General features: G+C 31.0%; 41 protein-coding genes and 1 pseudogene (1 of these 42 running past the window's edge). 9 read left to right on the top strand and 33 right to left on the bottom strand.

All coding sequences use genetic code 11. The annotated features are described in order from the left end of the window. Positions 1 to 890, bottom strand: the 5' portion of a protein-coding gene (locus RSA29_RS06840) for a histidine kinase (protein WP_346942520.1). The gene continues 181 nt to the left of window position 1, outside the view; the window shows 890 of its 1,071 coding nt (coding positions 1-890); it begins with the start codon at positions 888 to 890; its stop codon lies off the left edge, out of view. A gap of 290 nt (positions 891 to 1,180) precedes the next feature. Here RSA29_RS06840 and RSA29_RS06845 point away from each other — a divergent pair, with 290 nt between their 5' ends. From RSA29_RS06845 to RSA29_RS06855, 3 genes are read left to right on the top strand one after another with little or no spacing between them, the layout of a single operon-like run. After that, complete coding sequence (locus tag RSA29_RS06845) at positions 1,181 to 2,113, top strand: ABC transporter ATP-binding protein (RefSeq protein ID WP_346942519.1); 933 nt, start codon at positions 1,181 to 1,183, stop codon at positions 2,111 to 2,113. A gap of 17 nt (positions 2,114 to 2,130) precedes the next feature. Next, the gene (locus RSA29_RS06850; RefSeq protein WP_346942518.1) at positions 2,131 to 3,246 is read left to right on the top strand and encodes an ABC transporter permease; all 1,116 of its coding nucleotides are present in this window, start codon (positions 2,131 to 2,133) and stop codon (positions 3,244 to 3,246) included. Beyond that, positions 3,233 to 4,393 carry an ABC transporter permease gene (locus RSA29_RS06855; protein WP_346942517.1) on the top strand — a complete coding sequence of 387 codons (1,161 nt, stop codon included), beginning with the start codon at positions 3,233 to 3,235 and terminating at the stop codon, positions 4,391 to 4,393. Before RSA29_RS06850 ends, RSA29_RS06855 begins: the two co-directional genes overlap by 14 nt. Positions 4,394 to 4,534: 141 nt before the next feature. On the opposite strand, the gene RSA29_RS06860 is transcribed toward RSA29_RS06855, so the two are convergent. Then, positions 4,535 to 5,713 (bottom strand): hypothetical protein, encoded by a 1,179-nt coding sequence (locus RSA29_RS06860; protein WP_346942516.1) that lies wholly within the window; start codon positions 5,711 to 5,713, stop codon positions 4,535 to 4,537. A 190-nt stretch (positions 5,714 to 5,903) separates the two neighbouring features. Here RSA29_RS06860 and RSA29_RS06865 point away from each other — a divergent pair, with 190 nt between their 5' ends. Next, complete coding sequence (locus RSA29_RS06865; protein ID WP_346942515.1) at positions 5,904 to 6,557, top strand: HD domain-containing protein; 654 nt, start codon at positions 5,904 to 5,906, stop codon at positions 6,555 to 6,557. 137 nt (positions 6,558 to 6,694) lie between these two features. On the opposite strand, the gene RSA29_RS06870 is transcribed toward RSA29_RS06865, so the two are convergent. Further along, positions 6,695 to 8,509 (bottom strand): ABC transporter ATP-binding protein, encoded by a 1,815-nt coding sequence (locus RSA29_RS06870; protein ID WP_346942514.1) that lies wholly within the window; start codon positions 8,507 to 8,509, stop codon positions 6,695 to 6,697. Beyond that, positions 8,499 to 10,307 carry an ABC transporter ATP-binding protein gene (locus RSA29_RS06875; protein WP_346942513.1) on the bottom strand — a complete coding sequence of 603 codons (1,809 nt, stop codon included), beginning with the start codon at positions 10,305 to 10,307 and terminating at the stop codon, positions 8,499 to 8,501. Before RSA29_RS06875 ends, RSA29_RS06870 begins: the two co-directional genes overlap by 11 nt. 332 nt (positions 10,308 to 10,639) lie before the next feature. Here RSA29_RS06875 and RSA29_RS06880 point away from each other — a divergent pair, with 332 nt between their 5' ends. Then, positions 10,640 to 11,074 carry a GNAT family N-acetyltransferase gene (locus tag RSA29_RS06880; protein ID WP_346942512.1) on the top strand — a complete coding sequence of 145 codons (435 nt, stop codon included), beginning with the start codon at positions 10,640 to 10,642 and terminating at the stop codon, positions 11,072 to 11,074. Between the two features lie 398 nt (positions 11,075 to 11,472). Here RSA29_RS06880 and hypE read toward each other — a convergent pair whose 3' ends face one another. From hypE to RSA29_RS06970, 18 genes are all read right to left on the bottom strand, one after another. Beyond that, on the bottom strand, positions 11,473 to 12,480 hold the full coding sequence (hypE, locus tag RSA29_RS06885; protein WP_346942511.1) for a hydrogenase expression/formation protein HypE: 1,008 nt from the start codon (positions 12,478 to 12,480) through the stop codon (positions 11,473 to 11,475). 318 nt (positions 12,481 to 12,798) lie between these two features. After that, positions 12,799 to 13,890 carry a hypothetical protein gene (locus RSA29_RS06890; protein WP_346942510.1) on the bottom strand — a complete coding sequence of 364 codons (1,092 nt, stop codon included), beginning with the start codon at positions 13,888 to 13,890 and terminating at the stop codon, positions 12,799 to 12,801. Positions 13,891 to 14,198: 308 nt separating this feature from the next. Further along, positions 14,199 to 15,497 (bottom strand): glycine/betaine/sarcosine/D-proline family reductase selenoprotein B, encoded by a 1,299-nt coding sequence (locus RSA29_RS06895; RefSeq protein WP_346942509.1) that lies wholly within the window; start codon positions 15,495 to 15,497, stop codon positions 14,199 to 14,201. Positions 15,498 to 15,519: 22 nt separating this feature from the next. Next, positions 15,520 to 16,806 carry a glycine/sarcosine/betaine reductase component B subunit gene (locus RSA29_RS06900; protein ID WP_346942508.1) on the bottom strand — a complete coding sequence of 429 codons (1,287 nt, stop codon included), beginning with the start codon at positions 16,804 to 16,806 and terminating at the stop codon, positions 15,520 to 15,522. 97 nt (positions 16,807 to 16,903) lie between these two features. Further along, positions 16,904 to 17,287: a GrdX family protein gene (locus RSA29_RS06905; protein ID WP_346942507.1), complete on the bottom strand. Its 384-nt coding sequence runs from the start codon at positions 17,285 to 17,287 to the stop codon at positions 16,904 to 16,906. Positions 17,288 to 17,561: 274 nt separating this feature from the next. Next, on the bottom strand, positions 17,562 to 18,203 hold the full coding sequence (locus RSA29_RS06910; RefSeq protein WP_346942506.1) for a GntR family transcriptional regulator: 642 nt from the start codon (positions 18,201 to 18,203) through the stop codon (positions 17,562 to 17,564). A gap of 139 nt (positions 18,204 to 18,342) precedes the next feature. Next, positions 18,343 to 19,431 (bottom strand): hydrogenase formation protein HypD, encoded by a 1,089-nt coding sequence (gene hypD, locus RSA29_RS06915; protein WP_346942505.1) that lies wholly within the window; start codon positions 19,429 to 19,431, stop codon positions 18,343 to 18,345. 2 nt (positions 19,432 to 19,433) lie between these two features. Continuing rightward, positions 19,434 to 19,652, bottom strand: a complete 219-nt coding sequence (locus tag RSA29_RS06920; protein ID WP_346942504.1) for a HypC/HybG/HupF family hydrogenase formation chaperone — start codon at positions 19,650 to 19,652, stop codon at positions 19,434 to 19,436. A gap of 119 nt (positions 19,653 to 19,771) precedes the next feature. Then, positions 19,772 to 22,117, bottom strand: coding sequence for a carbamoyltransferase HypF (hypF, locus tag RSA29_RS06925; RefSeq protein ID WP_346942503.1), 2,346 nt, complete (start codon positions 22,115 to 22,117; stop codon positions 19,772 to 19,774). 1 nt (position 22,118) lies between these two features. Then, a complete protein-coding gene (hypB, locus tag RSA29_RS06930) occupies positions 22,119 to 22,775 on the bottom strand; it encodes a hydrogenase nickel incorporation protein HypB (protein ID WP_346942502.1) in 657 nt (218 codons plus the stop codon). A gap of 81 nt (positions 22,776 to 22,856) precedes the next feature. Next, entirely contained in the window at positions 22,857 to 23,210 is a 354-nt protein-coding gene (gene hypA, locus RSA29_RS06935; protein ID WP_346944388.1) for a hydrogenase maturation nickel metallochaperone HypA, read from the bottom strand. A gap of 69 nt (positions 23,211 to 23,279) precedes the next feature. Next, positions 23,280 to 23,741 carry a hydrogenase maturation protease gene (locus RSA29_RS06940; RefSeq protein ID WP_346942500.1) on the bottom strand — a complete coding sequence of 154 codons (462 nt, stop codon included), beginning with the start codon at positions 23,739 to 23,741 and terminating at the stop codon, positions 23,280 to 23,282. Further along, on the bottom strand, positions 23,738 to 25,153 hold the full coding sequence (locus tag RSA29_RS06945; protein WP_346942499.1) for a nickel-dependent hydrogenase large subunit: 1,416 nt from the start codon (positions 25,151 to 25,153) through the stop codon (positions 23,738 to 23,740). The genes RSA29_RS06940 and RSA29_RS06945 overlap by 4 nt, the downstream gene beginning before the upstream one ends. Before the next feature lie 2 nt (positions 25,154 to 25,155). Continuing rightward, positions 25,156 to 26,085 carry a hydrogenase small subunit gene (locus RSA29_RS06950; RefSeq protein WP_346942498.1) on the bottom strand — a complete coding sequence of 310 codons (930 nt, stop codon included), beginning with the start codon at positions 26,083 to 26,085 and terminating at the stop codon, positions 25,156 to 25,158. A gap of 304 nt (positions 26,086 to 26,389) precedes the next feature. Beyond that, a complete protein-coding gene (locus tag RSA29_RS06955) occupies positions 26,390 to 27,223 on the bottom strand; it encodes a hypothetical protein (protein ID WP_346942497.1) in 834 nt (277 codons plus the stop codon). 163 nt (positions 27,224 to 27,386) lie between these two features. Next, positions 27,387 to 27,599, bottom strand: coding sequence for a hypothetical protein (locus tag RSA29_RS06960; RefSeq protein WP_346933537.1), 213 nt, complete (start codon positions 27,597 to 27,599; stop codon positions 27,387 to 27,389). 67 nt (positions 27,600 to 27,666) lie between these two features. Further along, positions 27,667 to 29,046: an MATE family efflux transporter gene (locus tag RSA29_RS06965; protein WP_346942496.1), complete on the bottom strand. Its 1,380-nt coding sequence runs from the start codon at positions 29,044 to 29,046 to the stop codon at positions 27,667 to 27,669. Between the two features lie 210 nt (positions 29,047 to 29,256). Further along, positions 29,257 to 30,147 (bottom strand): LysR family transcriptional regulator, encoded by an 891-nt coding sequence (locus RSA29_RS06970; RefSeq protein ID WP_346942495.1) that lies wholly within the window; start codon positions 30,145 to 30,147, stop codon positions 29,257 to 29,259. A gap of 119 nt (positions 30,148 to 30,266) precedes the next feature. Here RSA29_RS06970 and RSA29_RS06975 point away from each other — a divergent pair, with 119 nt between their 5' ends. Next, on the top strand, positions 30,267 to 31,457 hold the full coding sequence (locus tag RSA29_RS06975; protein ID WP_346942494.1) for a coenzyme F420-0:L-glutamate ligase: 1,191 nt from the start codon (positions 30,267 to 30,269) through the stop codon (positions 31,455 to 31,457). A gap of 152 nt (positions 31,458 to 31,609) precedes the next feature. Here the strand turns inward: RSA29_RS06975 and RSA29_RS06980 are convergent, their stop codons facing one another. From RSA29_RS06980 to RSA29_RS06995, 4 genes are all read right to left on the bottom strand, one after another. Then, positions 31,610 to 32,578: an aromatic ring-hydroxylating dioxygenase subunit alpha gene (locus tag RSA29_RS06980; RefSeq protein WP_346942493.1), complete on the bottom strand. Its 969-nt coding sequence runs from the start codon at positions 32,576 to 32,578 to the stop codon at positions 31,610 to 31,612. A 277-nt stretch (positions 32,579 to 32,855) separates the two neighbouring features. After that, on the bottom strand, positions 32,856 to 34,052 hold the full coding sequence (megL, locus tag RSA29_RS06985) for a methionine gamma-lyase (protein WP_346942492.1): 1,197 nt from the start codon (positions 34,050 to 34,052) through the stop codon (positions 32,856 to 32,858). 203 nt (positions 34,053 to 34,255) lie between these two features. Further along, the gene (locus RSA29_RS06990; protein WP_346942491.1) at positions 34,256 to 35,551 is read right to left on the bottom strand and encodes a sigma 54-interacting transcriptional regulator; all 1,296 of its coding nucleotides are present in this window, start codon (positions 35,549 to 35,551) and stop codon (positions 34,256 to 34,258) included. A gap of 601 nt (positions 35,552 to 36,152) precedes the next feature. Beyond that, the gene (locus tag RSA29_RS06995; protein ID WP_346942490.1) at positions 36,153 to 36,974 is read right to left on the bottom strand and encodes a nitroreductase family protein; all 822 of its coding nucleotides are present in this window, start codon (positions 36,972 to 36,974) and stop codon (positions 36,153 to 36,155) included. 312 nt (positions 36,975 to 37,286) lie between these two features. Between RSA29_RS06995 and RSA29_RS07000 the strand changes: the two genes are divergently transcribed. Further along, on the top strand, positions 37,287 to 38,165 hold the full coding sequence (locus tag RSA29_RS07000) for a LysR family transcriptional regulator (RefSeq protein WP_346942489.1): 879 nt from the start codon (positions 37,287 to 37,289) through the stop codon (positions 38,163 to 38,165). 173 nt (positions 38,166 to 38,338) lie between these two features. Here the strand turns inward: RSA29_RS07000 and RSA29_RS07005 are convergent. Next, positions 38,339 to 38,518, bottom strand: a pseudogene (locus RSA29_RS07005) (hypothetical protein); the annotation flags it as partial. 23 nt (positions 38,519 to 38,541) lie between these two features. Continuing rightward, a complete protein-coding gene (locus tag RSA29_RS07010; protein WP_346942488.1) occupies positions 38,542 to 39,225 on the bottom strand; it encodes a Crp/Fnr family transcriptional regulator in 684 nt (227 codons plus the stop codon). A 280-nt stretch (positions 39,226 to 39,505) separates the two neighbouring features. On the opposite strand from RSA29_RS07010, the gene RSA29_RS07015 reads away from it, so the two are divergent. Both RSA29_RS07015 and RSA29_RS07020 read left to right on the top strand, forming a co-directional pair. Continuing rightward, a complete protein-coding gene (locus RSA29_RS07015) occupies positions 39,506 to 39,706 on the top strand; it encodes a 4Fe-4S binding protein (protein ID WP_346942487.1) in 201 nt (66 codons plus the stop codon). Between the two features lie 68 nt (positions 39,707 to 39,774). Continuing rightward, positions 39,775 to 40,332, top strand: a complete 558-nt coding sequence (locus RSA29_RS07020; RefSeq protein WP_346942668.1) for a 4Fe-4S binding protein — start codon at positions 39,775 to 39,777, stop codon at positions 40,330 to 40,332. Between the two features lie 64 nt (positions 40,333 to 40,396). Here RSA29_RS07020 and RSA29_RS07025 read toward each other — a convergent pair whose 3' ends face one another. The 5 genes from RSA29_RS07025 to RSA29_RS07045 all read right to left on the bottom strand — a co-directional run. After that, the gene (locus RSA29_RS07025; RefSeq protein ID WP_346933303.1) at positions 40,397 to 40,546 is read right to left on the bottom strand and encodes a clostri-philic family protein; all 150 of its coding nucleotides are present in this window, start codon (positions 40,544 to 40,546) and stop codon (positions 40,397 to 40,399) included. Between the two features lie 104 nt (positions 40,547 to 40,650). Continuing rightward, positions 40,651 to 41,550, bottom strand: a complete 900-nt coding sequence (gene rocF, locus RSA29_RS07030; RefSeq protein WP_346933302.1) for an arginase — start codon at positions 41,548 to 41,550, stop codon at positions 40,651 to 40,653. A 410-nt stretch (positions 41,551 to 41,960) separates the two neighbouring features. Then, positions 41,961 to 42,491, bottom strand: a complete 531-nt coding sequence (locus RSA29_RS07035) for a VOC family protein (protein WP_346942486.1) — start codon at positions 42,489 to 42,491, stop codon at positions 41,961 to 41,963. Continuing rightward, complete coding sequence (locus RSA29_RS07040; RefSeq protein ID WP_346942485.1) at positions 42,457 to 43,179, bottom strand: EcsC family protein; 723 nt, start codon at positions 43,177 to 43,179, stop codon at positions 42,457 to 42,459. Before RSA29_RS07040 ends, RSA29_RS07035 begins: the two co-directional genes overlap by 35 nt. A gap of 461 nt (positions 43,180 to 43,640) precedes the next feature. Then, positions 43,641 to 44,882, bottom strand: a 1,242-nt coding sequence (locus RSA29_RS07045) for an FAD-dependent oxidoreductase (protein ID WP_346944389.1), incomplete at its 5' end; no start/stop codon positions are given.

Genomic DNA, 44,882 nt, shown 5'->3' on the forward strand with positions numbered 1-44,882 from the left:
TGCTCATATAAATTAATTGATAGTTTTGTGGCATTTGAATGTTTTATAACATTTGATAGTGCCTCTTTAACAATTGCAATAATAGAATATTTAACCTTTATATCAAGATTTGAAGAAAATTCATAGTTTAGATTTACTTCACAAAATGTAAAAGCTTTAGTTAAATTTAAAAGTTGCATATGTAAATCAATTGAATCTTCATGAAGATTGTGAACACTACTTCTAATAGAATTCATCCCCTCATTTAAAGTATTTTTAATATTTCCAAGTAAACTCTTCGTAGATTCCTCTTTTGTAAGTGCTATTGTTGCACCAATTTGCAAAATAGAACTTGTTAAAAGATGCCCTACATTATCGTGTATTTCACGAGCAATACGATTTCTTTCATTTAAGGTAGCTAAATTAATCTCTGCATCCTGTTTATCCCCTAGTTCTTTAAGCTTCTCTTCTAAAACTAATGAAAGTTCCGTTAAATCATCCCTCTTTTTTATAAAATCATTATGTAACTTCTCATATTTTAAGGATGTATATTTCAATATAATTCCTACAATAATCAAAGCAACAATGGTAATACTTATTTCAACTGAATAGGACTCTATATTTATAAGATAAGAGATTAAAACTATTGGAATCATATACCTATATTTTGAAAAAATCACATCATAAAAAACAACTGGTATCATAACTAAAAATTCAGGATACACCCCACAAATAATACAATACATTAAATATGAAGTTATATTTAGCTCATCTTTATTAAAATATTCTAGAAAACTAGCTACTGCTACTACTATTAGAATAGGAAGAATTGCCTTATTTATAGAGTTATTTGTTAAAATTATAGTTATTGACCCAAGGAGAAGAATAATTTTATTTAGAATATTATTCATTTGCATATCCTTTCATCTAACATTATAGCTATATACTATCACATGAAATATTCTAAATCTATAAATTATTCAACAAACTCAGTTAGTAAAATTTATATGAAGACTTTTTAAGTTCTATAAATTATAATTCTAAAATCAAACCTGACAAATGTCATATTAAAGTTATGACATCTTACACTTATATGTAAGAGACTTTCCATCTATACTTTAAATATAAATTAAATATTAGTTATGTTTCAAAAGAGTTTTTTATATAAAAACTTATTCTAAATAAGGAAAGAGGTAATATTATGGTTGTTAAAATAGAAAACTTGGTAAAAAGATATGGTGATTTAATCGCTGTAGATCATCTAAATTTAAATATTAAACAAGGAGAAATATTTGGACTCTTAGGTCCTAACGGTTCCGGAAAAACCACCACAATAAATTGTATATTATCATTGCTGAAGTACGATAAAGGTACCATAGAAATTTTCGGGCAAGAAATGACTCCTACTACCTACAATGTAAAAAAAGATATTGGTATAGTTATGCAAAATGTAGCTGTTTTTGATGATCTTACAGTCTATGAAAATGTTGATTATTTCTGTGGTCTATATATTGCAAATAAGCATAAAAGGAAATTGCTTGTAGAGGAAGCCATAGAATTCGTGGGACTTACCGATTTCAAAAAGTTTACTCCTAAGAAATTAAGTGGTGGACTTTTAAGAAGATTAAATATAGCCTGTGGAATTGCTCATAAACCCAAATTAATTATCCTTGATGAACCAACCGTTGCTGTGGATCCCCAAAGTAGAAACCATATTTTAGAAGGAATCCGAAAATTAAATCAAGAAGGATCTACAATTATTTATACCTCCCATTACATGGAAGAAATTGAGCAACTTTGCACTTCAATTGCTATAATGGACAATGGTAAAGTTATTGCCAGCGGCACTAAAGAAGAACTAAAATCTATGATTTCTATTGGCGAAAAAATAGTTGTTGAAGCCTACAATTTAAATAATACTCAACTTGAAAGTATTAAATCATTTCCTAATGTTACAGACCTAGAATACAATGAAAATATACTAACGGCGAGAACCCAAAGTGGACATAGTAATCTCGCCAAAGTTATTAGCTATATTGAAGATGAAAAAATAAGCTATGGGAAAATCTATTCAGAGCTACCTACTTTAAATGATGTATTTTTAGAGATTACCGGTAAGCAACTTAGAGATTAGTAAAGGAGGAACCAATTATGTATTGGCATGTTTTTAAATATCAACTAAAGTGTAAATTTAAGGATAAAGAAGGTTTGTTCTGGGGTTTGATGTTCCCAATAATTCTTGCCACATTTTTCAACTTAGCCTTCTCAAATATTATGTCTGGAGAATCTTTTGAGAAAATAAATATTGCCCTTGTAAACACTAGCAATATGACAGAAGAATTTAATACTGCTATTACCGAAAGTAACCTATTCACAATAAAAAATGCAGATGAATCTGAAGCAGCTAATTTACTTTCAAGAGGTGAAATTGCAGGGTACATCACCTTTGAAGATAAAATCCATATAAATGTTGCAAAGTCTGGTATGAATGAGTCAATGATTAAGACCTTTGTAGATACTTTTAGCCAAAAAATTTCTACTATAACAAATGTGGTGACTAAAAATTCGACCTATCTCACTGCTGATGTTATAGAGAATCTAAGTATCAACAAGGATTATACTGATAATGAAAATTCAATGGATTCAACTAATCCCCTTGTAATTTGCTTTTATTCCCTACTTGCAATGACTTCTCTCCTAGGTGCTAATCTAGGTTGCACTGATGTTATAAATATACAAGCAAATCAATCCCAAAGAGCCGCTAGAATCAACGTTGCACCCTCAAATAAAATCAAGTTATTCTTAGCTACAATAAGTGCCAGCCTATTACTCCACTTTACTAATGTATTATTAGTTATATTATATATATCTCAGGTACTAAACGTTGATTTTGGAAATTCACTTGGATTTGTAATTCTACTTTCATTTGTTAGTTGCTTTACAGGGATAACACTTGGTACTATGGTGAGCTCTCTTATAAATAAAAAGGCAAGCACTAAGGAAGCAATTTTGCTTCTGATTATAATGATTGGAAGCTTTTTTTCAGGAATGATGTCCATTGATATTAAATATATCATCCAAAACAAATTTCCTATCATGTCATATATAAATCCAGCAAATTTAATTACAGATGGATTCTACTCCCTATACTATTATGATACCTTTAATAGATTTTTTTTAAATTTAAGTATACTAACATCCTTCGGAATTATATTTGGAGTTATTACCTATCTTGTATTGAGGAGGCAAAAATATGCAAGTATTTAAGCAATATTTTAAGATTGTACGAAAGAGTGCTCTTTCCTCATTAGTAATTTATATAGTTATCTTTACAATTTTAACTTTAATGTTCTCAAATATGGGTGGTGCTGCAACAGAACCTTCCTTTGAAACTTCAAAATGTGCTGTAGCTGTAATAAATAATGATACTTCTTTCCTTTCAGAAACCCTTGAAAAATATATTGGGGAAAATTCAAAAATTGTAGAAATAAATACTGGTGAAGAAGGTATTAAAGATGCCTTATTCTTTAGAAAGGCTGAAGTTGTTATAACTATTCCTGAAGGTTTTGGTGACAGTTTTATAACATCTACTCCTTACAATTTAATTACTCAAAGTATTCCTAACTCCTCTAGTACTATTTTTGTGAAAAACATGGTTAATAACTACTTAACTACTACAAATTTATATGTAGATACTATGAGCGATACTAACTGGGAAGAAATTAGTAAACTTGTTCTTAATGATTTATCTATTAATACTAAGGTAACCTTAAGTGATGAAGGAATACCTATTTCTAAAAATAGTATTAATTATTATTTTAATTACCTTTCCTATGCTTTAATTAGTATATTAATCCTTGGAATTTCAATCACATCCAATATATTTAATTCTCCAGATATTAAAAGAAGAAATCTATGTTCTCCCATAAAACCAACTAGAGTTAGTTTAGAAATCTTCCTTGGAAATACAACTTTAGCTTTTGTAACTTGGCTCTTTTTCTTTATTTTTTCTATCGTCATGTACAAAGGGGCTATGTTTACTACAAGTGGATTACTTTATGGACTAAATTCTTTAGTATTTACTATGGTATGTCTATCCTTAAGCTTCCTCATTGGAAATATAGCATCAAAAACTGCAATAAACCCAATTTCAAACTGTGTTGCTCTTGGTGGTTGTTTCCTTGGCGGTGCCTTTGTTCCACAAAATCTACTAAGTGAAACTGTAAAAAATATTGCAGTGGTAAACCCAGTATATTGGTTTATAAAAATCAACGATAAAATTGGTGCTTTATCTGTTTTCGATAAGGAAACTTTAACTCCTCTACTATTTGAAACGGTTATACTTCTTGCCTTTGCCGCTGCTTTCTTAGGAATAGCCTTGGTAGTTATAAAGCAAAAGAGAACTAAATACTAGCATAAAACTCCCTAAGATTACTTATTTATCTTAGGGAGTTTTTATTTTTTAACTGTCTTAATTAATTTTCGCATCCATTGGACATAAGTTTACACATCTCTTAATTAATCCTACTGATGTTTTATATTATCTAAAAACATACTATTTTTCCTTAATCCAATTCATAATCATAAGTTCCATATCAGCTTCACCCTTAACTGGATACTTCTTCGCTAATTCCTCACCTTCCTTATAACACTTTAAAGCTTTCGTCATATCCTTTGTATAAAAAGCTTCATAAGCCATAATTACTCGCTTCTTTCCAATCATAAACTTTGCAGCTTTCATATACTTTTTTAAAGTCTTATCATATAGCTTATCTATAACATCTTTATCACAGTTCCCAATAAGTTCCAAAAACATTCTCTCACAGTTGACTTCAAGCCTATATAATGGCACTAACTTTTCTAAATTATGTTCAAAAGAACCTAATGATTTCCTTGCACCTTCAAAATCCATATTATCTAGATACCAATTATATTCCATTAGCCTTATAGACGTATTAAGTGGATTTGTAAGATTTGCTCCCGCTGAAAGCTTAAACATTTCAAGAGGCATGTCCTTAATTCTTTCTCCAAAACTTTGCAATCCATTAACTCTTAATTGAACATAAAAGGCATTTTTAGCTTCCTCATCTTTAGCCATTGATATTACATTATACCCATCATTTGCAACTCCGCTAACTTTTAATGGAATTCCATTAGTCACTGCTGCAAATATACCTGCTGCTCCAAATAGAACTAAGATTGCATTAATTGGAAATGGAACCCCTTCAACAAATATTACTATTAAAATACCTATAATGGATGTTATTAAATTAATTATAACTCCACCGAAATTATAAATTACAAAAGGATACTTTCCATCTATCATAGTTGGAGGCATCATAAGGCACTGTCCAGCTGTTCCAGGTATATTAAATTTCTTTTGCCTTAACTTTCCATCCTCTTTAATTAAGGTAAAAGATCCAATTCTAAAGGATACAAAAGAATAGCCTGTCATAAATCCAGCTATAAGGTGACCAGCTTCATGTATTATAATGTGAATAAAATATCCAACAACAAATATTAGTATCAAACCATATATGTTGATTAACTCTACAAATATATTGTCATTTTTAATATATGTATCCATAAATCCATTTAGATACTTATCCGATAAAAACCCTATGACTCCACCTATTACAAGGCAGCTAATGATAAATATAATTACAAATAAAACCTTTTTCCCATTCCCGGTATTTCTTGTTTTATTAGCCTTACTAGATTTGTTATTTTTCATTTACACTTCCCCTATCCAATTAGCATTTTTTACATCTATTGGTACTATTATATCATTAATTATAAAATTACAATATTGTTTATATATAATAAATCTGTAATATTAGCTAATATAATCATACGTTCTATAAGTTTAATTTACTTATTTAAATAGATATAATATGTTAAAATATTTTTATGGAGGTAATTAAATGAATAATAATGAAGTAATTAATAATACCATTGAATTTGTTAAATCAAAACTTTCTGGTGAAGGTAGTGGACATGACTATTTTCATATTGAGAGAGTTTATAAAACTTCACTATACATATCTAACAAAGAGGGCGGAGATAGATTTATAATCTCCCTCGTTGCACTTCTTCATGATATTGACGATTGGAAGTTTTCAAAGGATAACAACACCAATACTAGCAACATAGAGACCTTTTTGAATAGTATAAATGTGGACGATGAAGTTATAAAAAGTGTTTGTACCATAATTAAAACACTATCCTTTAAGGGTGGTGTGGTTAATTCAACACAAGAAACCATAGAAGGTAAAATTGTTCAGGATGCTGACAGATTGGATGCTATTGGAGCCATTGGAATAGCTAGAACCTTTGCCTATGGAGGAAATAAAAATAGAGTGATTTATGATCCATCTATATCCCCAAAAACTTTTAGCTCTCTATCTGAAGTTAAAGATGAATATAATCATACAATAAACCATTTCTATGAAAAACTGCTTAAATTAAAGGATTTGATGAATACAGCTACTGGAAAAACCCTAGCCTTAAAAAGGCATCAAATTATGGAGAGTTTCCTTAATGACTTCTATGATGAATGGAATTGTTCTTTTTTATAATTGGGTTATATAAAAAAATCTATGTTTATATACATCCTACCAGCTATCTGAATAAACCTTCAAACACATCTATAATTCATGTGGAGTGAGTTATTCTTCTTAATCAAACTCCATCTGAATATAAGAATCACTTGATACTATAGGATTAGTTCAGGTTCCGTATAATACTGAGACTGTGATTTCCACATATCTGCATATAATGGACAACTTAAAATCAATTCATCATGGCTACCTATCCCAACAATTCTACCTTCCTTCATAACCACAATACGGTGTGCAAATTTAACTGAACCTAACCTATGAGTTACTATTACGGCTGTTTTCTCCTTTGATATTTCTGCAAATCTTTCATATATTTTAGTTTCTTCTATCGGATCAATCGCTGCTGTAGGTTCATCTAATATGATTAATTCATGCTGTCTATAAAACCCCCTAGCAATTGCAATTTTCTGCCATTGACCACCTGATAAATCTATACCATCAAATTCTCTTGATAGCATAGTGTCATATCCATTTTTGAACGTATTGATATCCATGTCTATTCCCGCTTGTGTAACTGAATGTTTTAAATTTTCCTCGGTGTTATACTTATCTCCCATTTCACTTATTGTAACATTATCTTCGAAACTTAGTTGATACCTCTGAAATTTTTGAAATACAGCTGATACTCCTTGAAATAAATCCCTTGATGCAAATTCATTTGTAGCTTTCTTGTTATGAAAAACTGTACCTGTTTTTGGAAGATATATTCCTGTAATTAGCCTAATCAATGTGGATTTACCTGAACCATTTTCACCCACTACAGCGATAGTTTCACCTTTATGGATTTCTAAATTAATATTTTCTACTGCATTTTTATCTGCAAGAGGATAAGCAAAGCTAACATCTTTTAAACTGATATCTCCATGGACTGTTTTTTCATGTTTATAATCGCTATAATCCCTTTCTGGAAGATCTAAGAATCTTAAATAGTTTTGTATTTTTCCAAAACTTTCTGCAAAGTATCCAAGTCGATTACATATCATTTCTTCCATGGTTGCAAACATACTATCAATAGATGCAAATACAGCAGCAAAAGCACCTACAGTTATTTCCTTATTAATCAAGATACTAAACAACATCCAAAGAATTCCTAAATATCCAACAAGGGATATAAACTTCATAGCAAACTCTATAAGATTCATCTTCATATCGGCCTTCCACTTCAAACTATTCATCTGTGTCAGGGCATCTTTAAATAGTCCCATAAAATATGAACATCCACCTAGAATCCGCGTTTCCTTCACATACTCTCTTCCTACTATACAACTTTCATAGTAATCACTCTTCCTTCTAAATGATGCCGTCTTATCTTCTAAATCAGCAAATACCTTGGCTCTCACTAATTGACTTAGTAACACTGGTAAAAAAATCAATAGTAATGATACTACTAATATAGGTTTTAATGAAAATAAATAAGCCCCCATAAATATATAATATGGTATATATGCTGTAAGTACATCCATAATTGTATTTATAAATCCGTCTGCATTCCTTGTACCCAAATATGACTTATCAATATGATCCAAAATTTCTGGATTCTCAAATGAAATTGGATCTAACTTTGCCATTTTTAGATTGATATTATGAGAAAGCTTTCCTGTAGATTTCATATAATATGTCTCTCCAATGACACTATAAATACCAAACTCCACTTCTTTTAACACTTTTATTACAAAGAGTGTCAAAAGCGCCAAAATAGCCTGTTCCAATGTTCCCTTATTGGTTGCTAAATTTGCTACAGAATCAAATAATTTCTGCATATACACAACAGCTCCAACTAGAAGGATGCTATCTATAAATGAACATGTATAATTTAAAATAAATAGTCCAGGGGATACAGATGCTATCTGTGGAAAAAGTCTTGCTATCATAGTCCATAGAGACATTGGCTTTTCTTCTTTACTCCTCATTGTACCAGCTCCTTTGCGCCTCAAACATTTCTGCATATATACCTTTTTTACAAATTAGTTCCTCATGGCTACCTCGCTCTGCAATTTTCCCCTTATCTACTACTAACACCTCATCTGCCAACCTTGCAGCTCCTAGCCTGTGAGTAATAAGAATTGTTGATTTACCCTTGCTAACTTGTCCAAATAATTCATAAACCTTACTCTCATTTATTGGATCAAGAGCTGCCGTTGGCTCATCGAGAATATATATTGGTGCATCACTTACTATAGTTCTTGCAATTGCAACTCTCTGCCATTGACCACCTGATAAATCAATACCATCACCTTCTATTTTACCTAAAGATGTTCCAATCCCTTTAGGTAGCTTATTTATCTCATCTATCATTTTCATACTATCTAGTGCCTTTTCTACTAATTCCTTCTGCTTATCATCATTTAAAACTTCTCCACATTTACCTAAAAGTACATTATCCTTAAGTGTTACATAGTATTTTGCAAAGTCCTGATATACTACAGAAAAATACGCTTTTAACTGTGCTTGAGTAAACTCTCTAATATTTCTACCATTAATCAGTATGTCTCCTTTATAATTATCATATAATCCCGTTAATAACTTAGTAATAGTTGTCTTACCAGCTCCATTTTCTCCCACAAAAGCATACTGCCTATTATTTTTCAAATTCATAGAAATTCCATTTAAAATCTTTCTATCAGTACCTGGATAAGCAAAATACACATCTTTAAATTCTATACTTTCAAAAGGTATCTTTTGTGCTAATACATCTGGTAATCCATCAACACCAAATACTTCCTCAAGGTTTGAAAATTCCGTGAAATCCCTTAAGTATAATTTATTCTTCGTATACTCCATCATTACTACTGTCAATTGCCATGATATCTGTTGTACCAAATTAAATGACACAGTAACTAAACTCATATACATTCCCACAGTAATATCTCCACTGCTTACTGGGCGTATCAATATTAAAGCAATTATCATAGATAAAAATGCTACAATAATACTTGCTGTTTTCATCTTTAAAGAGTTCTTAACATCTGCCTTCATTTCTATTTTGCGTGCAATTTCAAACCAGTGAAACCATCTTTTATCAATTGCATTTGTATAACCAAATAAGTGACGTTCTTCTACATTTTCTCTTGAAGAAAGAACTTCCTTTAAGTAATTTGCTTTTCTTCTAACTTTATTTGCCTCTTCAAATGCCTCGTAGTCAGCTTTTCCACTTTTAAATGCCAATAATAACAGTGGCATACCGATGCATACAACTGCAATTGCAATCCACCACACTTGAGTCGCAATAAGAAAAATAAGTCCTGCAATTCTAACTCCATAATCTATAATGCTTAACAGGTTTTCAAACCCCTTAACTATACGTTCCGATGTATCTTGACCTACTCTTGAAATCAGATCCCAAGTCTCATTATTTTCAACATGTTTATAATCTAAACGACTACGCTTTTTTATCACTGCCGGACGAATAACTTCACTAATCTGCAAATCAAGCTTTAACTTCATGAAGGATAATAACATAGATGATAACCATGAAAATCCAATTAATACCATAATCCAAAGTAGTGGATAATAAATCCTATTCATACCGCCATTTTCAAAAACATCAATGGCTGTATCTATAAATGACGCTGTAACCAATACCTGAATGCTTGGAATTGCAGCAGTAAAAACTCTCAATATTACTATACATATTACCGTCATAGGCATAATATCAAAAGGTATTCTAATATAGTCAACTACCCAATATTTTCTTTTTTCTATTTCCATATTTTATACTCCTTCTTTTTTGCTTCATTATTGTCTCTCTCTTTTGGCCCATCAGTATATCTGTATATCTGTATATCTGTACATATCTCTTACATCAAATTTACCAGTTTTTAATATGCTTCTTACTTATTCGATAACCTCATTATAACATATTAATACATATAAACCATATATAACTATTAGTTCGATTAAAGGTTTTAACTCAATTTACTTTATTTCCAAACTCTAAATTTTTTATCTGTTTTCCCCCAATATTATCCTATTAATTTCTTGTTTATGATAAAATATATATGTTATTAGCTAAATTAAATTTCAAAAGTGAGGTTATTATAATGAAGGATGTGCTGATTAGAGAAATTGCTGTAGAGGACTTTAAACACATATATTTATTAAATAAGGAACTTGGCTATGAATACAAACTTGAAAAAGTAGCTACTAGAATTAAACATATACTTGAGAACACCAAGGATATCATTTTAGTTGCTGAATATAATAATGAGGTTATTGGATATATACATGGTACCCCCTACGAATCTCTTCGATTTGATTCCATTGTAAATCTTTTAGGCTTTGTAGTTGAAGAAAGGTATAGAAATAAAGGAATTGGGAATATACTTATAGAGAGCTTAGAATATAGGGTAAAGAAACTGGGATTTTCAGGAATAAGATTATTATCAGGTTGTAATCGCATTAATGCCCATAAATTCTATGAAAATCACGGATATTCTGTTAATAGAATTCAAAAAAAATTTATTAAGCTTTTCTAATAATATTAAAAGAGGTGTTTATTATAAGTCCAAAATTCCTGAAAAATTTATGGCTTATAGGTAGTTTGTGCTTTATTCTTTCCTTCGGTTATTATTATAAAAATGATTCGCCAATTTGTTGGTATCAACTATTTATTGCATTACTCTTCTATATTAATGCTTATATCTGTAATGGTAAATTAAAAAAGAACTAAACTATATCATAAAAACAATCCTTGTAGATACTATTAAGGCTGCCTCAAAAACATTGATTCAACCTAAAATCAATGTTTTTAAGACAGCCCTCTTTAATTTTAAATTCTAAATTGTGAATTTCCAACCTTGAATCCTAAATTCTAAATTCTAAATTTTTAATTTTAAATTCTTAATTCTAAATTTTTAATTCTAAATTTTTAATTCTAACATATCCTAGGTAACAACTCGCCTTGAAGCAACTTTAAAATTTTCCTTGAACCTAAATAGGTCCTAAGATATAGGTTTTTTTTATCTCCCTCAATTACTTCACCAATGACCATTGCATTTTTCCCAAACTCATTTAACTTCATAGTCTCTAGAACCTTATCCGCATCTTTTGCACTGACTATACAAATTAACTTACCTTCATTGGCTACATAGAGGGGATCAAAGCCGAGAATATCACAAAAGCTACGTACTTCTTCATTTATAGGTATCTGTTCTTCCCATATTTCCATGGTATTTCCACTTATATTCACCAATTCTTTTAATGTATTTGCTAGTCCACCCCTTGTAGGATCTCTCATTACTCTAATTTCACTACTACATTTCATTATATCCCTAGTTAATTTATTCAAAGATGCACAATCACTTTTAATATTTGATTCTACTGCTAAGCCTTCTCTTTCATTGATAATACACATACCGTGCTCCCCAATAGTGCCACTTAATATTATTTTATCACCTACTACCATATTTCTTCCATTTAGTATATAACTATCATCTCCTATTACTCCTATCCCTGTGGTATTAATATATACTTTATGTCCCCGACCTCGTTCTACAACCTTAGTATCACCCACTACAATCTTTATCCCAGCCTTCTTCGCCTCACTTCCCATAGATTTTGCTATTTTTTCTAGATTTTCTATCTCGAACCCTTCTTCAATAATAAATCCTACCGTAACATATAATGGAGTTGCACCACTAACAGCTAAATCATTTACTGTTCCACATATACTTAGCTTACCTATATCTCCACCACTGAAGAATATAGGGTCAACAACAAAACTGTCTGTAGTTACTGCAATGTTACCCTTTATCTCTTTTAATATAGTAGCATCATTTTGTTCTAGTAATTCATCATTCCAAAAATGATTAAAAAATACTTTTTCAATTAACTTATAACTTTCCTCCCCACCATTACCGTGGGCCAATGTTATAATATCCATAAATTTTCTTTAGTGAGAGAGTGTATTGTAAGTATCAAACCCTCACTAAATCCTCCTTTCTTACCAATCTTTCTTTACAAATCTGTGCATTATCAAAATATGCAAAATTTTATCACCTTAGAACAATTTACAATGCTGCTTAATGGTAATCTTACCATTATCAATATATTATTTTTGTCACAATAAGAATTTCTTGAAAACAAAATGACATACTTCTTCAAGCATGCCATTTCCCACAATAATTTTAGATATTATTAGCAAGTTGTTGCCCTTTACAATTCATACTTGCCTTATAAAGAATTATTTTATTTAAAACTTCTATTTGCAAAACCCCTTATTTCTTATAGTTTTCACAATCATAAATCCTAATAGAATAATACCTACATAGCCGTTTATTACATAAATTATATTTACTAGTTTATCAAATGGAACTAATAATCCAACAAAAACACCTATTGCAGCTAACGCTACTGTTAGCACTCTAAATTTACTGGTTTTCTCCTCTGAAAATCTAGCAACTACCTGCCATAAAAGTGGAACTGCTGTTGTGTATATACCAACTATTACTATGAATGAAAATATAAAAGCTAGTACTGGGCTTATATTTCCTGCTAATACCAGTGTTGGAACCATTGTTCCTGCTAATTGCTCAATATTTGCAAGGATGCCTAATGTTATAATTACTAATGCTACACTGAATCCTACCGCTCCAAAGGTTACTCCAAGTACTGATTCTTTTCTAGTTTTACTAGATGCTCCCATAGATGTCATGAATGCGGCAAGCCACAACATGCAAAATCCTACATAGGAAGCCGCCGCATAAAACCAGTTAGTGGATGCCTTCATTAAATTAAGTTTTGGTAATACCTCATTTACTGTTGTAAGTCCATGTGGATTTTTTATTATAGCAGATACACCTAAAATAATTGTTAATATAATTATAATAGGACCTATTTTCCCTATTACATCTACTATTTTTCCTAGACCAAATATTACTGTACATGTCGCAAGTATACCTATTGCTATTCCCCCAACATATGTTGGTAAACTATATTGCTGGTGAAGCGTTGCACCGGCTCCTCCTATCATAACGATGTATGACATATATATAAATGCAATAGAAAAGTAATCATAAAAACTTCCTACTATGTTTCCACAATAATATTTATATATCTCACTACCTTTTTTAAACTTATGCTTTTGTCCTACAGTTACAAAATCTACACCTACATAAAGAAATAGTAAAAATACTACTATAACTCCTAATACCCCTAAATAGCCGTATGAACTAAAGTATTGTAATACCTCTTGTCCTGTTGCAAAACCAGAACCTATTAAAAATGCTATAAATGCACCTGCATAAGTAATAATTCTTTTCCAGCTTATTTCTTCTTTTTCCCTAGCTAACATATTAACATCTCCCAACATTATTAATATAAACCTAATTCCATATTGCCTTATTTTCATGTAATCATATGTTTCTAAAGTATAATTTAATAGATCTCAACTTTATCCTCATATTTATCATATGTTAGGTTATTTAATTGTTTTAGGAAAAGGGCTTTCTTCATAATGATTATTTGAAATCATTTGTAGCTAGCCCTTCGTTACTCTATTAATGGGATTTTCAACGCTATATTTCAAGTTGTTGTTGAAGTTCATATTAATATTATCCAATATGATTTCATAATCAACACCATATTACCTATAGCTTTTTATTAAAACTGAGTTACTTCCATTATTTCTGTACTTAAGGCAGTTAACGCTCTACCAACCATTTTCTTTCTTAATACATATTCCTCATTTTTAGGAATATTCGGATTGCCAACTGGATAAGGTATTGCAATAGTTGGAACAATTCTATTTGCACCTACTGATTCAGAAATAGTTGTTATTGTAGACATATGAACTATTGCTATTCCATATCTTTCAATTTCTTTTACCATTGTTGCACCGCAACGTGTACAAGTTCCTCACGTTGACGTTAGTATAACGCCATCTACGCCAGCTTCTTTTAACTCTTTTCCTATCTCTTTACCAAATGTTATTGAATTACCAACTGAAGTACCCGTACCTGTTGTAGTATAGAAATTTTCAAATACTTTGCCTATAACTCCATCTTTTTCAAACTCTTTAAGTATATCAAGAGGTGCTATACGATCCGCAATTTCATTTGCATATACTGGGTCAAATCCACCATGGATAGTACAATAGCTACCTGTAAGTCCATCTTTTCCACTTACATCATACTTGCCCCATTTTTGAGCACTTGCTGATTGAATTCTATCTGGATTACCAAATGGAACCATACCACCACTAGTTACTAAAGCTATAGTTGCCTTACTTAAATCTTTTATAGCTGCTGCTGGATCAACTTTATCGAATACTGGCATAGGAAGCTCAGTTTCAAAGGGCTTATCATTTAATCTTGCAAGTAACATATCTACAGCTCTCTCTGATCCTCGTTTATCTGCAAATACAGTAAGTCTCTTCCCTTGAGCTATATATCCTTCTTCCTCTGGAGACCCGATTTCTTCATTTTTCATTAATTTAAGTGCAAGTTTAGCCATTACTGGTAAAGCTTTACGCATTCCAGCTGCTGAATCCGGCACACTAACAACTATTGATTTCCCTCTACATACATCTAAGCCTGGATTTTCTATATACATTCCTGTAACTACTGGTATTCCTAGTTTATCAACTACAGCGTTTGCAACTCCGGCACAAGCCATTCCATATCTACCTGCATTAAATGCTGGTCCTGCAATAACTATATCTGGTTTTTGCTCTGAAATAACTTTCATAATATATTCTAAAGCTTCTTCTTTATTTTCATTAAAATAGTTATCTCCACAAATTAATGTTCCAATAACTTCCCCCTGTCCTTGAAGTAGACCATTAAATCCTAATGCTGGTCCAACAGTTTCAGCCTTAAATAATGGCTCCATATCAGCCTTTTCTTCCCCGCCGATTTGACCAAAGAATTGATTTACATAATATAATACTTTAAATTTCATATTGATCCTCCTTTCAAAACTACTAATATAATTTAACTGTACAGTTATGATATCCGATTTCTGAGGTTGCTCCAATTACTGCATTTAACTCACATCTCAAAGTTCCATCATTTTCTAATGAACCTTCCCAACCGCCTGCAAGAGTTGCAATTGCTGAATCATTTCCTATTACTCTATCTGCTGGTGGAAGTATAACTACATGACTTACATTTCCTGTAGATATTACTGCTATTGCCTCTTTTGTTGTATCTGCTAAAGGTTGAGACATACCATCACGCCCTGAACATTCGTCAGTAATTAGCACAGTCTTTATCCCTGAAACTTCTAATCTCTTACATATCATTAGAAGATCTGAGTCAGGATTACCGTATCCTTCTTCTGATATGATTACTCCATCTGCTCCAAGAGTCTTACATAGCTTAGCTGTATAATCACAAGTTCTAAATTTACCTTCAAGTGTTGTTAATTCTGGAGTAAGTATTACACCTAAAAAGTTTATTGTTTTTCCATGTTGCTCATACAAATCAAGGATTGCCGTATTGTTCTGATGCTGATAAGTAGTTATCTTGTCACAAGCTGCAACACAGTTTCCACTAATTACTGCACCATCTAACTCTTCATTTGCATGTAGAAGTGTAGGTAATATAAGTTGACTATTAACGCCATATATATATCCATCATGAAGAAGTCCTTGAGAAATAAGCATTTCTACATAAGCTACTTTTGGAAGGTCTGGATATTTTTTATTTTCATCTGCATAACTTCCCATTTCATAAGTTAGTATTTCATCTGGTTCTATATTTCTGCCTGCTTCTCCAATAAATTCTGCTGCTCTAAGCCCTGCAAGTCTAACAACTTTCTCATGAGCATGTGGAGCTAGTCCATCTACTGGTTTAATATCTAAAACGATGTTAAATGTCTTTGAAAATGGTGTCCATTTTGCCCCTTCACCCCACATATCTACTACACCTTCTTGGAAACCAACTATATCCCCAACTGTTACTATAGCTGCACCATGAAGCACATTAACTTTTCCATATCCAAGTTGAGCCATCTTAGTTGTTACCCCTGGAAATCCATTGCCATCGCCTTCAATTTTTACCCTTGGCTCAATAACGTCTTTAACTGGAATTATTCTTACCCTCTCACCTGGTCTTGCCATGTCAACCTTTACACTTTTCACATTCTCATCTTTTTTAAGTTCGTCAATTAACTCCTTCTCATTCACAGTTAAAATACCACCATTTACAGCAGTTTTATCTCCTAACTTTATGTCCACAATATGAATTCTTCTTAATTCAAGTTTCAAAGAAAGCCACCCCCATTTTTTTATTAATTATTTTTACGGCTATATTTTAAATAACTATTAATACTTAAGTTCAATATTACCTGAGCTATTTTAAAATCTAGCCATTTTCTAACAACAAATTTCTTTCATGTTCATCTAATGATGATTTCAACAGTTCACTATCTATTAATTCATAATCTTCTGAATTTTTTATATCCGGTAATCTCACAGCCATATGCTTTCTATAGTTCTCTATACTATTTTCTATTATCTCTAGATGTATGTCTTCTGTATTTTCTCTCATATCCCCAATTATTATGGAACGATACGGTGAAAATAGCATTCGTAAACTTGCACCTAGTGGATGATTAATTAACTTATGCCCTAAGTGAACAAAATCACGGGACTTAACTAGTACATCTTCAAAACTACCTTCCACAAAAACCACATCGCTATAAGTGCCTTTAACCTTTGGATTGTTAGTCACAATTTGGTATCCCACAAGTTCCCCTCCTCTACCATGATATCTTTGTTAAATTTTGAATCGCTGTTATTTTTTCTATCTTCTACACTTATTATTCTATACGTATTTCATATGTATTTCAAGTGTATTTCAGTAAATTTTTGATATTTTTTCAGAAAATTAAAAAAACCTAAGTTTAAATGACTAATATCATCTAAACTTAGGTTCCTAAGTGACACTCTAAATTTTATATTTTGGTTTTTAACCCTACTTATTAGAATTAATGCCACAATGAATTTCTATAAAATACAATTTAAAGCAGTTCTTTTTTTATTTTCAATACAAATTCATCTATGTGTTCTTTAGCATACTTTTCTGCCTTTTTTGTATCCTTTTCTTTTATTGCTTCCAATACCTTTCCTAAAGTATTAGTGAAAAGATTCATATTATCAAAATATCGTTCGCAATAATGCCATAATCTCTCCGTATGACAATGCAATGATACTAATGCATCTTGTAACCATTGATTGTCACAGCTTGAAAATATAATATTGTGAAATCTTTCATCATCATTTATAGCATTTTGGTAATCTTTACTTATATCATAACTCTCTAATCTAGCTATTATCTCTTCAAGTTCTTTAAGGTTTTCTTCACTTATACGCTCTACTGCAAGCCTAGTTGCAAAAGGATCAAGCTCCCTTGTCAGTTCAAATATAGATTTCATCTGCCTAAAATCAATAGGTGCAACCTGTGCTCCAAATCTCGGCACTATATTTAAAAGCTTATCATTATCTAATTGCTGGAATACACGCCTAATCGGAGTTCTACTGGTTTTAAACTCCTCCGCTACATCTACCTCATTTAAAACTTGCCCTGGCTCATACTTAAGATGTATTATTCTATCTTTCAGTATCTCATATATATCATATGTATCTAATTTGCTATCTGCCATAATCATACCCCTTATCTATCATTGTTCCTAGGTAATATTATATTTGTTATGGTTAAAATATGCAAATATAAATATCTTATATATCTAATCCTTTCCAACTTTATTCTTCCAAATATTATTTGTAATTTGCACATACTTCTCAACTCTCAAAACTATATACAATTCCACAAGTACCTTCCTGCGATACCATACATGGACCCACTGGATTACTTGGCCTACAAGCTTTTCCAAAGAGGTTACATTCCTTTGGTGATTTAATTCCCTTTAATATATCCCCACATATACATTCTCCGTTTTCTCTTTCACTCCTAGATTGTATATTGAATTTTACCTTAGCATCGAAACTTCTATATTCATCCTTAAGTGTATATCCTGTATTCACCAGCCTCCCGAGACCTCTCCAAACACTATGGTCTGGTGTAAACACTTCCCCTAATATGTTTTTCGCCTTATCATTTCCCTGATTCTTCACAAAACCTTTATAAAGATTTTTGCACCCATACTCCTTTTTTTCTTTCATATCTACAATTGAAAGTATTCCCGCTAATATATCTACACCCTTAAATCCACATACCGCCATAGGAATTTTATATTGCTTTGATAATTCACCAAATACTTCATTGCCAATTATCGTTGCCACATGGCCTGGACATATAAACCCGTCTATATTAATAGATTCATCTAGTACTAATGCTGCCATTGTATTTGGCATGGTTTTTAATGAATGTAAAACTGAAAAATTATCTATACCATTTTCCTTTGCTTCTTTTATTGTAAGTGCCATTAATGGTGCTGTAGTTTCAAATCCTATAGCTAAAAATACAACTTCTTTGTCATAATTATCCTTAGCTATTTTCAATACATCTAAGGGCGAATATACTATTCTAATATCATTTCCTCTAGCCCTCTCCTCCGCTAATGAAGTTCTACTACCTGGTATTTTAATCATATCTCCAAATGTAGTAACTATTACATCTTTCATTCTACTTATACTTATTGCATCATCTATATAGCTCTGCGGAGTTACGCATACAGGACAACCAGGCCCCGATAATATTTTTATATTTGAAGGTAGTAGCTTGTCTATTCCACAATTATAAATACTTCTTGTGTGAGTTCCACAAACTTCCATTATGTTTATCTTACTTTTACATGATAGTTCTATACTATTTAATAACTTCTTGGATAGTTCTATATGTTGTGAATCTATAATTTCTTTATACATCATAACTATAGCTCCTCTATGAAACTTTTAAATATATTTAAAGTCTCCACAGCTTCTTCTTCATCAACCTTTTCTATGGCACAACCAGCATGAACTAAAACATAATCTCCTAGCCTTAAGTCTTCAATCAAGCCTGTATTTACAAGTTTTTTTATCCTACCAAACTCTATTAAAGAATCCTTACCACGTATTTCTATAACCCTTCCGGGGATTGCTACACACATATATTTACTCCTTATAAAAATTATTTTAATGAACAACAAATCAAAGATGTTAAGGATACTGGCTTATTTTTTTAAGATGACTTAAATCCCTATAAATAATCAGCTAACACACAACTTAATTAATGCTGATTTGCCTTTAATAATTCACTTGCAATAATTATTTGACCTATGGATAACCCTCCATCATTGCATGGTATAAGACTATGGGTTAACACCCTAAAGCCACCTGCCTCAAGCTTATTCTTTATCCCAATTAGTAGTATTTCATTTTGAAATACACCTCCACTTAAAGCCACTGTATTTATATTATAAATTTCTCTAAGTTTCATAGAAATCTCGCTAGAAAACTCAACTATTGTATTGTGAAATTTGGAGGCTATTTCACCAACACTAATGAATTTTTCTAAATCCTCTAAAACCCCTATAACTATTTTATTTGTATTTATAATGTAACTATTACCTTGAAGCTCTATATCATAGCAATAATGTTCTTCATATTTACAATCTGATAAATCTGTTATGGAATCCATATAATTTTCTGATATATTTTGTAGGTATATAGCCGCTTCGCCTTCATAGGATACATCCTCCAAAAATCCTAAAAGACTAGCAATTCCATCAAAGAATCTCCCCATACTAGATGAAAGTGGAGAATTAACTTTCTTTTCAACCATGTTAACTATTATATTTGTAGGTTTATCCTTAAAGTACTTTCCTACGTAATATTTTAATAAGGTCATTTTATTATTTATACTTGACTCTTCTTTTAATTCGAGATTTAAAGCTTTATATAAAAGTGATACTCCTATCTTCCATGGTGACTTCACTGCTCCATCTCCACTTGGTATTGGAAAATAATTAACGTGTGCACCTCTTATAAATTCTTTACTATCACATATCAAAAATTCTCCACCCCATAAATTCCCGTCTTCACCATAGCCTACTCCATCAAAAGCCATTCCAATGACTTTATCCCAAGCCTGATTTTCAGCCATACAACTTACTATATGACTATGATGATGGTATACTCCTATGGCTATTCCCCTGAATTCCTCCAAATATTTATCATACCAATAGTTGGGATGCATATCATAAGCAACTATACTTGGTTCTATCTTATATATTTTCTTCATATGTTCAAGATTCTGCAGAAACCTGTTATAGCATTCAAAACTTTCCATATCTCCAATATGAGGACTTGTAAAAATGTCTACTCCCGTACTTATGGAAAACCTATTTTTAAATTGGGAGCCTAAAGCTAGCACACTTTCTTCATAATATAGCTTATTTTTACTTAAAAATGGCGCATATCCTCTAGCCCCTCTTATAAGTCTCTCCTCATTTAACACTACACTTGTTACTGAATCATCTATAGGCATATTGATTTCTCTATCATGAATCAATAAATAATCTACAATACCACCAAGGTTACCTATAGCATCGGAATCCTTATATATTATAGGTATCTCACTTCCATTGCCACTTGTAAAAACTATAACTTGTAGTTCTTTATCAAAAAGTAAATAATGAAGAGGCGTATAGGGTAATAAAATTCCTAATCTGCTACTTTTAAAAGAAATGTTGTGAGGTAATCTAGTATTTTTTTTCCTTAAAAGTAATATAGGCTTTTTATTACCTGTTAAAATTGACCTTTCTTTCTCATTTACATAACAGTACTTATAGACTATGTCCTCATCCCTCATCATTAAGGCTAACGGCTTTTTGCTGCGATGTTTTCTTACCCTAAGCTCCTCTATAGCCCCAAAATTCTCCCCATCACATATAAGATTAAATCCCCCTAGACCCTTTACTCCAATTATTTTGCCTTCCTTTAATAGTTTTCTAACCTGTTCTATTTCATCAGCACAAACAAGAATTTTCCCCTTTTCATCCAAAAGAGTTACCTTAGGCCCGCATTTAAAACAACAAGTAGGTTCTGCATGAAATCTTCTATTTGAAGGATTTTCATACTCTGCTCTACAATCACTACACATTTCAAAGGTTTCCATTGTTGTATATTTTCTATCATAAGGAACAGCTTTTATTATAGAAAACCTAGGACCACAATTTGTGCAATTGGTAAATGGATAGCGATACCTTCTTCTATTATTTTTATCCAGCAATTCCTCTTCACACTCTTTACAAGTAGCTATATCTGATGAAATTAATGTAGTTCCACAGTTTTCATCACTACTTTCCATTATAATAAACTCACTAAATTTCTTTAGTAGTTTTAACTCTTTAATTTCAATTGCTTCAATACAACTTAACCTAGGAGATTTTTCTATAATATTCTTATGGAAATTTTCTATATCCTTCATATCCCCTTGCGCCTGTATAACAACACCACTAGCTGTATTTTTAACCCACCCTTTTAATTTGTTTTCCAAAGCTATTCTATAAATAAAGGGCCTAAATCCAACACCTTGAACTAGTCCCTTTACCACAATCTCTTTAATATCCATACTATTTAGCTCTTTTCCCTTCTATTTTAGAGGTAAAATACCCTGTTAATTCACCTAATCCCTTATTTTCTCTACAAGAAATCTCCACAACCTTAATATCCTTGTTTAAGGAATTTACATCTCTATAAAACTCTTCTTTATTAAAATCCGTTAAATGTATCATATCTATTTTATTCAGTATTACTACAGATGAACGTTGAAACATTGAAGGGTATTTAAGTGGTTTATCATTGCCTTCTGTAACACTCATAACTACCACTTTCATGTCCTCACCTAAATCATAGGATGCTGGACAAACTAAATTACCAACATTCTCTATAACTAAAAAATCTAATCCTTCCTTATCTATATCCTTTAATGCTCTCTCTACCATAGAAGCCTCTAAATGACATCCTCCCCCTGTATTAACTTGAACTACTTTAACATTATGTTTTTCTATTCGTTCCCCATCCTTGCTTGTATATAAATCACCTTCAATAACTGCCATATTATACTTATCTTTAATATTGTCAATTAACTCTTCAAGTACTGAAGTCTTACCTGCTCCAGGGGATCCAAGTAGGTTTATTGTAAATATATCCTTCATTTCATCTCTTATCTTTCCTGCTATCTCATCATTATTCTCTAATATGTTTTTACCTAGTATTAAATTTTTCATACCACCATTCTCCATACTTCGTAATTACTTTCATATCCTTAAATTTTATATTCCATGGCTTCTTCATTTCCAACTCACTTTTTATTCTCCCTCTATCCTATAAAGCAATATCTCATATCCAGAAGTTATCTCACTACTTGTCTCATTACAATCTGGGCATGTTTTCCTTGTAAAACCTACATTAAATTCCTTGCTACATTTACTACAGTATGCCCTACCTCTGATTCTATCTAGTTCTAAGTCAGCTTTCTCACAAATACTCCCTTGACTTAAAGCTTCAAATGCAAATTTCATAGAAGAATCTTCTATACAAGAAAATTCCCCAATTTGCAAAATTACCTTGGAAACCTTAGTTATATTATTTTTCAATGAATTCTCTTCAACCATCTGAATTACTGAGCTAATTATAGATATTTCATGCATAATTTTCACCATAAATCTTATTTTCAGTTCTTATAATTCCCAATATCTTCAATCCCTTATTAAACATAAATTTCTCCCTCATTAATACTTAGTTAGTTTAACTATAGTTTTAATTTCCTCAATCACATCCATAGTAATGTTTAAAAACTTATCATCTAAAGTCTTAGATAGTTCTAGGGAATAATCTACTTTTTCTACCTCTATTCCTATTAAATATCCCTGAATATGTCTATATTCTTTTCTCAGAATTTTAAGTAAACTATCACTGTGCATATCTCTACAATCACTTATGAAGTCATCACTTTGCTGAAATGTATAGCTAGAAACCTCTCCTGCCTTTCTTCCTAAAAATGTGCTATCAACGATTATAACTATATCCTCATCTTCAATCTGATCTAGACAATATAAATAGTCAGTTTCCCCTAATATAACCTTCACATTTTCGCCATAGTTTTCAACCTCTCGTCCTATAACTTCAATCACTTTTACCCCTATACCATCATCACATAGAAGAATATTACCTATACCAAAAATCTTTATCATACTATATTTATAGTCATAGGCTCATGCCTATCGCTAGTAATATGTGCAGCACAATTTAGGCAAGGATCAAAACTCCTTACTATTCTTCCTATCTCGACGGGATGGGCAATGTCAGCTATTTCAGTTCCTATTAACGCTTCCTCTACGGGCCCTCTAACGCTCTTATTATCTGTAGGCGATAAATTCCAAGATGATGGTGGTATTAATGTATAATTAGCTACTACTTTATTCTCTATAGAAAGCCAATGACCAAGGGCACCCCTTTCTGCTTCAATTAACCCAACCCCCTTTGCTACTTTTGGTATATCCCATTGTTGTTGATATGCTTTTCCTATTTTTAATAGATCGATTAACCCTTCTATTGATTCGCAAATCTTCATTGCTTCTAATGACTTAGATAGTATTCTGTCCATTGCAGATATTCCACCCTTATAATAGCCATTTAAAGTCATGCGAGCTAAAGCCCCCACTTCCATAGCATATCCCTTATATCTAGCAGCATTAACCCAACTATACGCTCCCTCTTTATATGGGTTAGGTTTAGTCTCAACATCAACTCCCGGGATAATTATCTGAGAATTTCCTTCTGTCCAAGTTCTTGAAATATTCTCTGTTATATTATTAACCTGAAAATCTTCCCTTACACCATTTATCATAATCCCTGGTGAGAAAGAATTAATTGGCGAATTATAATCATCGAATAAACCATAGCACATTAAATTTTTATTCCCACTCCCCATTTTAAAATAATCATCATATGCTTTTGCTATAATATGCACATCTGGTATTAACTTATCTTCAATAAACCTCTTTATTACATTTATACTGTATTTAATCGTTGATATCTGTGGCACATCAATATTCGTTGTAGTTCCTCCTACAAATATTCCATGGCAATGAGGTACCTTACCTGCAATTTCAGCTATAGCTCTATGAGCTTCTCTACTATATTTTATTGCTCCTAAATAATCCTCATTTATTTTCTTTGTATCTGCTATTGACAATCTATAATCAGCTGCATTATCACCTTCTATTTTGTATAGTGGATTTAAATGGATTATATTTACATAGTCAGGAAATACAAAAAAGTATATATGCCTTAGATAATTCTGTATGAACTCAAAACCATTAGCAATGTCCCTAACTATCTTACCATTATAATCAGATGTAACCGCCATTGCGTCTTCTAATGCAAGCGTTGCAGCCATGGTGTGATGTGTTGAGCAGATTCCACACACCCTGGGAGCAAGCCTTATTATATCTAGTGGTGACCTACCTTTAAACATACTCTCAAAACCTCTAAACTGACTTCCACTGCTCTTAGCTACTACAACCTTATTATTAGCAACTTCCACTTCTATACTCAAAAGTCCACTTACCCTAGTTATAGGATCGATTATTATTTTTCCCATAATTAAAAACCTCCATATTTTACAAAAGGTTCTGTTCCATCTGGAAATTTTGGTCCTGCACATCCTATACAAGTTGTGTTATCTCCAATAGGCCAGTTGTCACTACCATTCCATCTGCTTATAGGACAATAAGCATAAGTTATTGGTCCTCTACACCCTAATGCAAACATACACTCTTCTTCCCCAAACTTCTCTGCAAATATACCTGCATCAAAAAATCCTCTTCTTGCACAATTATCATGTATTAACTCCCCATAGTATGATTTTGGTCTTCCCTCAACATTTAATTCAGGAAATCCATAAGAAGTAATATATCCTAAAACACCCATAGTCCAAACTGGATTTGTTGGACATCCCGGTATCCTAATAACGTTATTCTTTTTTAAAAACTCTGGAATGCTAACCGCCTCTGACAAATTAGGTTTTGCTGCAGTAGGACCTCCATAACATGCACAGGTTCCAACAGAAATGATATACTTTGCATTTTTTGCTATAGTTTCAACAGCCTCCATTGCAGTTATTTTTCTACCTTTATAAGTTGCAACCGTTGTATAAAGTCCATTATCTTTGAGTGGTACCGCTCCACACACTAGAAAAACATATTCAGTATCTAAAGTTGCTAGTATCCTTTCATATCCTTCTTCCCCTTCATCTCCACTTATACTTCCTAAAAATCTCAAATTAACAAACTCACTAAGTAAGTGTATAACATCTGGTTCCTGTGCATTTAATAGTGAAATTATCTCTCCAAAACATCCCGATACCTCTAACCATATAGCATTTATTCTGCTCTTTTTTCCTAACTGAACATTGTCAATCGCCTCTTTAACAAGGTTAATTGCAAGTTTTTCTCTACTTTCCTCGGAATTATTATACTTACAACTATTGCAATTTCTGGAACTCTTCAATTCTTTATTATGTTTATTGCTCATAATACCTCCCATAGATTATTACTAACAATATATTCTTAATTTTAAATATTTATTACTATTGATCACTACCACTTAAGCTATCCTTACGAATTTTTTTAATTGAAGAATATCTTCTAATTATCACAGCTGTTACTTCTGTATTCTTAATAAATTTTAAACATAATCTCACAAAAATTGGATTTAAATATTACTCTTAATACACGAGTAATATTTAAATCCAATTACAATATTTTTGCTAAACTCTTTTGAATGGTTTTGATATCACTTTAACTCATAAATATAAACTCCTATCCAATTCAGAATTTCACTTATCGCAACTCAGAAGTTCCACATGATCATTAAATATATTTTCAATTTTAATCTTATGCATATTGATTAATTCTTGCATACTCATACCATTTATAGATTTGCTAGTAGCTCTTTTAAAACAAGCCACGTTTTCAATATGACATTCCATTATTGTAATTAACACAACTTCAACTACCTGAAACTTTTGATCTAACGATAAACCGTCTAACAACTTCGCAATGTTTTTAAATATAGCTTCTGTTTCCATAGCCATTTGTTTTATCTTCACCTCAAGGGATGCTTCACTTACTTTCCTTATTTTTACCCCATTCATTTCTTCACACTTAAATTCATTATAATGAAAATCATAGATTCTTTTGAATTTCCCAATATGAATCTCCAGTAATTCATCAAAAGTCATCCCATTAATAGACTTTTCTTTTATTGAAGTTAAACAAGGAATATTATCTATATAAGCCTTAAACATATCCTTGAATTGATTGATATGCATCTCTAAAATCTGTCCTGGAGTCATACACTTTGCAATATCTCTCACCTTCAAAAATTTATATTCAATTTGTTTCTTAATATTATGCTTTATCATAGAAAGGTGCTCTAGTGAAATAACCTTTGATTCATCTTTAACACCCTCATCTAATTTATCATTGGCGATCTTATCTTCTATACAATTTTCATAATAACGTCTTAAACTCATTCCCTGTGTTTTAATGCAAGTTTCTGTTGTTCTAGCATAAAAATCTTCATCCTTCAAGTCTACTATTCCTAATTCTTCTATACCTACAAACCTTATTGGCACAATATATTGATTTTTTTCTACAGATATATTCATGTTTGTCCCCTTTTTTAATCTCTCCCTACATTATATTCATCAAAACTAGCTTTGTGCAAAATACCTTTATTTACATTTAATTTATTCCCTTAACCACGCTAAAAAAGCCTAAGGTATATTTAATATATTCCTTAGGCTTTCAATATTACAAACTGATAAAGTCTTATTTAATTTTTTCTAAAAACTTATATGTACCCTCATTGTGTACCTGTTCAAGCAAGTTATTATAAAGTTCTCTTAGTTCTTCTGGTGTAGTCATTCCAATCACATCTATTTCATCTGTATGTTCCCTAAAATATAACTTTGTACTTATATATTTTCCGTGAACACTATCTAGCACATAAAGTATCTCTTTTTCATTCAAATCTATTTTCATACTTATCACCTCTAAATAAATATATTCTATAAAAGTACTATATTTCCTTCAATTTTCTAAAATATATCTACTCTATTTTCATTGGCTTCTTCTTAAAGAAATAAATTGTAATAAATAATGTAGCTATCTCTGCAAACACTATCGATGTCCATATTCCATTTTCACCTATAATCATTGGTAAGAATATAACTCCTCCAATTAAGAATACTAAACTTCTTGAGGCTGCAATAATTGCTGATATTAATGGCTCATTTATAGCTGTATAATACATTGATGATACAACATTAACTCCCATTATAAGCATAGCCACTGCATAGAATTTTATTATGTGCACTGCAATTCCTCGCACTTCAGGATTATCACCTACAAACATATAAACAATGCTGTCTCCAAATACTAAAAGTCCACCTGCAAGTATTACTCCACATACTAAACTTGCTATAATCCCAATTTTCCTAAATAATAAAACCCTTTTAAAGTCTCTACTACCTCTATTAAAACTTACTCCTGGATTAATAGCTGTAGCAATACCAAAGAAAATTGCAATTGCAATCATGGCTGCATAGTTTGCAACACTATAAGCTGCAACTCCCATAGTTCCTATTTCTCTCATAATTATAATATTAAAAATTAATCCACTTACACCTACTGATATATTACTTAGTAACTCTGATGACCCATTAAAAAGCATGTCTCTAATGATTGTAAACTTAAAATTAGGTTTTACAAACCTCCATGAGGATTTAATTAGAATGACTAACATCATTGCTATAACTGGTATAACCTGAGCAACTCCTGTTGCTAGCGCGGCTCCTGTAATTCCCATATCAAACTTTGCTATTAAAACATAATCTAAAACAATATTTATAATAGACCCTGATATTGTACAAACTATAGGCAATACTGGAAACCCATCATTTCTTAAAAACATATCTAATGTAAATGCACCTAAAAATGGAATTATAAATATAGAAATAATTCTAACATAGTTAGATACTAACTCATGAGTATCACTCTTAGCTCCAAGTAAATTTGCAATTCCATCAGAAAAGAAAACCGCTACTATTGTAGTAATAGCCCCTATAGCTACTATTAAAAACACAGTAATAGTAAAAAAGTTATTACTCTCCTTTAAATTTTCTTCACCTCTTTTAATGTTAGCCAAAGTTGCTCCTCCCATGGCAATCATTACTCCAATTCCAGAAATCACATTAAATAGCGGCATAGAAATGTTAATCGCCGCTAAAGCATTAGCTCCTACAACCTGGCCTACAAAAATACCATCTATAATTCCTGCTGAAGTCATGGCAATCATTCCTATTATTGCGGGAATGGCATAATGGAAAAATATTTTTACAACACTGTCTTTTCCCAAGTTTATTTTTTCTTTTTTCCTACTTCCACCCGTACATTCTTGATAATCTTCTTCTCTAATTTTTTCTTTCATAAAAATTTTCTCCTTCGTTTTGATGTTAGGCATCTGCAAATAAATAATAAGTCAAATATTCGTGGAGACTAACTTATTTATTTTTTGAAAATACTTTATATAATCATCAAATAATTTATCCTCTGTAAACAGTCTATTTCTGATTATAAACTATGGTGTTACTCTATGGTCAACCCTCTTTTAAAATGTCATAATTAACGAACTATTAAATCACTCATAATTCCCCTCTAATATCTCCACAAACTTTGTTGATGCCGGTGATAGGGGTACGCTTTTTAGAAAACATAATCCAATACTTCTTTTTGGTATTTCCTCTATAAGTTTTACCTCATGAAGTACACCCCGTTGTAAATACTCCTGAGAAAACTCTTTAATAACACAAGCTATTCCTAAATTTATTTTTGTAAATTCTAACAATAAATCATAGGATCCTAGCTCAATTTCTGGAGTTATCTTAACTCCTTTAGACAATATATATTTTTCTACATATTGTCTTGATATAGATATAGGTTCTAAGAGTATCAATGGTAATTTTGCTATTTCATTAAAAGAAAGTTTATTAGAGCATACGGACTTATACTTTTCTCCACAGACAAAAATATCGTGAATATCTATACATTCTCTTAGCTCTAAAGCTGAATCTTCAATGGGAAAATTACAGATTGCAATATCTACTTCTCCAGATTTTACAATTGAACAAAGTTCTAGTGTTGTACCGTTGATTATCTTAAATTTTATATTAGGATATTCATTATGGAATTTTTCTAAATAAGGTAATAAAAAATATCTCGATATGGTATCCCCTACCCCTATTTTTAAATTTCCCGTCATTAAATTTTTTGTTTCTAAAAGCTTTTCTTCCCCAACATTAATTAAATTTATAGCTGAACTTGCATATTCAAACAAAAGCTTCCCTTCATTTGTAAGGACAACTCCCTTAGATGTTCTTGTGAAAAGACGTATATCCAACTCTCGCTCTAATTGCATAATGGATTGGCTTACTGCTGGTTGTGTCATATACAACGCCTTTGCTGCCTTTGAAAAACTTTGATGTTTACCAACCTGACAAAATACTCTATATAAATCCAATCTACTTATCATATAACTCCTCCTTATACCTCTTATTCAATCTATTTATTTTACTTATACCACTAATATAGTGTATATTACAAGTATAAGTTTGAAATGAATAAAATTTTTAAATATAAGGAGAGATTGCAATGGAAAGAGTAGTTGGAACTGTCGTTAGAGGTCTTCGTGGGCCAATCATAAATAAAGGTGATAATATTGAAGAAATCGTTGTAGCTAGTGTATTAAAAGCTGCAGAAGTAGAAGGTTTTTCAATTAATGATAAAGATATAGTTACTGTAACTGAGTCTATAGTTGCCCGTGCACAAGGAAACTATGCATCTATTGATAATATTGCAAAAGATGTAAGTGAAAAATTTGGTGATGATACTGTAGGAGTAATATTTCCAATCTTAAGCCGTAACCGTTTTGCCATATGCCTTCGTGGTATTGCAAAAGGAGCTAAAAAGATTGTATTAATGCTTAGCTATCCATCTGATGAAGTTGGTAACCACCTAGTAGACCTAGATATGCTTGATGAAAAAGGTATTAACCCTTGGACAGACGTTTTAACTGAAAAACAATTCCGTGACAATTTCGGGTATGAGAAGCATACTTTCACTGGTGTTGATTATGTTGAATACTACAAATCTCTAGTTGAAAGCTATGGAGTTGAATGTGAAGTTATATTCTCAAACAATCCAAAAACTATTCTTGAGCATACAAAAAGCGTTCTTACTTGTGATATCCATACAAGATTCAGAACTAAGAAGATATTAAAAGCAAACGGTGGAGAAAAAATATATAGCCTTGATAACATTTTATCAGCTTCTATTGATGGTAGTGGATGTAACGAAGCTTATGGTCTTTTAGGATCAAATAAATCAACTGAGGAAACTGTTAAGCTTTTCCCTCGTAACTGTCAACCAGTAGTTGATAATATTCAAGCAATGATTAAAGAAAAAACTGGAAAAACTGTTGAAGTTATGATTTATGGAGATGGAGCATTCAAAGATCCAGTAGGAAAAATTTGGGAACTTGCTGATCCAGTTGTATCACCTGCTTACACTTCTGGTCTTGAAGGTACTCCAAGCGAAGTTAAATTAAAATATTTAGCTGACAATAACTTTGCTGACTTAAAAGGTGCAGAACTTAAAGAAGCTATCTCTAACTACATTAAGAACAAAGATGCTAATCTTGTAGGTGCTATGGAATCTCAAGGTACAACACCAAGAAGACTTACTGACCTTATAGGTTCTCTATCTGATTTAACTTCTGGTAGTGGAGATAAGGGTACACCTATGATCTACATCCAAGGTTACTTCGATAACTATACAAAATAATATATAAGTGAATTACTTATTCACATAACAAAGAGTAGTCCTCATTAATTTGAGAGCTACTCTTTTTTAATAGATTTTAAATTTAGTTCCTATTGAATAATATTGAAATATAGACTTGTACCATGATATTGTTCTACTATTAATTTTTATTGTTAACTTCTCTTGTTAAGTTCATCTCTTATCAATCTATACTTAATAATAGGACCATCTCCCACTAATAACTTTTCACTTGATATTAAAGATGAGGCTTTTGGCTTTTGTGTTATAACTAACCTTTTGTCTTGCCTCTCAATAACTCTATTTGCAAACTTACCGAAATAAGCAATTATTTTATTCGCAAATTTAAATTTGCTTACCTTACAATAAAATCTTACATAAAGTATTGTATTTTCATCATCTACTGGTGCAAAGTATATAAGCACTTTTATTTTTGGGTTAATTAAATTCATCCACATGTTAGGAAAAATAAAATTTAAATTTACATCTTTAATAATACTTTCTTCAGGTATCTTAGGAACTTGTCCTTCGTCTAACTCATTGTTTGCACTAGTTCTTAATATATTGTTTTGATACTCTACTTTAGGTCCATTAACAAGAGTTTTATTTCCTCTACCGATAGTATTATAGTGTACAAATGGAACGTGGACAACATCTAATTGATTTTCTATGCAACGTGAATAATGAGATGCCCACTGGTCTTCTATTTCGCTATATACATAAGACTCATCTAAATAATCATGAAAGAAAGGTAGGTCACTCGGTGCTTTTTCCTCATCCCCATACCACAAATAAATAATTCCATTCTCTTCCTTCACCAAATATGATTTAACATTATATCTACTTATATCCTCAGTAGATGATTTTCCATTCGCCGGAATAAATTTACACCTGCCAATTGGATCAAACTCTAATCCATGAAATGGACATTGGATACACTCACCCTTTACCTTTCCTAAGCTAAGAGCTACACCCCTATGTGAACATTGATCGACTACACAAGATAATTTATTTTTTTCATTCCTAAACAGAGCAAGATTTAAATTGAGTCTCTTTACTGCTAAAATTTTATTGCTTTTAACAGACGTTGACGGAAGAATAGCATACCATTGATTAAATATCATAAATTTCCCCCTTACACCTTTTAATATATAATTTATTTTTTGTAACAAATGCCTTTAACTCTTAATTCATATAATATATCTTCACTTTATCTTTATATATAATGTATTCATACCTATTTTATTATATATATATAATCATTACAATAAATACTATATATTTGTAGTGTTCCACTTTAACTCTCTACGGGTTATACATTACCATTTTCATATTGACTCAACAAAAACCATAAGATTATCTATTTAAATAATCTTATGGTTTTATTCTTAACTACCTAATTTAAGAAATAGAATTTAAAGCCTTTTCTAAATCACTTATTATATCCTCAACATTTTCAAGACCTACAGCTATTCTTATCAATCCATCGCTTATACCAGCCGCTTCTCTCTCCTCTTTAGTATATGGTGAATGGGTCATTGATGCCGGATGTTGAATTAAAGTTTCGGCATCACCAAGACTAACCGCTATCTTACAAAGTTCTGTACTATTTAGAACCTTCTTACCTTCTTCAACTCCACCAATTACCTCAAAAGCAATTACTGCCCCTGGTAAAGACATTTGCTTCTGCGCTAATTCATATTGTGGAAAACTTTCTAATCCTGGGTAGTAAACTTGTTTTACTGAACTATGTGCTTCTAAGAATTTTGCAACTTTCATAGCATTCGCACAGTGCTTTTCCATTCTTATCTCTAAAGTCTTCATACCTCTTATAATTAAAAATGCATCAAAGGGACTTAAACATGCCCCTGTCATATCTTTTACTCCAAATAATCTAACATTCTTTATATATTCAGCATTTCCAACTACAAATCCAGAAATTACATCTCCATGACCATTTAAAAACTTTGTTCCTGAGTGAATTACTACGTCTGCTCCAAACTCAAGTGGTCTTTGAATATATGGAGTACAGAAAGTATTATCTACCATTACTATACATTCCTTATTTTCGTGAGCTATTTTGCTTACAGCTTCTATATCTACAAGTTCAAGATTTGGATTTGCTGGTGTTTCTAAATAAACTATTTTTGTATTCTCTCTCATAGCCTGTTTTACTTCTTCAAGATTAGTAGCATCTACAAAGGTTACTTCTACTCCATATCTACTTATACCGTGATTTAAATAAGCATAGGTACATCCATAAAGAGTTTTAGCTGCTACTACATGGTCTCCAGCCTTTAATATTGTCCAAAATGCAGATGCAACGGCTCCAATACCTGATGAAGTAGATATTGCTGCTTCTGCGCCTTCTAGCATTGCTAATTTCTCTTCTAATTGAGTATTAGTTGGATTTCCAAGTCTGGAATATATATATCCACCCTCTTCAAGAGCAAATCTTCTTCCACCTTGCTCTGCAGAGTCAAATATAAAGGTTGCTGTTTGATGAATAGGTGTAGCTAGTGATCCATATTGATCTTTTGCATGTCCACCATGAATAGCTCTAGTTGCAAAACCCATTGTTTTTAAATTATTTCCCATTATTATATTCCCCCTAAAGTTTATTCCTCTACAGATTTATAGAGCAATATCTATGCCAACATTTAGACATTATACTTTAGTATTATACCTACAATTCAAATATGATTTTTCCAGTAATGTAAATAAATATTTACATATATTCTTTTAAGTGTATAGTTTTCTTTACATATGTAAAAATAATTTTACATATGTAAATGTAATCCTTATCCATTTATCTTATATTTCCTAATTTTATTCATTATTGTAGTATGAGAAACCCTAAGTATATTTGCAGCTTTTCTATAACTTTTATAGTTCATAATGACTTTTTCCAGAGTTTCTTTTTCATATTTTTCCATTATATCCTTTAATGGTAGCTGTAAATTTTCAATTGCATCATCTTTCAAAATATTTTTAACGGTATTACTATGATTGCTATTTCTAATATCTATAAAAAGGTCACTAATTGTTAATGTTTCCTCTTCACATAAATTCATTGCTCTTTCTATAACATTTTGCAATTCTCTAACATTTCCAGGCCAATTATACTTCATCAATTGGAAAATAAATTCAATATCAGCTTCCTTAATACTTTTATTCAACTTAACATTTAGTTTATTTATAAAATACTGTACTAATATTGGAATATCCTCTAATCTTTCATTTAATGTTGGAATACACATAGGAATTACATTTAATCTATAATATAAATCTTCTCTAAAAGTCTTTTCCCTAATCATATCCTCAAGACTTTTATTAGTTGCAGCTATAAATCTAACATCTATACTTTCTTCTTTATTACTACCAATCTTTCTAATTTTCCCTTCTTGCAGCACTCTTAAAAGTTTAGCTTGAATAAACATAGGAATTTCTCCTATTTCATCTAGAAATAATGTCCCCCCATTAGCCTCTTTAATAATACCTTCTCGTCCTCCTATCATTGCTCCTGTAAAGCTTCCTTTCTCATACCCAAATAATTCACTTTCTAATAGTGATTCTGGAAGTGCCGCACAATTAATTGCAATAAAACTATGCTTTCTCCTAGGACTTTCTTCATGTATAGCCTTCGCAAAAATCTCCTTACCAGTACCACTTTCGCCTCTTAAAAGCACTGTGGAATTACCTTTTGCAATAGTTAAAGTCATATCCTTAACTTTTTTTATAGCTTCACTTTTTCCAATAATATTTTCAAATGCTCCCCCTTCTATATTTGAAATTACATTTACACTCTCCTTTGGATTATTAATATTTTTTGTTAAATCTATAGTTGCATGCAATTTTCTCTCTTTCTGCTCATAATATAGTAATTCCATTTCTTTAACGGAAATTACATCTTTAATACTTGAAATTTCGTCCATCAAACTAATTTTCGTTTCTAATTCAATAGTTTCCAGTTTCACACATACTTTTTGGAAAAATACCTCCATAGAAATTAAATTTATTCCCCGCCTATAAATTCTCTCTAAAATTTCTACAGTTATCCCCAATCTATCCCTTGTAATTATTTCAAACCTAATCATATTAACTCTCCCTTTTAAACCCTAATCTACCCTTTTGATAATATCTGTAACTAACCATTTAACACCTTCAGTATCTACCCCAATTGCTACCCTTCTTCACTAGCTGTAAATGCTATTTGTTATAGCTGCAAATCAAAACAAATCTGTTAATCCACAATACTTCCATTAGTTATTTCTTCATAGCCTATGGTATTTCCTTCTACTGTATATTTAAGTGACACTGTAAATCTTTGATTTAGTCAGTGGAATTTACTCAAAACTACATCATGGTGAGTCCAATTATGCAACTTTGAATTTTTTACATCCATTTTAAAAAGAGTTGTATCAAAACCTACTTTTGATACAACTCTATATTTTTTACTTTTACTTGTAAATCAGATGCAATAGTGTCTATTTCTCTTATTTACATCAAGTTCTTGCCCATGTTAATTCACTATTCTTGCGGGTTCCTTATTCTTGAATGTTGCCTTGGGAATTTTCTATTCCATTATTTAATTCTTTCACCCTTGCTATATAACTTTATAGCCATAAATATTATTTTCACAAGCTAAATCCATTTTAGTTGTAATATCAGTAGCTTTCGCATACAGAGAATAATATCTTACTTCCAAGTTATTTCTGATTCTTTTCTTGGAGCTGTTCTTGAATATTTTATATCTGGATACCCTATTACCATACATGTAACAATCTTTTTATTTTCATCCAATCCTAAATACTCCATAATTTTTTTATTTCCTTCTGCTGCTTTTACAAAGAATCCACTAAAAAATGTTCCTAGACCTAATGCATTAGTCATAAGCTCCATATTTGAAGATGCTAATGATGCATTCACTTGTGAATCTGATACAACAACTATTATAGCTGGAGCATTAAAGAACATTCCATCTCTTGCTGTTTTATCTACATTATAGCTTTCATACATTCTAAGCCACATTTGCGCATACCTTTTATATATCATTGTTTCTGGAGTTAAGTTTGCAAGCATTATAGTTCCTAAATTATTTAAACTTGCTATTGCCATTTCCTTTAGTTCTTCTATACCATCTTTAACTACTACATAAGATACATTTTGACTATTTGTTGATGTTTGAGTAAATCTTCCTGCTTCTATGATTTTAGAGATCTTTTCTACTTCTACATCTTTCTTTTTAAAGTATCTTACACTTCTTCTAAATTTGATAAAGTTCATTAAATTATCAGCATCTACTGTAAACTCTTCTTTATTATAGTTTTTCACTTCATCCATATTATATTCATCTGTTGATACCGCACTTTTAGGGCAAATAGCCACACAATGTCCACATTTGAAACAAGCTAAATTTTTCATATTTGCTTTTCCATCTATAAGTTCTATATCTCTTGCAGGACAATCCTTAATACATAAGTTACACCCTATACATTTTTCTTTATTTACTATCATCATAATTTATTTCCTCCTTATACTTTGCCTCTGGAGTTACCCCCCATTTTACACATAACTATTTATTTATCCATACCTAATATCTCATTTACCAAACTTGTTACTTTGACATATCTATAAATAAATTTTATAATTATAAGATATAATAAATGTATTGATAACATTTATATTGTGATTATATCACTATATAAATAACTATGTCTAATCATTGTTATTCATATACTTATAACTTTTAGTTATATATAATTGATAGTAACAATGTATAGTACAACGTTAAATATACATTGTAAAAATAACTCTAATAGGAGAATATAAATGAATTTACAACAGTTAGAATATCTTAAAATAATAGCAGAAACAGAAAGCTTTACAATTGCTTCAAATTTATTATCCGTAACTCAGCCCGCTTTAAGTAAGGCAATTTCAAATTTGGAATCTGAACTTAATGTACCATTATTCGAAAAGAATGGTCGTAATATTAAACTTACTAATTTCGGAAAAATATTTCTATCTCATACTAATATAGCTTTAAATGAAATTGAAAAAGGCAAACAAGAATTAAATGATTTAATTAATCCTATTACATCTAGTATATGTATTTCATCTACATCTAGTATTGGGACCTATTTTATGCCTTTTATAATTAGTGATTTTTTAAACAAGTGTCCTAATAGTAAATTTCAATTTAGCCATCAATCTGTACCTGAAATATTAAGTAATCTAAAGAATAGGAAGATAGATTTAGGATTTTACGATTGTGTTGATAATATTGATTCACATTTAGAAATTGAATCAATACCTATAAAAAGAGAAGAATATGTTTTAATTGTTTCTAAAAATCATACTCTTTCAAATAGAGTTGAGATTTCTTTAAAGGACTTAAAAGATGAATCCTTCGTCGCATTTTGTGATTCATCTAAAGATAAGATGTTATCTTATGCTGAATTTTTAGGCTACATTCCTAAAATTTCTATACAGCCTAGTGAAGCTAGTATGCTTGAAGTGTTAGTTGCTGCTGGTGCTGGTATTTCTATAGTTCCAAACACCCCAATTATTAATACAAATACTCTTTCTGTTATTAAAATAAAAGAAAACATTAAAGATAGAATCATTCATATGGGTTGGCTTAAAGACGCTTATATGTCACCTGTATCGAAATTATTCAAAGATTATGTTATTTCATCAATTGTATAATAACTAATTATTATACATAAAAAGTACCTATATGTAATACACTTCTTTAAATGTATTACATATAGGGTGGGAAACTGCGAGATACGTGTAAAAACCGACCACCATGTGGAAAAATTTACATAGTGCCGGTTCTATTATTTTTTCAATATTAACATTTTCTAAATTCAATTTTTCTAATAAACTATCACTTGTTCCAAAGTTACAGTCATCAATCCTATTAAGCAACGTATTACTGTAGCTATTGAAAATATAGCAATTTTCTTACTTTCATGCCAACCACTAAGCTCAAAATGATTATGAAGTCGTGCCATTTCAAAAACTCTCTTTCCAAAAACTTTAAAAGAAAATACTTGCTTTTATTATCTCTTTACCCTTCTCAATTAAGCAATTCTTTCAAGTCACCTACAATCTGAATTTTACCTCTCATAACCTTTATATATCCACGTCTTTCAATATCCTTAAGCTTCCTGCTAACAACCTCTCTAGCTGAATCTATCTGGAAGGCTAGTTCACTTTGGGTTCCATAAATTATGTTTGATTTTTTACTTATTAATAGTTTAATTAATCTATGTTCTATTGATTCATGAGATCTTGCTTCTTTATTTTCGATAACCAATTTAAATTTCACATACAAATCTTTATATATTTCCTCAACAAAATTTTTATCCCTCAAAAAATATTCTTTAACTATTTCTGGTGGGATTATTGCCACTAATGAATCTTGAATTGCTTTACCTACAATATTCAAGGATTGACAATTAAGAAAACAGCTTAATGCTTCATGACATATATCTCCTCTTCCTATATTATAAAGATTAGTCTCATTCCCCTCTTGATTTATTCTATGAATATTTATATTCCCTTTTATTACAAGAATAAATCCACCACAGCTACCTTCAGCAGTTTTTAAATATTCGTTTGCAAAAATATTTTTGAATACAATATTTTTTCTTAGTATTTCCCCATTATTATTGTCTACCCTTTTTAACATGGGATAAGCCTCATATACCTCTTTAATTGCCTTATTGAATTGCTTTATATTTTTCTCCAAATTCTCCATTAACCTTCCTCCAATGAACTTATACTTCTATTTTTATAAACAATCTATTTCAAAAACTATTATCCCTCTTCTTGTATTGCCATAAAATTCAGTCATTATTTTAACCCAAAATATCTCCATACTGCCCCACCTTATGTGACTTAGTCACGTCCTTATTTTAATTATATGCATATAATTAGAATATATCAATAAGGCATCTTCAAAAATAAATTAATCAGTATCATCGGATATTTGACTTATTATTTATTTTCATGTGTCTAATACAATTTGGAGGAATGAAATGATAGACAAAAAAATTCTTAGAAAAAAAGCATTTGTTGATGGAAATTATTGTGTAGCCTGTGGCGCCTGCAATAAAATTTGTCCACTAGGGGCTATAACTATTGAAAAGGGTATTGTCGCTAAAATTGATTTAGATAAATGCATTGGGTGTGGTAAGTGTGTAAGTGCTTGTCCTGCCTCTGTCATTAATTTAGCTTAGTCTCAAATTATAAACTTAACTATTAGGAGGATTGAAAATTGAAGAAGAAAAAATCACCATGGGAGTATATGTGGATTATGACCATCTTATATCTTCTCTTAGGCCTTTTTAATATACTTTTTGCTTGGCTCGGCTTACTTTGCTTTATTATTCCACTAATAATTTCCTTGTCAAAAGGCAATAAAAGTTATTGTAATAAATATTGTGGTAGAGGTCAACTTTTAAATCTATTAGGTAATAACCTTAAACTCTCCAGAAAGAAACCTATGCCAAAATTTTTGAAGACTAAATACTTCAGATACGGATTTATGATTTTCTTTTTAACCATGTTTTTAAATATGTCCTTTAACACATACCTAGTATTTAAAGGAACTTCTAATTTAAAGCAAGTATTAACACTACTTTGGACCTTTAAACTTCCTTGGAATTTCCAAGAATTATCCTCAATCTCTCCATGGATTTCTCAATTTGCCTTTGGATTTTTTAGTTTGATGGTAACTTCAACTATACTTGGAATTATAACTATGGTATTGTACAAGCCACGTTCATGGTGTGTTTACTGCCCCATGGGTACTATGACACAAGGTATTTGCTTAATCAAAAATAAAAATGATATTTCTAAATAATTTAAAAGGAAGTAACCAATTTCCGCTAAATTGGTCCCTTCCTTTTTATATACGTATTTATTTTTTATAGTTGTTTATTATTCTTTATACTTGATTGTAAGCATTCATCATTTGATTTCTTTTGTGGATTGCCCTCATTGTTTTGATTTTTATGTAACCTTTGTCTTCTTTCACCTTTTTGTTCTGGATTACATGCACCTGGTTTATTTGTCATATTAAACACATCCTTTCATTAAGTAGTTTCTACTTTTTCAAGGATTTTATGTAAGCTTCTTATTAGATATCTAAAATAACTAACTTATTTTTTCAGAATATACCTTATACTAATTCACCTATTTTTTTAATTAATCTAAGGCAATTTTGTAGTGTATCTACACTTTCATCTAATCTTGGATTGAATTCTACAAAATCCATAGATTTTACTAACCTAGTTTCAAATATACTAGTAAGTAGCTTTTCCGCACCTTCAAGATTAATTCCATCTGGTACTGGTGTTCCGGTGCCCTTTATAAATGTAGGGTCTATAGAATCTATATCAAAACTTAAATGTATATTTTTTATTTGTCTTTCTGATAGGGTTCTATTAAGCTCTTCACACACCTTATCTATGCCTAATTCTTTTACCTTATCCATTGTCCACACTGTTAGATTCAAGTCTTCTATTAGCTCAAGTTCACCCTCATCTAAGTCCCTTGCTCCTATAATAAACACATTTTCTTTTTTAACCTTGATACCATTAAAGTATAAACTTGTTAAGGAATCATCTCCTACTCCCATAGATGCAGCTAATGGCATACCATGAACATTTCCTGAGGGGCTTGTTTCAAAAGTATTTATATCCCCATGTGCATCTATCCAAATAACCCCTAAATCTTCTGGGTAATATCTTGCTACACCGGCAATACTTCCTGTTGCTAAGGCATGATCTCCACCTATAACCATAGGAAAACCACCTGAACTTAGAGCACCATACACCTTATGAGCTAAATTTTCAGTTACATCTATAATTTCATTAATATATTTAGCATTAACACCAGCTTCAAATGGCTGTTTTTCTAGGGTATTATCTACATATAGATTACCTAAATCATATACCTTATTTCTTTCATTCTCCAGCAAAGTCTTCATACCATGCTCTCTCAAAACATTTGGACCATTTTCAACTCCAACTCTATCACATCCGTAATAAAGAGGTACCCCGATTAAGTTTATATCCATAATTTACCCTCCGTTAAACTGCTTAAATATTATTAAATCAGTTTTTCTTTAATTAATTTTTACTATACATATTTTATGTCCATTTTTTTCCGGAAAATCCCTCAATGAACATATAAATTTATCAGCAAGTAATACTTTATTCCAAAACCAATTAAATTTCAATACATAAGTAAAATTTATATGTTAAAATCTTTAAAGCTCAGTAATTTATAGTAAATTAAGTTTATTAAAGTAAATAATATACAATGATAAATTCATCACTTGTATTAATTTCCCAGGAAATCAAATCCATTTGTTTTAACTACTATCTATATCAGCATTTTTTCATCACCAATTAAGCTATATTTTAAATTAACATTTGTACATTTCAATTTTTCAGTTTTTATCAAATGAAAGTATTAAACTATATATTAAAATGCTTGTATTAGTTCTAAAATATTTCCATCAATATCCTTAAAGTATACCGCCTTACTTACCCCAAAACCTTGATTACGCAAATCAAAATATTGTGGTTCTGATATGAATTCTACATTTAGTTTTTTTAATTTTTCGTATGTGTCTTCAATATCACTTACCTTAAAACAAATCTCTGAAATTGATATCCTGTCCAAGCAACTATTATTTTCCTTGAAATTGTGATTTGCAAATTCTATTAGCTCAACAGGAGGACAATTTACTTTATCACTTCCATTTAGATATGCAACCTTTACTTTGCAGTTATCAATTCCAAATAACTTATCAGTACTTTCACCCTCCATGACCATTTGGCCACAAAATTTAAGTCCTAATACATTTTTATAAAACTCAATTGACCTTTCTATATTACTCACAGTTATTCCTACATGTATAATTTCTCTTATCATTTGTCCTTTATCTCCTATCATCGTATTGTTTCTTAACTTAACTCTACATTTTAATAAAATATCTAAGTCTATACCCATTCATGGCTGTATCCCCTAACTTTTCTACTAATTTATAATTTGCTACTGCACCTACTGCTGCTCCAATAACAGGTAAAATTTGCAACAGCTTAGCTAAATCTATATAATCCCTATACTCTTGTTGAAAAGTTCTCCAGTCAAAATCCTCATGGTTTTTAGGCAAGGTCCTTAAATATTCATCCCAGTTACTTATTATATTGAATATCTCTATCCTCCTTTTATCACTACAAAATGCAATTTGAAACATATATAATATATATAATCTTTCTGTATAATCCTTGGTATCATGCCCATATATACTAGACATTTCAAATAGCAGCTTTATTTTCACACTTATAAGTATTGGAAAATCTGCAAGACTAGAAACAAATCCACCTGCTCCAGTGGCTGCCCCACTTACTGTACCCGCTTTTCTATAAAAATGAACCTTTTCCTTTGCTAGCATTTCTCGTTCTAATAAAGTTCCATACATTAACGGTTCGATAGTGGTATACTCCGACCCTAATAGAACTACACTAACCATATTTTTTATAACTTCAGTCACCAAACCATGAAATTTCTCTGGTATAATCCCATTTATCTTATTCTGTGCTGCCTTAGAAATATTATTCCCAAGTCCAGGCTTCTTTATCATCCTCTTTTTCCACTGATTAAGTTCCTCATAAGCTATACTTTCATACATATCCATAATATCCCCTACCTTTTATATAGTATATTGTATCACAATATACTATTCATATTCGGCTATATATCTTTGCTAAATAAAAAATAACACCCCACTACAAAATATATCTAACACTTCATAGTAGGGTGCAATTGAATCATTTTTTCTTTTTTACTTCATTCTTGCTTGGTTTTTTCCCTGAATTATTTTTATCTTTTCCAGCTTTAGATTTATCACCTTTTGTATCCTTGCCTTTAGCCATATTAAAGCCTCCTAATTAATAATTATACTAAAATATATTAATTGAAAAGCTAAATTATACCCAATTGCAATCACAAATAGTGATAATATTATTTATGCATCTTAATACTTTCCACTTACAATAATAGTTTTTTCACGTGCAAAGTATTTATATTTTTCATAATATTTATCTATATCCACATTCATCAAGTAATTTATATTCCCTATATTTAACTTTAACTTTATTAAACTAATTTTTGTGCAAAAATGTTATCTAAATCTAATTTTTTCACCTTTTTATGAATTTCTTCTGAATCCAATAAGTATAACCCCGTATCTTCCATCCTTTTAAAGTATTCAGCCCCTGCAAAAGTATATCTATTCCTTCTACCTTCCGTAGTTTGAACTTTTTCATTAGCATAAGCTATTATATCTCCAATAGCCAAATTTCTTGGTAGTACTAAAAGTGGCATTCCCAATTGATTTCTCACAGCGTTGTGACCAGCAAGTGACCCAGTTACCATCGCTTCTGTATGACCTACAAATAGTCCACTTTTTTCACCTGCACAAAATAAATTATCAAGTCCTAGTACCTTCATTTGATTACTTCTTGGTGCAACTGATAGGTATCTAATAGAATTACCTTTTCCTCCTGCATACGGATCCACAAACTTTGCATCTTCTAACCCTTCTATTTTTCTAAGTTTATCCAAAGGATAATAGGACGTCATAAGCTTTGCATGTCCTGTATCTAACAAAATAATGTTTTCAGCAAACTCCTTAAGTGCATATTGTTGACAAACTTTTTGTTTTAATTTATCTGTATTTATATCTTCAATTGGAACCTTTAATACTGCAACTCCATTTTCATTTAATTCCTTTAATAACTTTTCAGATAAAGTATCCTTTTCAAGCTTACATGAACCACTAAATGCTCCAAAAACATCTTCTTGCCTCTCGCCCTTTATATCTTCAATTCCAGCCCTATAACTAACACTAATCCTTGGCCCAAATGCTGGGCACCTTAATATACACATTGAACATCCATTTCCATATCTCAAGCAATTTCCCATTGGCCCTGTAGATCCTGTTGTTTCTATAAATGTATCACCTTCTATGTGTTCACCACTACTAAGATAAACACCCTTAATTTTTATTCCTTCCATGTCTACATCTACAACTCTACTCACCATTCTAAGTTTAATTCCCATATCTATTACATATCGTTTAACCGCTGGTTCTATTCTATTTACATTGTAAAGCCAAGCATGTTTATGACCTGGAAAATCTATATTTTTATGAAGAGTGTTAGCATCTGTTATTTTTATCAAATCTCCAGCTCCAAGTGCTATCAATTCCTCGGACGCTGTATATCTTCCATTATTTCTCATGATTCCACCAACGTTTCCTAACCCTAGTAGTAAATCAGTTTTTTCTATAATCTCTACTTCTGCACCGGCTTTTCTGGCTGCTATTGCTGCTGCACA

It is taken from the genome of Clostridium sp. (genome assembly GCF_036660475.1).
Lineage (GTDB): Bacteria > Bacillota > Clostridia > Clostridiales > Clostridiaceae > Clostridium_J.

Bases quoted from the DNA above. Each gene is read 5' to 3' on its own strand.
- megL (WP_346942492.1), bottom strand. From the start codon at position 34,052: ATGGGAAATAATTTAAAAACAATGGGTTTTGCAACTAGAGCTATTCAT.
- RSA29_RS07000 (WP_346942489.1), top strand. From the start codon at position 37,287: ATGAATTTACAACAGTTAGAATATCTTAAAATAATAGCAGAAACAGAA.
- hypD (WP_346942505.1), bottom strand. From the start codon at position 19,431: ATGATGTATAAAGAAATTATAGATTCACAACATATAGAACTATCCAAG.
- RSA29_RS07035 (WP_346942486.1), bottom strand. From the start codon at position 42,491: ATGGGTATAGACTTAGATATTTTATTAAAATGTAGAGTTAAGTTAAGA.
- hypF (WP_346942503.1), bottom strand. From the start codon at position 22,117: ATGGATATTAAAGAGATTGTGGTAAAGGGACTAGTTCAAGGTGTTGGA.
- RSA29_RS06880 (WP_346942512.1), top strand. From the start codon at position 10,640: ATGAAGGATGTGCTGATTAGAGAAATTGCTGTAGAGGACTTTAAACAC.
- RSA29_RS07025 (WP_346933303.1), bottom strand. From the start codon at position 40,546: ATGACAAATAAACCAGGTGCATGTAATCCAGAACAAAAAGGTGAAAGA.
- RSA29_RS06850 (WP_346942518.1), top strand. From the start codon at position 2,131: ATGTATTGGCATGTTTTTAAATATCAACTAAAGTGTAAATTTAAGGAT.
- RSA29_RS06995 (WP_346942490.1), bottom strand. From the start codon at position 36,974: ATGATGATAGTAAATAAAGAAAAATGTATAGGGTGTAACTTATGTATT.
- hypE (WP_346942511.1), bottom strand. From the start codon at position 12,480: ATGGATATTATAACATTGGCCCACGGTAATGGTGGGGAGGAAAGTTAT.
- RSA29_RS06950 (WP_346942498.1), bottom strand. From the start codon at position 26,085: ATGAGCAATAAACATAATAAAGAATTGAAGAGTTCCAGAAATTGCAAT.
- RSA29_RS06870 (WP_346942514.1), bottom strand. From the start codon at position 8,509: ATGAGGAGTAAAGAAGAAAAGCCAATGTCTCTATGGACTATGATAGCA.
- RSA29_RS06865 (WP_346942515.1), top strand. From the start codon at position 5,904: ATGAATAATAATGAAGTAATTAATAATACCATTGAATTTGTTAAATCA.
- RSA29_RS06855 (WP_346942517.1), top strand. From the start codon at position 3,233: ATGCAAGTATTTAAGCAATATTTTAAGATTGTACGAAAGAGTGCTCTT.
- RSA29_RS07020 (WP_346942668.1), top strand. From the start codon at position 39,775: ATGTGGATTATGACCATCTTATATCTTCTCTTAGGCCTTTTTAATATA.
- RSA29_RS06975 (WP_346942494.1), top strand. From the start codon at position 30,267: ATGGAAAGAGTAGTTGGAACTGTCGTTAGAGGTCTTCGTGGGCCAATC.
- RSA29_RS06945 (WP_346942499.1), bottom strand. From the start codon at position 25,153: ATGGGAAAAATAATAATCGATCCTATAACTAGGGTAAGTGGACTTTTG.
- RSA29_RS06970 (WP_346942495.1), bottom strand. From the start codon at position 30,147: ATGATAAGTAGATTGGATTTATATAGAGTATTTTGTCAGGTTGGTAAA.
- RSA29_RS06980 (WP_346942493.1), bottom strand. From the start codon at position 32,578: ATGATATTTAATCAATGGTATGCTATTCTTCCGTCAACGTCTGTTAAA.
- RSA29_RS06910 (WP_346942506.1), bottom strand. From the start codon at position 18,203: ATGGCAGATAGCAAATTAGATACATATGATATATATGAGATACTGAAA.
- hypB (WP_346942502.1), bottom strand. From the start codon at position 22,775: ATGAAAAATTTAATACTAGGTAAAAACATATTAGAGAATAATGATGAG.
- RSA29_RS06955 (WP_346942497.1), bottom strand. From the start codon at position 27,223: ATGAATATATCTGTAGAAAAAAATCAATATATTGTGCCAATAAGGTTT.
- hypA (WP_346944388.1), bottom strand. From the start codon at position 23,210: ATGGTGAAAATTATGCATGAAATATCTATAATTAGCTCAGTAATTCAG.
- RSA29_RS07010 (WP_346942488.1), bottom strand. From the start codon at position 39,225: ATGGAGAATTTGGAGAAAAATATAAAGCAATTCAATAAGGCAATTAAA.
- rocF (WP_346933302.1), bottom strand. From the start codon at position 41,550: ATGGATATAAACTTAATCGGGGTACCTCTTTATTACGGATGTGATAGA.
- RSA29_RS06940 (WP_346942500.1), bottom strand. From the start codon at position 23,741: ATGATAAAGATTTTTGGTATAGGTAATATTCTTCTATGTGATGATGGT.
- RSA29_RS06890 (WP_346942510.1), bottom strand. From the start codon at position 13,890: ATGTTAGCTAGGGAAAAAGAAGAAATAAGCTGGAAAAGAATTATTACT.
- RSA29_RS06920 (WP_346942504.1), bottom strand. From the start codon at position 19,652: ATGTGTGTAGCAATCCCCGGAAGGGTTATAGAAATACGTGGTAAGGAT.
- RSA29_RS07015 (WP_346942487.1), top strand. From the start codon at position 39,506: ATGATAGACAAAAAAATTCTTAGAAAAAAAGCATTTGTTGATGGAAAT.
- RSA29_RS06860 (WP_346942516.1), bottom strand. From the start codon at position 5,713: ATGAAAAATAACAAATCTAGTAAGGCTAATAAAACAAGAAATACCGGG.
- RSA29_RS06875 (WP_346942513.1), bottom strand. From the start codon at position 10,307: ATGGAAATAGAAAAAAGAAAATATTGGGTAGTTGACTATATTAGAATA.
- RSA29_RS06990 (WP_346942491.1), bottom strand. From the start codon at position 35,551: ATGATTAGGTTTGAAATAATTACAAGGGATAGATTGGGGATAACTGTA.
- RSA29_RS06845 (WP_346942519.1), top strand. From the start codon at position 1,181: ATGGTTGTTAAAATAGAAAACTTGGTAAAAAGATATGGTGATTTAATC.
- RSA29_RS06965 (WP_346942496.1), bottom strand. From the start codon at position 29,046: ATGAAAGAAAAAATTAGAGAAGAAGATTATCAAGAATGTACGGGTGGA.
- RSA29_RS06960 (WP_346933537.1), bottom strand. From the start codon at position 27,599: ATGAAAATAGATTTGAATGAAAAAGAGATACTTTATGTGCTAGATAGT.
- RSA29_RS07040 (WP_346942485.1), bottom strand. From the start codon at position 43,179: ATGGATATGTATGAAAGTATAGCTTATGAGGAACTTAATCAGTGGAAA.